Source organism: Microbacterium neimengense, from assembly GCF_054782995.1.
On the sequence record NZ_BAAGRK010000002.1, the window covers coordinates 115,344 to 172,191 of the forward strand.

The 56,848-nt window shown below is 70.4% G+C and carries 49 protein-coding genes and 1 riboswitch (2 of these 50 only partly in view); of the genes, 31 read left to right on the forward strand and 18 right to left on the reverse strand.

The window, feature by feature from the left end; all coding sequences use genetic code 11:
* Together ACYVJS_RS01995 and ligD are read left to right on the forward strand one after the other, a co-directional pair.
* Positions 1–58 carry the final stretch of an SseB family protein gene (locus ACYVJS_RS01995; RefSeq protein ID WP_460737274.1) on the forward strand. Its footprint begins 971 nt before the window's first position, so only the last 58 of its 1,029 coding nucleotides appear in the window; the start codon falls outside the window, past its left edge; its stop codon occupies positions 56–58.
* A gap of 77 nt (positions 59–135) precedes the next feature.
* Positions 136–1,158 carry a non-homologous end-joining DNA ligase gene (ligD, locus tag ACYVJS_RS02000; protein ID WP_460737276.1) on the forward strand — a complete coding sequence of 341 codons (1,023 nt, stop codon included), beginning with the start codon at positions 136–138 and terminating at the stop codon, positions 1,156–1,158.
* A 4-nt stretch (positions 1,159–1,162) separates the two neighbouring features.
* Here ligD and ACYVJS_RS02005 read toward each other — a convergent pair whose 3' ends face one another.
* The 3 genes from ACYVJS_RS02005 to ACYVJS_RS02015 form a co-directional block, all read right to left on the reverse strand.
* Positions 1,163–2,167 (reverse strand): ATP-dependent DNA ligase, encoded by a 1,005-nt coding sequence (locus tag ACYVJS_RS02005; RefSeq protein WP_460737488.1) that lies wholly within the window; start codon positions 2,165–2,167, stop codon positions 1,163–1,165.
* Positions 2,168–2,201: 34 nt separating this feature from the next.
* Positions 2,202–3,377, reverse strand: coding sequence for an AI-2E family transporter (locus ACYVJS_RS02010; RefSeq protein ID WP_460737278.1), 1,176 nt, complete (start codon positions 3,375–3,377; stop codon positions 2,202–2,204).
* Positions 3,378–3,448: 71 nt separating this feature from the next.
* Complete coding sequence (locus tag ACYVJS_RS02015; protein WP_460737280.1) at positions 3,449–4,672, reverse strand: acyl-CoA dehydrogenase family protein; 1,224 nt, start codon at positions 4,670–4,672, stop codon at positions 3,449–3,451.
* A 93-nt stretch (positions 4,673–4,765) separates the two neighbouring features.
* On the opposite strand from ACYVJS_RS02015, the gene ACYVJS_RS02020 reads away from it, so the two are divergent.
* A complete protein-coding gene (locus ACYVJS_RS02020; RefSeq protein ID WP_460737282.1) occupies positions 4,766–5,914 on the forward strand; it encodes a pyridoxal phosphate-dependent aminotransferase in 1,149 nt (382 codons plus the stop codon).
* 131 nt (positions 5,915–6,045) lie between these two features.
* On the opposite strand, the gene ACYVJS_RS02025 is transcribed toward ACYVJS_RS02020, so the two are convergent.
* Positions 6,046–6,714 carry a TetR/AcrR family transcriptional regulator gene (locus ACYVJS_RS02025; RefSeq protein ID WP_460737284.1) on the reverse strand — a complete coding sequence of 223 codons (669 nt, stop codon included), beginning with the start codon at positions 6,712–6,714 and terminating at the stop codon, positions 6,046–6,048.
* Between the two features lie 100 nt (positions 6,715–6,814).
* Between ACYVJS_RS02025 and ACYVJS_RS02030 the strand changes: the two genes are divergently transcribed.
* From ACYVJS_RS02030 to ACYVJS_RS02045, 4 genes are all read left to right on the forward strand, one after another.
* The gene (locus ACYVJS_RS02030; RefSeq protein WP_460737286.1) at positions 6,815–8,344 is read left to right on the forward strand and encodes an FAD-dependent oxidoreductase; all 1,530 of its coding nucleotides are present in this window, start codon (positions 6,815–6,817) and stop codon (positions 8,342–8,344) included.
* A 100-nt stretch (positions 8,345–8,444) separates the two neighbouring features.
* Positions 8,445–9,611, forward strand: coding sequence for an ADP-forming succinate--CoA ligase subunit beta (gene sucC, locus ACYVJS_RS02035; protein ID WP_460737288.1), 1,167 nt, complete (start codon positions 8,445–8,447; stop codon positions 9,609–9,611).
* Between the two features lie 27 nt (positions 9,612–9,638).
* On the forward strand, positions 9,639–10,541 hold the full coding sequence (gene sucD, locus ACYVJS_RS02040; protein ID WP_460737289.1) for a succinate--CoA ligase subunit alpha: 903 nt from the start codon (positions 9,639–9,641) through the stop codon (positions 10,539–10,541).
* A gap of 83 nt (positions 10,542–10,624) precedes the next feature.
* Entirely contained in the window at positions 10,625–11,065 is a 441-nt protein-coding gene (locus ACYVJS_RS02045) for a nitroreductase family deazaflavin-dependent oxidoreductase (protein ID WP_460737291.1), read from the forward strand.
* 102 nt (positions 11,066–11,167) lie between these two features.
* Here the strand turns inward: ACYVJS_RS02045 and ACYVJS_RS02050 are convergent, their stop codons facing one another.
* Positions 11,168–12,616 (reverse strand): NCS2 family permease, encoded by a 1,449-nt coding sequence (locus ACYVJS_RS02050; RefSeq protein ID WP_460737293.1) that lies wholly within the window; start codon positions 12,614–12,616, stop codon positions 11,168–11,170.
* A 111-nt stretch (positions 12,617–12,727) separates the two neighbouring features.
* On the opposite strand from ACYVJS_RS02050, the gene ACYVJS_RS02055 reads away from it, so the two are divergent.
* From ACYVJS_RS02055 to purH, 3 genes are read left to right on the forward strand one after another with little or no spacing between them, the layout of a single operon-like run.
* Complete coding sequence (locus tag ACYVJS_RS02055; RefSeq protein WP_460737295.1) at positions 12,728–14,038, forward strand: cell division protein PerM; 1,311 nt, start codon at positions 12,728–12,730, stop codon at positions 14,036–14,038.
* A 9-nt stretch (positions 14,039–14,047) separates the two neighbouring features.
* Positions 14,048–14,638 (forward strand): phosphoribosylglycinamide formyltransferase, encoded by a 591-nt coding sequence (purN, locus tag ACYVJS_RS02060; RefSeq protein ID WP_460737297.1) that lies wholly within the window; start codon positions 14,048–14,050, stop codon positions 14,636–14,638.
* 32 nt (positions 14,639–14,670) lie between these two features.
* Complete coding sequence (gene purH, locus ACYVJS_RS02065) at positions 14,671–16,278, forward strand: bifunctional phosphoribosylaminoimidazolecarboxamide formyltransferase/IMP cyclohydrolase (RefSeq protein WP_460737299.1); 1,608 nt, start codon at positions 14,671–14,673, stop codon at positions 16,276–16,278.
* 79 nt (positions 16,279–16,357) lie between these two features.
* Here purH and ACYVJS_RS02070 read toward each other — a convergent pair whose 3' ends face one another.
* Entirely contained in the window at positions 16,358–17,782 is a 1,425-nt protein-coding gene (locus ACYVJS_RS02070) for a dihydrolipoyl dehydrogenase family protein (protein ID WP_460737301.1), read from the reverse strand.
* A gap of 178 nt (positions 17,783–17,960) precedes the next feature.
* Here ACYVJS_RS02070 and ACYVJS_RS02075 point away from each other — a divergent pair, with 178 nt between their 5' ends.
* The 4 genes from ACYVJS_RS02075 to ACYVJS_RS02090 all read left to right on the forward strand — a co-directional run bounded on the left by ACYVJS_RS02075 (position 17,961) and on the right by ACYVJS_RS02090 (position 23,848).
* Positions 17,961–19,451 carry an AlkA N-terminal domain-containing protein gene (locus tag ACYVJS_RS02075; RefSeq protein WP_460737490.1) on the forward strand — a complete coding sequence of 497 codons (1,491 nt, stop codon included), beginning with the start codon at positions 17,961–17,963 and terminating at the stop codon, positions 19,449–19,451.
* Positions 19,448–19,939 carry a methylated-DNA--[protein]-cysteine S-methyltransferase gene (locus ACYVJS_RS02080; protein WP_460737303.1) on the forward strand — a complete coding sequence of 164 codons (492 nt, stop codon included), beginning with the start codon at positions 19,448–19,450 and terminating at the stop codon, positions 19,937–19,939. Before ACYVJS_RS02075 ends, ACYVJS_RS02080 begins: the two co-directional genes overlap by 4 nt.
* Positions 19,940–20,231: 292 nt before the next feature.
* Positions 20,232–22,040 (forward strand): ABC transporter ATP-binding protein, encoded by a 1,809-nt coding sequence (locus ACYVJS_RS02085; protein WP_460737305.1) that lies wholly within the window; start codon positions 20,232–20,234, stop codon positions 22,038–22,040.
* On the forward strand, positions 22,037–23,848 hold the full coding sequence (locus ACYVJS_RS02090; RefSeq protein WP_460737307.1) for an ABC transporter ATP-binding protein: 1,812 nt from the start codon (positions 22,037–22,039) through the stop codon (positions 23,846–23,848). The genes ACYVJS_RS02085 and ACYVJS_RS02090 overlap by 4 nt, the downstream gene beginning before the upstream one ends.
* A 35-nt stretch (positions 23,849–23,883) precedes the next feature.
* Here ACYVJS_RS02090 and ACYVJS_RS02095 read toward each other — a convergent pair whose 3' ends face one another.
* The gene (locus tag ACYVJS_RS02095; RefSeq protein WP_460737309.1) at positions 23,884–24,849 is read right to left on the reverse strand and encodes an acetylxylan esterase; all 966 of its coding nucleotides are present in this window, start codon (positions 24,847–24,849) and stop codon (positions 23,884–23,886) included.
* Between the two features lie 129 nt (positions 24,850–24,978).
* Between ACYVJS_RS02095 and ACYVJS_RS02100 the strand changes: the two genes are divergently transcribed.
* Positions 24,979–27,693, forward strand: coding sequence for a cation-translocating P-type ATPase (locus tag ACYVJS_RS02100; RefSeq protein ID WP_460737311.1), 2,715 nt, complete (start codon positions 24,979–24,981; stop codon positions 27,691–27,693).
* A 103-nt stretch (positions 27,694–27,796) separates the two neighbouring features.
* Here the strand turns inward: ACYVJS_RS02100 and ACYVJS_RS02105 are convergent, their stop codons facing one another.
* Both ACYVJS_RS02105 and ACYVJS_RS02110 read right to left on the reverse strand, forming a co-directional pair.
* A complete protein-coding gene (locus tag ACYVJS_RS02105) occupies positions 27,797–28,639 on the reverse strand; it encodes an endonuclease domain-containing protein (protein ID WP_460737313.1) in 843 nt (280 codons plus the stop codon).
* Positions 28,640–28,873: 234 nt separating this feature from the next.
* On the reverse strand, positions 28,874–29,326 hold the full coding sequence (locus ACYVJS_RS02110; RefSeq protein ID WP_460737316.1) for a GNAT family N-acetyltransferase: 453 nt from the start codon (positions 29,324–29,326) through the stop codon (positions 28,874–28,876).
* Positions 29,327–29,507: 181 nt separating this feature from the next.
* Here ACYVJS_RS02110 and ACYVJS_RS02115 point away from each other — a divergent pair, with 181 nt between their 5' ends.
* Positions 29,508–31,724, forward strand: a complete 2,217-nt coding sequence (locus tag ACYVJS_RS02115; protein WP_460737318.1) for an NADP-dependent isocitrate dehydrogenase — start codon at positions 29,508–29,510, stop codon at positions 31,722–31,724.
* Between the two features lie 59 nt (positions 31,725–31,783).
* Here ACYVJS_RS02115 and ACYVJS_RS02120 read toward each other — a convergent pair whose 3' ends face one another.
* Entirely contained in the window at positions 31,784–33,235 is a 1,452-nt protein-coding gene (locus ACYVJS_RS02120) for a L,D-transpeptidase family protein (protein WP_460737320.1), read from the reverse strand.
* Positions 33,236–33,411: 176 nt separating this feature from the next.
* On the opposite strand from ACYVJS_RS02120, the gene ACYVJS_RS02125 reads away from it, so the two are divergent.
* From ACYVJS_RS02125 to nagB, 6 genes are all read left to right on the forward strand, one after another.
* The gene (locus tag ACYVJS_RS02125; protein WP_460737322.1) at positions 33,412–34,611 is read left to right on the forward strand and encodes an ROK family transcriptional regulator; all 1,200 of its coding nucleotides are present in this window, start codon (positions 33,412–33,414) and stop codon (positions 34,609–34,611) included.
* A 63-nt stretch (positions 34,612–34,674) separates the two neighbouring features.
* Positions 34,675–35,943, forward strand: a complete 1,269-nt coding sequence (locus tag ACYVJS_RS02130) for an extracellular solute-binding protein (protein ID WP_460737324.1) — start codon at positions 34,675–34,677, stop codon at positions 35,941–35,943.
* 170 nt (positions 35,944–36,113) lie between these two features.
* A complete protein-coding gene (locus tag ACYVJS_RS02135) occupies positions 36,114–37,073 on the forward strand; it encodes a carbohydrate ABC transporter permease (protein WP_460737326.1) in 960 nt (319 codons plus the stop codon).
* Positions 37,070–37,912, forward strand: a complete 843-nt coding sequence (locus ACYVJS_RS02140; RefSeq protein ID WP_460737328.1) for a carbohydrate ABC transporter permease — start codon at positions 37,070–37,072, stop codon at positions 37,910–37,912. Before ACYVJS_RS02135 ends, ACYVJS_RS02140 begins: the two co-directional genes overlap by 4 nt.
* Complete coding sequence (locus ACYVJS_RS02145) at positions 37,909–38,835, forward strand: ROK family protein (RefSeq protein WP_460737330.1); 927 nt, start codon at positions 37,909–37,911, stop codon at positions 38,833–38,835. The genes ACYVJS_RS02140 and ACYVJS_RS02145 overlap by 4 nt, the downstream gene beginning before the upstream one ends.
* Positions 38,828–39,607, forward strand: a complete 780-nt coding sequence (gene nagB, locus ACYVJS_RS02150; protein WP_460737332.1) for a glucosamine-6-phosphate deaminase — start codon at positions 38,828–38,830, stop codon at positions 39,605–39,607. The genes ACYVJS_RS02145 and nagB overlap by 8 nt, the downstream gene beginning before the upstream one ends.
* Before the next feature lie 140 nt (positions 39,608–39,747).
* Here nagB and ACYVJS_RS02155 read toward each other — a convergent pair whose 3' ends face one another.
* Both ACYVJS_RS02155 and ACYVJS_RS02160 read right to left on the reverse strand, forming a co-directional pair.
* Positions 39,748–41,112, reverse strand: coding sequence for an FAD-binding oxidoreductase (locus ACYVJS_RS02155; RefSeq protein WP_460737334.1), 1,365 nt, complete (start codon positions 41,110–41,112; stop codon positions 39,748–39,750).
* Complete coding sequence (locus tag ACYVJS_RS02160; RefSeq protein ID WP_234073477.1) at positions 41,109–41,483, reverse strand: YrdB family protein; 375 nt, start codon at positions 41,481–41,483, stop codon at positions 41,109–41,111. Before ACYVJS_RS02160 ends, ACYVJS_RS02155 begins: the two co-directional genes overlap by 4 nt.
* A 448-nt stretch (positions 41,484–41,931) precedes the next feature.
* Between ACYVJS_RS02160 and ACYVJS_RS02165 the strand changes: the two genes are divergently transcribed.
* Positions 41,932–42,387: a hypothetical protein gene (locus ACYVJS_RS02165; protein WP_460737336.1), complete on the forward strand. Its 456-nt coding sequence runs from the start codon at positions 41,932–41,934 to the stop codon at positions 42,385–42,387.
* Positions 42,388–42,473: 86 nt separating this feature from the next.
* Here the strand turns inward: ACYVJS_RS02165 and ACYVJS_RS02170 are convergent, their stop codons facing one another.
* The 3 genes from ACYVJS_RS02170 to ACYVJS_RS02180 form a co-directional block, all read right to left on the reverse strand.
* Complete coding sequence (locus tag ACYVJS_RS02170; protein ID WP_460737338.1) at positions 42,474–43,217, reverse strand: hypothetical protein; 744 nt, start codon at positions 43,215–43,217, stop codon at positions 42,474–42,476.
* Positions 43,218–43,410: 193 nt separating this feature from the next.
* Complete coding sequence (nagA, locus tag ACYVJS_RS02175) at positions 43,411–44,559, reverse strand: N-acetylglucosamine-6-phosphate deacetylase (RefSeq protein ID WP_460737340.1); 1,149 nt, start codon at positions 44,557–44,559, stop codon at positions 43,411–43,413.
* Positions 44,556–46,049, reverse strand: a complete 1,494-nt coding sequence (locus ACYVJS_RS02180; RefSeq protein WP_460737342.1) for a beta-N-acetylhexosaminidase — start codon at positions 46,047–46,049, stop codon at positions 44,556–44,558. The genes nagA and ACYVJS_RS02180 overlap by 4 nt, the downstream gene beginning before the upstream one ends.
* Before the next feature lie 96 nt (positions 46,050–46,145).
* Positions 46,146–46,229, forward strand: a riboswitch (ZMP/ZTP riboswitch).
* A gap of 36 nt (positions 46,230–46,265) precedes the next feature.
* Between ACYVJS_RS02180 and glyA the strand changes: the two genes are divergently transcribed.
* The 3 genes from glyA (at position 46,266) to ACYVJS_RS02195 (ending at position 50,027) form a co-directional block, all read left to right on the forward strand.
* Positions 46,266–47,540: a serine hydroxymethyltransferase gene (glyA, locus tag ACYVJS_RS02185; RefSeq protein ID WP_460737344.1), complete on the forward strand. Its 1,275-nt coding sequence runs from the start codon at positions 46,266–46,268 to the stop codon at positions 47,538–47,540.
* Between the two features lie 138 nt (positions 47,541–47,678).
* Positions 47,679–48,563, forward strand: a complete 885-nt coding sequence (locus tag ACYVJS_RS02190) for a bifunctional methylenetetrahydrofolate dehydrogenase/methenyltetrahydrofolate cyclohydrolase (RefSeq protein ID WP_234073473.1) — start codon at positions 47,679–47,681, stop codon at positions 48,561–48,563.
* Positions 48,564–48,716: 153 nt separating this feature from the next.
* The gene (locus ACYVJS_RS02195) at positions 48,717–50,027 is read left to right on the forward strand and encodes an amidohydrolase family protein (protein ID WP_460737347.1); all 1,311 of its coding nucleotides are present in this window, start codon (positions 48,717–48,719) and stop codon (positions 50,025–50,027) included.
* Between the two features lie 14 nt (positions 50,028–50,041).
* On the opposite strand, the gene ACYVJS_RS02200 is transcribed toward ACYVJS_RS02195, so the two are convergent.
* The gene (locus ACYVJS_RS02200; RefSeq protein ID WP_460737349.1) at positions 50,042–51,019 is read right to left on the reverse strand and encodes a PDR/VanB family oxidoreductase; all 978 of its coding nucleotides are present in this window, start codon (positions 51,017–51,019) and stop codon (positions 50,042–50,044) included.
* 118 nt (positions 51,020–51,137) lie between these two features.
* Here ACYVJS_RS02200 and ACYVJS_RS02205 point away from each other — a divergent pair, with 118 nt between their 5' ends.
* The 4 genes from ACYVJS_RS02205 to ACYVJS_RS02220 all read left to right on the forward strand — a co-directional run bounded on the left by ACYVJS_RS02205 (position 51,138) and on the right by ACYVJS_RS02220 (position 55,237).
* Complete coding sequence (locus tag ACYVJS_RS02205; protein ID WP_460737351.1) at positions 51,138–52,352, forward strand: amidohydrolase family protein; 1,215 nt, start codon at positions 51,138–51,140, stop codon at positions 52,350–52,352.
* 136 nt (positions 52,353–52,488) lie between these two features.
* Positions 52,489–53,811, forward strand: coding sequence for an FAD-binding oxidoreductase (locus ACYVJS_RS02210; protein ID WP_460737353.1), 1,323 nt, complete (start codon positions 52,489–52,491; stop codon positions 53,809–53,811).
* Entirely contained in the window at positions 53,808–54,593 is a 786-nt protein-coding gene (locus ACYVJS_RS02215; protein ID WP_460737355.1) for a creatininase family protein, read from the forward strand. The genes ACYVJS_RS02210 and ACYVJS_RS02215 overlap by 4 nt, the downstream gene beginning before the upstream one ends.
* Complete coding sequence (locus ACYVJS_RS02220) at positions 54,590–55,237, forward strand: pyridoxamine 5'-phosphate oxidase family protein (RefSeq protein WP_460737357.1); 648 nt, start codon at positions 54,590–54,592, stop codon at positions 55,235–55,237. The genes ACYVJS_RS02215 and ACYVJS_RS02220 overlap by 4 nt, the downstream gene beginning before the upstream one ends.
* 117 nt (positions 55,238–55,354) lie before the next feature.
* Here the strand turns inward: ACYVJS_RS02220 and ACYVJS_RS02225 are convergent, their stop codons facing one another.
* Together ACYVJS_RS02225 and ACYVJS_RS02230 are read right to left on the reverse strand one after the other, a co-directional pair.
* Positions 55,355–56,023, reverse strand: coding sequence for an NAD(P)H-dependent oxidoreductase (locus ACYVJS_RS02225; RefSeq protein WP_460737359.1), 669 nt, complete (start codon positions 56,021–56,023; stop codon positions 55,355–55,357).
* Positions 56,020–56,457, reverse strand: a complete 438-nt coding sequence (locus ACYVJS_RS02230) for a MarR family winged helix-turn-helix transcriptional regulator (protein WP_460737361.1) — start codon at positions 56,455–56,457, stop codon at positions 56,020–56,022. The genes ACYVJS_RS02225 and ACYVJS_RS02230 overlap by 4 nt, the downstream gene beginning before the upstream one ends.
* A 280-nt stretch (positions 56,458–56,737) precedes the next feature.
* Here ACYVJS_RS02230 and ACYVJS_RS02235 point away from each other — a divergent pair, with 280 nt between their 5' ends.
* Positions 56,738–56,848 carry the 5' end (the start) of an NAD-dependent succinate-semialdehyde dehydrogenase gene (locus ACYVJS_RS02235; RefSeq protein WP_460737363.1) on the forward strand. It continues 1,362 nt past the right edge of the window, so the window shows 111 of its 1,473 coding nt (coding positions 1–111); its start codon is at positions 56,738–56,740; the stop codon falls past the right edge of the window.

Below are 56,848 nucleotides of genomic sequence, written 5' to 3' on the forward strand. Positions count from 1 at the left end.
GCCCTGGATCCGCCTCAGCCGCGCGCAGCTCGCGCCGGTTCTCGCCCTCGGCGCCTGACGCCCGCATCCGCGGGTCGCCCGAACCTCGAGCGCAAGGGGATGCGGGGTGCCGGTCTGCGCCCCTAGGGTCGGGTCATGGCGAGCGAACGCACCACCGTGATCGTCCCCGGGCCCGGCGGTGACCGAGAGATCTCCGTCTCGAGTCCGTCCCGCGAGGTGTGGCCGGCCGTAGGGATCACGAAGCGCGAGCTCGTCGACTACATCCTGGCTGTCGCCGAGCCGTTCCTGCGTGCGAACGGGAACCGGCCGGTGTCGCTGGAGCGGTTCCGCGACGGCATCGGCGGCGAGGCGTTCTTCTCGAAGAACCCGCCCAAGGGCACCCCGGACTACGTCGACGCGGTGACCGTCACCTACAACAGCGGGCGCAGTCATCCGCAGGTCGTGCTCACCGAGCCCGCAGCACTGGTGTGGGCCGTGCAGATGAACACGGTCGTCTTCCATCCCTGGGCATCCCTCGCAGCGGACCCCGATCGCCCCGTCGAGCTGCGGATCGATCTCGACCCCCAACCGGGCACGGATTTCAAGGATGCGGCCGCCGTGGCGCCGCTCATGCGCGAGGTGCTCGCGGAGGCAGGCCTCGAGTCCTGGATCAAGACGAGCGGGAATCGCGGCATCCACCTCTTCTGTCCGATCGAGCCGACGCACGAGTTCCTCGACGTGCGCCACGCGGCGATCGCCGCGGGCCGGGAGCTCGCCCGGCGCGAGCCGGAACGGGTGACGATGAACTGGTGGAAGGAGGAGCGCGGGCAGCGCATCTTCGTGGACTTCAACCAGACCAACCGCGATCGCACGATGGCCGGCGCCTACAGCCCGCGGGCGCTGCCCGATGCCACGGTGGCCACCCCCATCTCGTGGGACGAACTGCCGACGGTCGATCCCCACGCCTTCACCGTGCGCACCGTGCCGCGCCGCCTCGCGGAGATCGGCGACCCGTGGGAGCACATCTCCCGCAACCGCGGACGCATCGACACGCTGCTCGAGTGGTGGCAGCGCGACCTCGACGACGGCCTCGGCGAGCTGCCCTTCCCGCCCGAGTTCCCGAAGATGCCCGGGGAGCCGCCGCGCGTGCAGCCCAGCCGTGCGCGTTCGGAGGAGTGATCCGTCAGTCCAGCACCTCGCCGAGGTCGTAGGCCGAGACCTGCTCGAGCTGCGAGAAGGTGCAGGATGACGCTTCGCGGTCGGGACGCCAGCGCTCGAACTGCACGGTGTGACGGAACCGCATCCCCTCGAGCTGGTCGTAGCGCACCTCGAGCACACGCTCCGGGCGCAGCCGCACGAAGGAGACGTCCTTGGATGCGGCGAATCGCGACCGCTCGGTCTCGCCCGTGACCGCCTCACCCGACCCGTCGCGCTCGACCAGCGGCGCCAGCTCATCGACGAGCTCCCGTCGCCGCGCATCCGTGAATGCCGAGACACCGCCCACATTGCGCAGCGCGCCGTCGTCGTAGAGGCCCACCAGCAGAGAGCCCACGCCGACCCCGCTCTTATGTACGCGGTAGCCGAGAAGCACGACATCGGCGGTCCGGGCGTGCTTGATCTTCAGCATCGCGCGCTTGTTCGGCTGGTAGACGTCGTCGAGGCGCTTGGCGACGACGCCGTCCAGGCCCGCGCCCTCGAACTCCGCGAGCCAGCGTTGCGCGGTCGCGGCATCGTCGGTGGTCCGGGTCACGTGCACGGGAGGCTCGACGCCCGACAACAGGTCCTCGAGCTCGGCGCGACGCTCGGCGAACGGCGCGTCGCGCAGATCACGGTCGCCGCGAGCCAGCAGGTCGAAGGCGATGAGCAGGGCGGGTGTCTCGTCCGCCAACTTCGTGACGCGGGAGGCCGCGGGGTGGATGCGCTGGCTCAGCGCCTCCCACTCCAGTCGCTGCGCGCCCGGGGGTCCGGTCGGGATGACGATCTCGCCGTCGATGAGGCACGGCTCGGGCAGCACCCGCGGAAGCGCCTCGACCAGCTCGGGGAAGTATCGGGTGAGCGGCTTCGCGCCGCGCGATCCCAACTCCACGCTCTCCCCGTCCCACGCCGCGAGCACCCGGAAGCCGTCCCACTTGGGCTCGAAGCTCCAGCCCGCCGCATCCGGAACGTCCTTGACCGCTTTGGCGAGCATGGGGGCCGGGATCTCGTACCGCACGGGGCGCTCCTCAGGCCGTCTTCTCGCCCGCCGCGACCCGCTGTTCGCGCCTCTTGGGCCTCGCCCACTTCGCCGGGGTGTCGGGGCCGTCCCAGACCTGAATGATGCCCCAGACGACAGCGGTCAGCGGCACGGCGAGCAGGGTGCCCAGGATCCCGCCGATCGCGGTGCCGCCGGCCAGCGCCACCAGCACGACGAACGAGTGAAGCTTCATGGATCTGCCCATGAGCACCGGCTGCAGGAAGTTGCCCTCGAGCTGGTTGACGGCGACGACGACTCCCACGACGATCAGCGCGATGACGGGTCCGTTGGCCACGAGCGCGACCAGCGCCGCCAGCGCGCCTGCCGTCACGGCGCCGACGATCGGGATGAAAGCGAGCAGGAACACCAGAACTGCCAGCGGGATCGCCAGCGGGACCTGCAAGATGAGCAGTCCGATGAGGATTCCGACCGCGTCGACGAACGCCACCGCCGCCGTGCCGCGCACGTACGACCCGAGCACCTGCACCGACTTGTCGCCGATGCGGCGCGCGCGCACGTAGGACGTGCCGTGGAACGGGCGCAGGAGGAACTCCCACATCCGCGGACCGTCCTTGAGGAAGAAGAAGAGGATCACGACCATCAGAACGAGACCCGTGACGAAGTTCGCGACGGCACCGACGCCCGCGAGAGCGCCGCTGCCGAACTGTGCGCTCGTCACGAAGTCGCCCAGCTGCCCCATCCAGTCGTCGATCTGCGCCGAGGTCGGGGCGAACGGCAGCGTGTTGACCCAGTCGAGCAGCTGCTGGAAGCCGCCCTGGGCCTGCGACGACAAGTCGTCCCACTGATCGCGGATCGCCCACACGATGATCCACCCGAGCCCGGTGAGCAGCACGACGACGGTGAGCAGCGTGAGGAGGGTGGCCAGGATCGACGGCACGCCCTTGCGCCGCATCCACGTCATGACCGGCGCGAAGGCCGAAGCGAAGATGAGGGCGAGGATGAGCGGGATGACGACGACCGTGACCTGGCGGATGCCCCAGATGGCTCCGGCCAGGATCGCGACGATCACGATGATCTGCAGACCGCGGATCGCGAGGCGCCCGAACGCATCTCCCCAGAGGCTCCACGGAGCCCGGTGTGCGGTGAGCTCGACCTCGCGGGAGGTGAGCGTCACCTCCTGCGGTGCGCGGCGGAACAGTCCCATGCGACGACCGTATCGGCCGCATCCGACCGGCGTCTGCGCCTTGACGCGTGGACTCCGGGGTGACACTGGTTTCAGACGAACGCGCCGGTGCCCGTGATGTCGCGTCCGATGAGCAGGGCCTGCACGCTCTCGGTGCCCTCGTAGGTGTGGATGGCCTCGATGTCGGCCATGTGCTGGATCACCCGGTTCTCCAACAGGATGCCGTTGCCGCCCATGAGGTCACGCGCGGTCTGGGCAATGCGACGTGCGGCGCGGGTGTTGTGGTACTTCGCGAGGGAGGCCTGTGTCGGCCGCAGCTCGCCCGAGGTCTCGAGATCCGCCATGCGACGGCAGTAGAGCTGCATCGTCGTCAGCTCGTCGAGCATCTGCGTGAGCCGCTCCTGCACCATCTGGAACTTCACGAGGGGCTTGCCGAACTGCACCCGCTGCTGCGCGTATGAGAGCGCGGCCTCGTAGCAGGCCGTGGCATGCCCGAGCGCCGACCATGCCACGCCGGAGCGGGTGGAGTACAGCACCGTCGATGCATCCTTGAAGCTCCGGGTGCCGGGGAGCACCGCATCCACCGGCACACGCACGTCCTCCAGTGCGATGTGCGCCTGGTGGATGCCGCGCAGCGACGCCTTGCCGGCGATCACCGTGCCGTTGTAGCCCGCCGTCTCCTGCGGGACGAGGAAGCAGCGCACCGCGCCGTGCTCGTCGGCGGTGGCGTCGTCCACGCGTGCCCAGACGAACGTGATGCCGCCGGATGCGCCGTTGCCGATCCACTTCTTCGCGCCGCGCAGAACCCATTCGTCGCCGTCGCGGCGGGCGACGGTCTCGAGTGAGACCGAGTCCGATCCGTGGTCGGGCTCGGTGAGTGCGAAGGAGCCGAGCACCTCGCCGCGGGCGAGCGGCTCGAGCCACCGCTCCTGCTGCGCGGCGGAGCCGAACAGGGCGAGGGTGCGCAGAGCGAGACCACCCTGCACCGCGATCACCGTGCCGAGCGATCCGTCGCCCCGTGACACCTCCATGTTGACCAGGCCCGCGGCCAGCGGGGAGAAATGCGTAAGCCGGGGGTGGTCGATGCCGTCGTTGTACAGATCGAGCTCGCCCAGGCGTGTGACGAGGTCCAGGGGGTAGGAGCTGTCGTCCCAGGCGGCGACCATGCGATCGCCGACCTCGTCGACGTAACCCTTCGCGCGGTCCCAGACGGCGCGATCGGCGGCCGGGATGTCGGCGAACACGGCGTAGTAGTCGGTGTCCAGCCGTCCGGTCACGTCGTAGGCGGCGGCGATGTCGCCCGGCAGAGAGGTCATGCGCACACGATAGTCGCGTGGGACGCTGTCCCGCCAATTATGGGACTCAGTTCCACCGTGCGATGCGCTGCCGTGACGCGTTAGCCTGAGCGGGTGCCGGCCCTCAGCGACCACCTGCGATCCGTTCCCCCCAGCGGCATCCGTCGCATCTTCGAGATCGCGCTCACCCTCGACGACGTCACCATGCTCGCGGTCGGCGAGCCCGATGTCCCCGTGGCGGCGCACATCATCGACGCGGCCACGCGCGCGTGGGAGGCGGACGAGACCGACTACGTGGCCAACGCCGGCATCCCGGCGCTGCGCCAGGCGTTCGCCGATCGATTCACCGCGAACCACGGTGCCGCGCTGTCGCCGGAGCGCGTCTGGGTGACGGTGGGCGGCACGCAGGCGTTGCATCAGGCGATGGGTCTGGTTCTGGGGCCGGGGGACGAGGTGCTCGTGCCCGACCCCGGGTACACGACGTTCTCTATGAGCCCGCGGATGCTGAGCGCGGTACCGGTGCCTTACGCGTTGCGTCCGGAGGCAAACTTCCTGCCGGAGCTGGAGCGGATCGAGGCGCTCATCACACCGCGGACGCGCGCGATCGTCGTGAACTCGCCGTCGAACCCGCTCGGCACGGTCATCGACGGCGAGCTCGCGCGGGGGATTCTCGAACTCGCGCGCCGTCGCGATCTCTGGATCATCAGCGACGAGGTGTACGCGGAACTGACGTGGGGCGACCCGCACGTGAGCCTGACCGCGCTCGATGCGCTGAGCGACGAGCCGAGGGTGCTCGGCGTGTTCTCCCTCTCGAAGTCGTACGCCATGACGGGCGTGCGGGTGGGCTTTCTCATCACCCCGCTCGGCATGGATGAAACCCTGCGCACGGTTCAGGAGGCCATGATCGCGTGCGTGGCGGCGCCCGATCAGCGCGCGGGTGTGGCGGCGCTCACCGGCGACCAGAGCAACATCGCTCTCGCCCGCACGCATTACCGACAGAACCTGGATGCGGCGACCGCGCTGCTCGACGCGCGGGGCATCGCCTACCGGGTGCCCGACGGCGCGTTCTACCTGTGGGTCGATCTGCGCCACGCGACCGGCGGCGATGTCGGCGCGTGGGCGGAGGAGTTCCTGCGCACCGAGCGCGTGGCTCTCGCGCCCGGCTCCGCCTTCGGCGCCTCGGGCGAGGGGTGGGTGCGCGTGTGCGCGGCCGCCTCGCGCGGCGATCTCCTGCATGGGCTGTCGCTGCTGCCCGCGCCCTGAGTCGCGCTCGGTTCGCGCCGGATACCGCGACGTGTGCACGGCGGATGCGGGGTAGGGTGCCGCATCCGTCACATCACGTGACTCCTGCACCACGGATCGTGCAGATGTCGCGCCGCGCGACGCGGAGGGGCTCAGCGCAGGTCGTCGCGGAGGCGTCGGGCGACCTCCGCGGCGGGCATGCGGCGGGGGAAGACGGCCACGACGACGTCGTCGGCTGCGGCCGCTGCCCGCTCGCCGACCCCGAACTTGTCGAGGCAGTCGTCGAGGGCTCGGCGCAGCGCCGAGGCCGGGACCTTCTTGGGTCCGCGCAGAAGGCGGCGGAGCACGTGGTTGTGCACGGCGGTGACCAGGGCCGCGAAGCTCACGGCATCCAGCGGGTCGAGACCGGGAAGCGCCGTGCGCAGATACTCGTCGAAGAGCCGCTCGTACCGGAACACCGTGACGATCTCGCGGTCGCGCAGTGCCGGCACGTCGCGCACGACCGCGTAGCGGCGCCGGGCGAGCTCGGGGTCGGCCGCGAAGTGGCGGTAGACCTGCATCGATGCCTCGCAGACCGCCTCCCACGGGTTCTCGTGGGGGCGAGCGAGGTAGGTGCGGAGCTTGTCGAGCAGGAGCTCGTGATCGGCGAAGACGACGTCGTCCTTGCCGCCGAACTGGCGGAAGAAGGTGGAGCGCGAGATGCCGGCGGCCTGGGCGATCTGGTCGACCGAGGTCGCCTCGAAACCCTGCCGCGCGAACAGGTCGAGGGCCGCGGCGACGACATCGTCACGCGCGGCTGAGGGGGAAGCTGTCTCGCTCATCTGCGGAGCAAGCCTAGACCTGCTCCCGCACCGGCCCGTCGACTCCGCCGCCGTGTCAAGCCCCGAGGGCATCGACCGCGGTGCGCGTTGACTGCGCCGCATGGAGTCCCTCTGGAAGCAGCACGCTCGCACCGTCCCCGCGATGCCCTTCGTCCCCGGGGAGCACGAGATCGTCGTGGTGGGCGCGGGCATCACCGGGCTCGCGACGGCGCTGCTGCTCGCGGAGTCCGGGCACGAGGTCGTCGTGCTCGAGGCGCGCGAGGTCGCGGGGCTCGCGACGGGCGCGAACACGGGCAAGGTGTCGCTGTTGCAGGGGACGCAGCTGTCCACGCTGCGCGCTCACCACTCGCCTTCCCTCGTCCGCGCGTACGCGCAGGCGAATCTCGACGGACAGCTGTGGCTGCGATCGTTCGCCGATCGTGCGGGCCTGCCCTTCGAGGCGCGCACCGCGTTCACGTACGCGCAGCACGATGCCGGCCGCTCCCGTGTGCGCGAGGAGTTCGACGCAGCTCACGAGGCCGGGCTGCCGGTGCGGTGGGCGACAGCGGACGAACTCGACCTGCCCTTCCCCGCCCGCTCCGCCGTCGCCTTGGACGACCAGCTGGGCATGGACCCGGATGCGGTCGCGCACGCTCTCGCGCTCGCCTTCCTCGCCGCGGGCGGCACGCTGCACACCGGCGTGCGGGCGACGGGCGTTTCGACATCTCGGAGGCCGACGGTGCACACCGCTCACGGCGACATCGTCGCGGAGAGCATCGTGCTGGCGACGGGCGCGGCGGTGCTCGATCGCGGACTGTACTTCGCCAAGGTCTCGGCGATGCGCTCGTACGCCGTGGCCTTCGCCGTGCCGGAGGAGGTGACCCTCCCGGAGGGCATGTTCCTCTCCGCGGATGCCCCGAGCAGATCGGTACGCACCGTGTCCGAGCGTGATGGTCGATGGGAGCAGACGCGGCTGATCGTCGGCGGCGGCGGACACCCGGTCGGGCGCGCCGCGTCCGAACGTGCGCGCGTCGCGGAGCTGATCGCCTGGACCCGGCGCCACGTGCCGGAGGCGGTGCCGACCCACCGCTGGTCGGCGCAGGATTACACCTCCCACAACCTGATCCCCTTCGCCGGAGTCATGCCCCGCACCGGCGGCCGGGTGCGCTTCGCCACGGGTTACGCGAAGTGGGGCCTCACCAATGGCCCCGCCGCCGCTCTGCGGATCGCCGCGGAGATCGACGGCATCGCAGAGAGTGAGCGCGGGGACTGGATGCGGCTGCTCGGCACCCGCATCACGGTGCCCGCCGATCTCGCCAAGGGAGCGGCGGAGAACGCCGAGGTCGGCGTTCGTGCGGTCCAGGGTTGGGCGGGTGCGCTCCGGCATCCGCCCCGTATCCCGTCGGAGGGGAAGGGTGTCGTCGGCTCGGATGCGGGGCGTCCCGTCGGCGTCTCGCGGGTCGACGGCGAGATCCGTGCGGTCTCCGCGGTCTGTCCGCACCTGGGAGGCGTGCTGAACTGGAACGACGCCGAGTGCACGTGGGACTGCCCGCTGCACGCCTCACGCTTCACGCCCGACGGGCGCCGCATCGAGGGCCCTGCGCTGTCGGATCTGCGGCGCGTGAGGCCGCCCTCGTCTGCACAGGCGTGAACGGAGCACTCCCGCGCGGGGAGTAGGCTGGGGGACTGGTCGATATCTCGACGTCGAGACGTTTTGCGTCACCCTCCCTCGGACCAGCGAAGGAAGCCCAGTGGATCTGTACGAGTACCAGGCACGAGACCTTTTCGAGAAGTACGAGGTGCCGGTGCTCGCCGGTATCGTCGCGGACACCCCCGAGGAGGTGAAGGCGGCAGCCGAGAAGCTCGGCGGCGTCGTGGTGGTCAAGGCGCAGGTCAAGACGGGCGGGCGCGGCAAGGCCGGCGGCGTCAAGGTCGCCAAGACCCCCGACGAGGCGTACGAGGCGGCCAAGGCGATCCTCGGCCTCGACATCAAGGGCCACGTCGTCAAGCGCGTCATGGTCGCCGCGGGCGCCTCCATCGAGAAGGAGTTCTACTTCTCGGTCCTGCTCGACCGCTCCAACCGTTCCTACCTGTCGCTGGCCAGCGTCGAGGGCGGCATGGAGATCGAGCAGCTCGCGGTCGAGAAGCCCGAGGCTCTCGCGCGCATCGAGGTCAACGCGCTCACCGGCATCGACAAGACCAAGGCCGTCGAGATCGCCCGCGCGGCGAACTTCCCCGAGGAACTCGTCGAGAAGGTCGCCGACGTCTTCGTCAAGCTCTACGCCGTCTACACCGGCGAGGGAGCGACCCTCGTCGAGGTGAACCCGCTGATCCTCGACGGAAGCGGCAACATCATCGCCCTCGACGGCAAGGTCACCCTCGACGACAACGCGACCGAGGTGCGCCACCCCGAGCACGAGGAGCTCGAGGACAAGGATGCGGCCGACCCGCTCGAGGCCAAGGCGAAGGCTGCGGGCCTCAACTACGTCAAGCTCGACGGCCAGGTGGGCATCATCGGCAACGGAGCGGGCCTCGTCATGTCCACGCTGGACGTCGTCGCCTACGCGGGCGAGAACCACGGCGGCGTCAAGCCCGCGAACTTCCTCGACATCGGCGGCGGCGCCTCTGCCACCGTCATGGCGGCGGGCCTGGACGTCATCCTCGGCGACCCGCAGGTCAAGAGCGTCTTCGTCAACGTCTTCGGCGGCATCACCTCGTGCGTCGCCGTGGCGGAGGGCATCGTCAAGGCGCTCGAGATCCTCGGCGACACCGCGACCAAGCCGCTCGTCGTGCGCCTGGACGGCAACCAGGTCGAGGAGGGCCGCGCGATCCTCGCCGCCGCGAACAACCCGCTCGTGACCCTCGCAGCAGGCATGGACGAGGGCGCCGACAAGGCCGCCGAGCTGGCCGCCGCCTGATCGCCCGCATCGGATAAGGACACAGACATGTCGATCTACCTCAACAAGGACTCCAAGGTCATCGTCCAGGGCATCACCGGCGGCGAGGGCACCAAGCACACCGCCCTCATGCTGAAGGCGGGTACCCAGGTCGTCGGCGGCGTGAACGCACGCAAGGCCGGCACGACCGTCTCGCACACCGACAAGGAGGGCAACCCCGTCGAGCTGCCGGTCTTCGCGAGCGTCGCCGAGGCCATCGAGGCCACGGGCGCCGACGTCTCCATCGCCTTCGTCCCGCCGGCGTTCACGAAGGACGCCATGATCGAAGCCATCGACAGCGAGATCCCGCTGCTCGTGGTCATCACCGAGGGCGTGCCGGTCGGCGACTCCGCCGAGGCATGGGCCTACGCGATCGAGAAGGGCAACAAGACCCGCATCATCGGTCCGAACTGCCCCGGCATCATCACGCCCGGTGAGTCGCTCGTGGGCATCACGCCCGCCAACATCACCGGCAAGGGCCCGATCGGCCTCGTGTCGAAGTCGGGCACGCTGACCTACCAGATGATGTTCGAGCTGCGCGACCTGGGCTTCTCGACCGCCATCGGCATCGGCGGCGACCCGATCATCGGCACGACCCACATCGACGCGCTCGAGGCGTTCGAGGCCGACCCCGAGACCAAGGCGATCGTGATGATCGGCGAGATCGGCGGCGACGCCGAGGAGCGTGCCGCCGACTACATCCGCGCGAACGTCACGAAGCCGGTCGTCGGCTACGTCGCCGGCTTCACGGCGCCCGAGGGCAAGACGATGGGCCACGCCGGCGCCATCGTCTCGGGCTCCGCGGGCACCGCGCAGGCCAAGAAGGAAGCGCTCGAGGCCGCGGGTGTGAAGGTCGGCAAGACGCCGTCCGAGACGGCCGCGCTCATGCGCGAGATCATCCAGGGCCTGTAAGACAACCTCGCGAAGGGCGGATGCGGGCGGCCGAGGCCCCCGAATCCGCCCTTCGTCGTATCTCGCCGCAGTAGCCTGGACGCATGCCGCTGACAGGGGAGTACAAGCCGAGCACGTCCGAGTGGGCCCGGTCGCAAGCCGAGCTCTACGAAGCCACCAACGGTGCCGAGGGCGGTGAGCTGCGCGGGGTGCCGATCATCGTGCTGACCACCGTCGGCGCCAAGAGCGGTGGCCTGCGAAAGACCGCGCTCATGCGCGTCGAGCACGACGGGGACTACCTCGTCGTGGCCTCCAAGGGCGGGGCACCGGAGGAGCCCGCTTGGGGAAACAACATCCGCAAGCATCCGCACGTCGAGCTGCAGGACGGCGCCGTCAAGCGCGACTACACCGCGCGCGAGCTCGAGGGCGACGAACGCCAGCTGTGGTGGGAGCGCGCGGTCGCCGTGTGGCCCGACTACGCCGTCTACCAGACCAAGACCGACCGTCAGATCGCGATCTTCGTGCTGGAGCCGCGCGAGGCCTGAGCGCCCGCCGCACGCACGCGAACGAGCATCCGTTCGCCGAGTGAGCACCACATGGGGTGCTCGTTCGATGAACGGATGCTCGAGCGGCGTCGAGGTGGTGGCTCAGCCGCCGAGGGCCGCCTCGATCGGACCGCGCACGAAGAACACGACGAAGCCGGCGGCGACGATCCACAGCAGCGGGCTGATGCGACGGGCGTGCCCCGACAGCGAGCGGATGACGACCCAGCTGACGAAGCCCGCGCCGATGCCGTTGGCGATCGAGTACGTCAGCGGCATGACCGTGATCGTCAGGAACACCGGGATCAGCACAGAGACGTCGGTGAGATCGACGTGGCGGATCTGGCTCATCATCAGTGCGCCGACGGCGACCAGGGCGGCCGACGCGACCTCGCTCGGCACGATGGTGGTCAGGGGGGTCACGAACATCGCCAGCAGGAAGAGTCCACCGGTCACGAGGTTCGCGAGGCCCGTGCGGGCGCCCTCGCCGATGCCGGTACCGGACTCGATGAACACCGTGTTCGACGACGACGAGGTGAGTCCACCCGTGACGGCGCCGATGCCCTCGACCACGAGGGCGGAGCGCAGGCGGGGGAAGTTGCCCCGCTCGTCGGCGAGGTTCGCCTCTCGCGAAAGCCCCGTCATGGTGCCCATCGCATCGAAGAAGTTCGTGAACAGCAGCGTGAACACGAGCATCGCGGCCGCGAGCACTCCGATGCGATCGAAGGCGCCGAAGCTGACCTGACCCACGAGGCTCAGGTCGGGCAGGCTGAAGAGGGACGCTGGGATCTCCGGCACGCTGAGTCCCCAGCCTCCGGCATTGCCGTCAGCCCGGGCGCCGAGGTGCCAGATCGCCTCGACGATGACCGCGACGACGGTGCCGCCCGCGAGGCCGATGAGGATCGCACCCCTGACCTTGCGCGCGAGAAGGATCGCGATGGTCACGAGCGTCAGCACGAACAGGAGCGTCGGGACGGTGGCGATCGAGCCGTTCACGCCGAGCCCCACGGGAGGCGACGCGAGGCCCGTGCTCTGCACGAGTCCGCCGTCGACGAAGCCGATGAAGGCGATGAACAGACCGATGCCGACCGTGATGGCGGTCTTCAGAGCCATCGGCACGGCGTCGAAGATGAGCCGTCGCAGGCCGGTCACGGCCAGCAGCACGATGAGCAGGCCGTTGATGAGCACGAGGCCCATGGCCTCGGGCCAGGTGACCTCGCCCACCACGCTGACGGCGAGGAACGAGTTGATGCCGAGGCCCGCGGCGAACGCGAACGGCAGCCGGGCGACCAGTCCGAACAGGATGGTCATGGCGCCGGCGGTGAGCGCGGTGGTCGCGGCGACCTGGGCGAAGCCGAGGGCGTTGCCGGCCACATCCGTTCCGCCGGACAGGATGATCGGGTTCAGCAGGACGATGTAGGCCATCGCCACGAAGGTGACGATGCCGCCGCGGATCTCGCCGCCGACGGTGGCGCCGCGCGCCGTGATGCCGAAGAAGCGGTCGAGACGGCCGGGGGAGGAGGGCGAAACGCTGGTGGTACGGGGGTGGTGCACCCGACGAGAGTAGTCGGATGCGGGACGCCGCGCGACGTGGGGGCGCCGTGGCAGATGCGGGCGGCGTGGGGGACGGCCACGCAAAGGTCCGCTGGGTAGGGTCAGGGGGCCATGCAACGCGTCCTCGTCCTTCTCCTCTCCGCCCTCGACGCCCTCGTAGCGGTGGCCGTCGGCCTCGCCGTCGCCGGTGCCCCGCTGACGGTGTTCTGGTTCGTCGCGTTCGGGTCAGGAGATCTCGCCGCCATCTGGCAGAGCGCTGCGACCATCTGGCAGTTCGGACACTCGGTTCCCGTCGCGATCACGCTCCCCGATGTCTACGTCGCCGAACTGGGCGTCGATCCCTCCCTCGCGAGCTTCACGCTCTCCCTCGCCCCGCTGGCCTTCGCCGCGTTCACGCTGCTGTTCGGTGGCCGCTCGGGAACCCGCGCCGGGCACGCAGGGGCGCCGTGGAGCGGCGCGCTCACCGGAACGCTCGTGTTCGCCGCGCTTGCCGCCGGCATCGCCCTCACCTCGCAGGCGCCGCTGGCGGGCACCGACCTGTGGCGCGCGATCTGCTATCCCGCCGCCTACTACGCCGTCGGCGTGCTTGCGGGCGCCCTTCACCGCGCGTGGATCGACGGCGATGACGGGCCCGTCGACGCCCTGCGGACCCGGCTCGACCGCTCCCGAGGCGCCTGGCCCGAGGTACCGGAACTCGCGGTGCGCGGCGGGGCGATCGCCGTGACGGGGCTGGTCGCCGTGGGCGCCGCGGTTCTCGGGGTCGCCCTCATCCTGCGCGCTCCGAACATCGTCGCGCTCTCACAGGCGGGCAACCTGGATGCGGGCGGCGCCGCCGTCCTCGCGCTCGCCCAGCTGCTGTACCTGCCGACTCTGCTCGTCTGGGCGCTGTCCTTCGTCGCGGGACCCGGGGTCGGCCTCGGCGCGGGCAGCGTGGTCTCGCCCGCGGGCACACAACTCGGCGTGCTGCCCGGGGTGCCCATCCTGGGCGTGCTGCCGGAGGGAGCGAGCAGCTGGTATCTGCTGTTCGCTCTGCTCCCGATCGCGGTGGGCGTCGTCGCGGGCTGGTCCACCCGATCCCGCCTGAGCCCGCGCGGTTCGACGGCGGATGCGGAGAGCACCGGCATCCTCGTGACCTTGACGCTGTCGATCGCGGCCCTCGCGGCCCTCGCCGCCGCTCTCATGGCGATGCTGGCCAGCGGAAGCATGGGGCCCGGGCGGTTGTCCGCTGTCGGTCCGGACGCTCTTGCGGTGGGAGTGGCCGTGGGCGTCGAAGTGGGACTCGGCGCGGCGATCCTGCTGCTTTCGCCGCGTCGACGCGGTGACGCGGATCTCGAGGGAGGAACGAGTGTGATCGCGCGCCTGACCGATACCCGCCGCCGGAGGGACGAGGCTCCCGAGCGGACGGATGCGGCGCGCGACTAGACTGTGCGGGTGCTCACGGTCGCCGTTCTCATCTCCGGCACCGGCTCGAATCTGCGAGCCCTGCTCGAGGCCGCGGCGGAAGCCGACTTCCCCGCCCGCGTGATCGTGGTCGGCGCCGACCGCGAAGCCTCCGGCCTCGCGCACGCCGAGGAGTTCGGCATCCCGAGCTTCGTCGTGCCCTGGCAGGGCGCCGACCAGCGCGAGGCCTGGGGGGAGGAGCTCGACCGGCAGCTGCGTGTCTGGCAGCCCGACCTCGTGGTCCTCTCTGGCCTCATGCGCCTGCTGCCGCCCGCGGTCGTCGCCGCGTGGAGCCCGCGCCTCATCAACACCCACCCCGCCTACTTGCCGGAGTTTCCCGGTGCCCACGCCGTGCGCGACGCGATCGCGGCCGGCGCCACGGAGACCGGCGCGAGTGTGATCGTCGTCGACGACGGCGTCGACACGGGCCCGATCCTCGCGCAGGAGCGCATCGAGGTGCGCCCCGGCGACGACGAGTCCGCTCTCCACGAACGCATCAAGCCCGTCGAACGACGTCTGCTCATCGACGTCGTCCGCCGCATCGCCATCGGCGAGCTCGATCTCACCGCATCCGCCGTCTGACCCACCGCAACCGCCCCACCCCGAGGAGTCCCATGGCCGGGCCCAGCCACGATCCGTCCCTCTACCGCGACCGCGATGTCGTCCCCGTGCGCCGCGCGCTCGTCTCGGTCAGCGACAAGACCGACCTGCTGCGTCTGGCCGAAGCGCTCGTCGCCGCCGGCGTCGAGATCGTCTCGACGGGGTCGACCGCGCAGACCATCCGCGACGCCGGGTACGACGTCGTCGACGTGTCGAGCGTGACCGGATTCCCCGAGTCGCTCGACGGGCGCGTGAAGACCCTCCACCCGGGCGTGCACGCAGGCCTTCTCGCAGACCTCCGCCTCGCGCACCACGAGGAGCAGCTGACGGATCTCGGCATCTCGCCCTTCGAGCTGGTGGTCGTCAACCTGTACCCGTTCGTCGAGACGGTGGCCTCCGGCGCGTCCGGTGACGCCGTGGTCGAGCAGATCGACATCGGCGGGCCCGCGATGGTGCGCGCCTCGGCGAAGAACTACGCCAACGTCGCGATCGTCGTCTCGCCCGAGTCGTACCCGGCGATCATCGACGCGATCGCGGCCGGCGGCACCTCGCTCGCGCAGCGCAAGGAGCTCGCGGCGCGGGCCTTCGCCCACACCGCGAACTACGACCGTGCGGTGGCGACCTGGTTCGCCGATGAGACCCTCGCCGAGGGCGAGCAACTGCCCGCGCACCTGACGATCAAGGCAGAGCGGCTCGCGACGCTGCGCTACGGCGAGAACTCCCACCAACGCGCGGCCATCTACACCCGCACCGGCGGACACGGCATCGCGCAGGCTCTGCAGCTGCAGGGCAAGGAGATGTCCTACAACAACTACGTCGACGCGGATGCGGCACTGCGCGCCGCCTTCGACATGGTCAAGCCCGCGGTGGCGATCATCAAGCACGCCAACCCGTGCGGCATCGCCGTGTCGGCGCCCAACGCCCTGGACGAGATCGCGAGCGCGCACCTGCGGGCCCACGAGTGCGACCCCGTCTCGGCCTTCGGCGGTGTGATCGCGGCCAACCGGACGGTCACGCTGAAGATGGCGGAGAACCTGCGCGACATCTTCACCGAGGTGATCGTCGCCCCGGCCTTCGAGCCGGAGGCGCTCGAGCTGTTCCGTCTGAAGAAGAACCTGCGCGTGCTGCAGCTGCCGGCCGACTGGCAGCAGGAGCGCATGGACGTGCGCCTCGTCTCGGGCGGCCTGCTGCTCCAGGACGCGGACCGCTTCCCGGACGACATCGAGTCCGTCGCAACCGACTGGGAGCTCGTCGCGGGTGAGCGTCCGGCCGGCGAGGAGATGACGAACCTCATCTTCGCCTGGAAGGCGTGCCGTGCCGTCAAGTCCAACGCGATCGTGCTGGCGAAGAACTCCGCCACCGTCGGCATCGGGATGGGGCAGGTCAACCGCGTCGACTCGTGCCGCCTCGCCGTCGAGCGGGCGGGCGACCGGGCGGTCGGCTCCGTCGCCGCATCCGATGCCTTCTTCCCGTTCTCGGACGGACCGCAGGTTCTGCTGGATGCGGGGGTCTCCGCCATCGTGCAGCCGGGCGGATCCGTGCGCGACGACGAGACGATCGCCCTCGCCCGCGAGCGCGGCGTGACGATGTTCTTCACGGGAGAGCGCCACTTCTACCACTGAGTCCGGGCGCTGTCGCAGGACATGACCGCCCCGCAGAACGATTCCTTCCGGATCGTCCTGCGGGGCGGTTTTCTCCTGCTCAGGCGCTCGGGCGGCCGTAGGCCTCGAGCAGCCGCAGCCACACCTCGCTGAGCGTCGGGTACGACGGCACGGCGTGCCAGAGGCGGGTGATCGGCACCTCTCCGACGACGGCGATCGTCGCCGAGTGGAGGAGCTCGGCCACATCCTCGCCGACGAACGTGGCGCCGATGATCGTGCCCGCATCCTCGTCGACGATCGCGCGCGCCTGACCCCGGTAGTCGTCGGCGCGGGTGGCGGCGCCGGCGACCCACGAGAGGTCGTAGTCGAGCACCCGGATGCGGCGACCCGCGGCTTTCGCGGAGGCCTCGGTGAATCCGATAGAGGCCACCTCGGGATCGGTGAAGGTCACCTGCGGAACGGCCTCGTGGTCGGCCGTCGCGACGTGCGCACCCCAGGGGGCGTCGTCGACGGCGCCGCCGGTCGCGCGGGCGGCGATGACGTCGCCCGCGGCGCGAGCCTGGTACTTGCCCTGGTGGGTGAGCAGCGCCCGGTGATTGACGTCGCCCACCCCGTACAGCCAGTCAGTCCCGGTCACGAGCATGGTGTCGTCGACGGAGAGCCAGCCGCCAGGGACCAGACCGACCGCATCAAGTCCGAGGTCCTCGGTGCGCGGGACGCGCCCGGTCGCCACGAGCACTTCGGCCGCGCGGATGCGGGTGCCGTCCGACAGCTCCAGCTCCTTCTCGTCGCCGACGCGCTGCGCCGACACCACGTTCGTGTGGCGGAGGATGCGCACGCCCCGCTCCTCGAGGGCGCGGCCGACGAGCTCGCCCGCGAAGGGTTCGTTCGCGGCGAGCAGTGAACCCCGGACGACGAGGGTGACCTCGGCGCCGAGGTCTGCGTACGCGGTGGCCATCTCCGCGGCGACCACGCCGCCGCCGATGATGGCGAGGGATGCGGGGATCTCCTGCGCGCTGGTCGCCTCCCGGCTCGTCCAGGGCGCGATGTCGGCGAGCCCCGGGGTGTCGGGGAGGAGGGCGGCGGTGCCGGTGCAGACGGCGACGGCATGACGGGCGGTGAGGCGGGTGACGGCGCCGTCCGCATCCGTCACCTCGACCTGTCTGACCCCGACGAGGCGGCCATGGCCGCGCACGAGGTCGATGCCCGCACTCGAGAGCCACTCGACCTGCGAGGAGTCGTTCCAGTCGTGCGTGAGCGTGTCGCGACGGCGGAGGACGCCGGCGACGTCGAGGGAGCCCGACACGGCCTGCTTCGCACCGTCGACGTCGCGAGCCTCGCGCAGCACCGCGCCCGCGCGCAGCAGACCCTTCGAGGGCATGCACGCCCAGTACGAGCATTCGCCGCCGACGAGTTCGCTCTCGACGATGACGGCGGAGAGCCCGCCCTGAACGGCGCGGTCGGCGACGTTCTCGCCCACGGGGCCGGCGCCGATGACGATGAGGTCGTAGGTCTGCTCGCTCATGCTGCGACGCTACTCCGTCACGTCCGCTGCGGGGTCGCCGCTTGCGCTTGCGCTCCGAGTGCGCCCGCGGAGCGGTCCTCGGGCGAATGGGAGCCACTGAGGGCCGCGCTGCCGTGTCCGAAAACCGCGAGCCGGTGTCGGGGAGGCGTGACAGGCTGGGGAGGTGCCCACCTCCGCGATGACTTTCGACGAGCGCTACCGCGCGATCGATGCGAGGGACGCGCGCTTCGACGGCCAGTTCGTCACCGCGGTGCACACGACCGGCATCTACTGTCGTCCGAGCTGCCCCGCGCGCACGCCGCGGCCAGAGAACGTCACGTTCTACCCGACGAGCGCCGCCGCCCACGAGGCGGGCTACCGCGCCTGCAAGCGCTGCCTGCCCGAGGCTGCGCCCGGGTCCCCGGAATGGGACCTCCGCGGCGACGTCGCCGGGCGCGCCATGCGCCTCATCGCCGACGGCGTCATCGAGCGCGAGGGTGTGCCGGGCCTCGCCCGCCGGCTCGGCTACTCCTCCCGGCAGCTCGGCCGCATCCTCACCGCCGAGCTCGGCGCATCGCCCCTCGCGCTCGCCCGCGCCCACCGTGCCCACACAGCGCGGATGCTCCTCGTCGGCACGGACCTCCCCGCCGCAGACGTCGCCTTCTCCGCCGGCTTCGCGAGCGTGCGGCAGTTCAACGACACCGTCCGTGAGGTGTTCGGGATGACGCCGCTCGCGCTGCGCGCGCGCCGGAAGTCCGAGAATCGCGCGACTCCCGGTGAGATCGATCTGCTCCTCGCGCACCGGCGTCCCATCGACGACGGCGGCATCTTCGTCTGGATGGCCGCCCGCGCGCTACCGGGAGTGGAGACCGTCACGGCGACCACCTTCGCGCGCACCCTGCGCCTGGCCGGAGGCTCCGCGTGGTTCGAGGTGCGCCGCGACGGCGACGCACTGCGTCTCCGCGCCCGACTTTCGCAGCTCGCCGACCTGCCGCAGCTGGTCACGCGGGTGCGTCGGCTGTTCGACCTGGATGCGGATCCGCTCGCCGTCGATCAGGCGCTCGCAGCCCACCCCGAGCTCGCCGCGCGCGTGGCCGCGCTTCCCGGCATCCGCGTCCCCGGCGCCGCCGACCCGCACGAGATGCTCATCCGCGCGATGGTCGGTCAGCAGATCACCGTCGCCGCGGCCCGCACGGCCCTCGCCGCTCTCGCGCAGCACCTGGGGGAGCGGGTGCCCGCCCACGAAGGCACCGACCTGCTCTTCCCGACCATGGCGGCGATCGCCGAGCGCGGCGCGGAGGTGCTGCGCGGACCCGCCGCCCGCATCCGGGCCATCGTGGGCGCCGCCGGCGCCCTCTCCGAGGGTTCGCTCGTGCTCGACGCCGGCGGCGACGCTCACGATCAGCGCGCGGCCCTGCTCGCGATGCCCGGGATCGGGCCGTGGACCGCCGACTACGTGCGGATGCGGGTGACGGGCGATCCCGACGTGTTCCTTCCCGGCGACGTCGCCGTGCGCACGGGCGCCGCCCGGCTCGGGCTCCCCGCGGAGCCCCGCGCCCTGGCCGCCTGGTCCGTCCGCGCCGCACCCTGGCGCAGCTACTTGACCGCGCACCTCTGGGCCGCCGTCGCGGCCGTGCCCGCGCAGATCCCCCGTCCCGCCCACCTTCCGAACGAGAGCCGCATCGCATGACCGCGCACATCGCCACCATCACCACCCCCGACGGAGCCTTCACCGCTCTCGTCGACGATCGGCAGCGTGTGCTCGCCTCCGGCTGGAGCGACGACCACGAGGTGATCGTCGCCCGTCTGCGCGCGGCGGACCGGCCCACCGAGATCGTCGAGGGCGCCGTCGATGCCCTGGATGCGGTCGCCGCCTACTACGGGGGAGACGTGCGGGCCATCGACGAGGTCGAGGTGCACCAGACGGGCACCGCGGGACAGCTCGCCGGTTGGCGGATGCTGCGACGCATCGAGCCGGGGCAACCCCTCACGTATGCGGAGTTCGCCGCGGCGCTGGGAAGCCCCCGTGCGGTGCGCGCCGCCGCATCCGTCTGCGCGCGCAACGCGCCGGCCCTGTTCGTACCGTGCCATCGCGTGCTGCGCACCGGCGGCGCGATGGGCGGCTTCGCGTGGGGCATCGAGGTCAAGCGCAGTCTGCTGGCCCGCGAAAGCGCCTGATCCGCGCGCGCGGGAATGTCCGCGCAGAACTGATCGTTGCACTCAGCGAACACACAGCCTAGGCTGGAGGGCTGTCGCGCGCACTCGCCGCGGCATCCGTGCACTCGAGGAGGACGATATGACTCAGGCATTCGCCATTGCGGAAATCCCCGCCGTCCTCGCGGTGCCCGCGCGCTTCGCGTAGCCGCCGCCCGCCGCCTCCGAGCGGCCTTCTCCCTCTCCGAGCCATCGCAGCCCTGCGCGCGATCTCCCCCTTCTGCGGCGTCGCCGTCGCACGCTCTCCTCGAGGATCATGAGTTCCACACCCTCTCGTTCGTCCACCGAACCGTCTACGTTTCGCGCTCTCGCGAGGCTTCTGCCGTTCGTGCGTCCCGTGCTGCGTCCGCTCGTGCTCGGCGCGATCAGCGCGCTCGCTGCCAGCGTCGTCGCCCTGATGATCCCGCTCGTGCTCGAGGGAGTGGTCGCAGGTCCGATCGCCTCCGCGGACCCGACGCAGATCCTCTGGGGCACGCTCGCCGTCATCGGGCTCGGCCTCGCCGAAGCCGCCCTCGTCTGGGGTCGGCGGTGGTTCGTGCTCGCGCCCTCGACCAAGGTCGAGTACGCCCTGCGCACCGGGTTCGCCGCGCGCCTGCAACGGCTCCCCGTCGCCTTCCACGACCGGTGGCAGTCGGGTCAGCTGCTCAGCCGCATGATGCAGGACATCAGCCTCATCCGCCGCTGGCTCGCCTTCGGCGTGATCCTGCTCGTCGTCAACGTGCTGACGATCGCGCTCGGCTCGGTGCTGCTGTTCCAGTGGCACTGGGTGCTCGGCACGATCTTCCTGCTGTGCTCCGCCCCTCTCTGGTACGCCGGATACCGCTTCGAGAAGCAGTACGGGGTGCTCGCGCGGCAGAGCCAGGACCAGGCCGGCGATCTCGCCACCGCCGTCGAGGAAAGCGTGCACGGCATCCGCGTGCTGAAGGCGTTCGGCCGCGGATCCCACGCGCTGGCCAAGTTCGCACGTCAGGCCGAAACGTTGCGCCAGACGGAGCTGCGAAAAGCCACGGCCATCGGCCTGATCTGGTTCTGGCTCGTCCTGCTGCCCGAGATCGCCTTCGCACTGTGTCTGGCGGCCGGGATCGTGCTCGCTCAGCTCGGCCAGCTCTCGGTCGCCCAGCTGTTCGCGTTCTTCGCGATGGCGACGGTGCTGCGCTGGCCCATGGAGTCGATCGGCTTCCTCTTCTCGTTCCTCCTGGATGCGCGCACCGCCACCGACCGCGTGTTCGAGGTGTTCGACGAACAGGTCACGATCGACGACCCGGAGAAGCCGGTCTCGCTCGAGAGTCCGCGAGGGCGACTCGTCTTCGAGAACGTGCACTTCCGCTACCAGGATGCGCCGGATGCGCAGCGCGACCTGCTCGACGGCATCGACCTCGCCCTGGAGCCGGGGGAGACGATGGCGCTCGTGGGACTCACCGGCTCGGGCAAGACCACCCTGACCACCCTGCCGACTCGTCTGTACGACGTGACCGGCGGACGCGTGACGCTCGACGGCGTGGACGTGAGGGACCTCACCCTGAACGAACTGCGCACCCACATCTCGATGGCGTTCGAGGAGGCGACGCTCTTCTCCTCTTCGGTGCGCGAGAACGTGCTGCTCGGCCGGGACGACCTGGATGCGGCCTCGCCGGAGGGTGAACGCGTGCTGCGGGAAGCCCTCGACGTCGCCCAGGCCGAGTTCGTCGAGCGTCTGCCCGCCGGCGTCGACACCGTCATCGGCGAGGAGGGGTTGAGTCTGTCGGGCGGTCAGCGGCAGCGTCTCGCCCTGGCTCGGGCGGTCGCCGCGCGGCCGTCCGTGCTCGTGCTCGACGACCCGCTGTCGGCGCTCGATGTCGACACCGAAGCGCGTGTGGAAGAGGGGCTGCGTCGGGTGCTCGCGGACACGACCGCTCTCATCGTCGCCCACCGACCCTCGACTGTGGCCCTCGCGGATCGCGTAGCCCTCCTGGAGGACGGCCGCGTCACGGCCGTCGGCACGCACGGCGAGCTGATGCGCTCCTCAGCGCACTACCGGCACGTGATCTCGAGTCTCGACGAGCAGGAGAAGGAGGAGGTGCGATGAGTACCGTCACGGGAACCAGCGGCGAGGATCGCTCCGACTACACCCGCGCCGAGAGCCGGGAGATCCGGCGCCGCTCGATGCGGCTGCTCGGCTCGCTCATCGCGCCGCTGCGCGGCAAGCTCATCCTCGCGGCCGTCGTGCTCGTCGTCTCGACGGCGCTGCGCGTGGTCGGTCCGGCGCTGATCGCGTTCGGGATCGACAACGCGCTGCCGGCGGTGCTGAACGAGATGGACTGGCTGCCCACGATCGGCGTGGTCGCCATCTATCTCGTGTCCGGGCTGCTGGGTGCCGCCCTCATCGGGTGGTACGCCGTCGTCGCGGCACGCCTCACGCAGGCGGTCATGCTCGACCTTCGCACCCGCATCTTCCGCCACACACAGCGGCTCAGCCTCGAGTTCCACGAGTCGTACACGTCGGGGCGGATCATCTCTCGTCAGACGAGCGATCTCGACACGATCCGGGAGCTCCTCGACGGCGGCCTCAACGAGCTCGTCTCGGGCGTGCTGTTCGGCGCCTTCACGCTCATCGCGCTGCTGCTGCTGGACTGGCAGAGCGGGGTCGTGCTCATCGTCATGGGCGTCCCGCTCGGCCTGCTCATGCGGTGGTTCTACCGCCGCTCGCAGATGGTCTACCGCGAGTCGCGAGTGATCAGTGCGAAGGTCATCGTGCACTTCGTGGAGACCATGACCGGCATCCGCGCCGTCAAGGCCTTCCGCAAGGAGAAGCGCGGCGACGTCGAGTTCGGCGAGCTGAGCGAACAGTATCGCGACGTGAACATGCGCTCCATCCGGCTGTTCGGCACGTTCGAACCCGGGCTGATGGCGATCTCGACCCTGAGTCTCGGTGCAGTCCTGCTCTTCGGCGGCATCCGCGTCGCCAGCGGAGCGCTGGAGATCGGTGTGCTGCTGGCCGCGGTGCTGTACGTGCGCAACTTCTTCTCGCCGCTGCAGGAGGTGGCGATGTTCCTGAACTCCTACCAGTCGGCCGCGGCGGCACTGGAGAAGGTGTCGGGCGTGCTGGAGGAGGAGCCCACGGTCCCCGAGCCCGCGCATCCGGTGGCGCTGGAGCGGCCGCGCGGCGCGATCCGCTTCGACGACGTGGCGTTCGGCTATGGCGACGGACGCGTGGTGCTGCCCGACTTCTCGCTCGATGTACCCGCGGGGCAGACGATCGCCCTGGTCGGCACGACGGGGGCAGGCAAGTCGACGCTGGCGAAACTGGTCTCCCGCTTCTACGACCCGACCAGCGGCTCCGTGACGCTCGACGGTGTGGATCTGCGGACCCTCGGCTCGGCGGATCTGCGCCGCGCGATCGTGATGGTCACACAGGAGGCGTACCTGTTCAGCGGCACGGTCGCCGACAACATCGCGCTGGGAAAGCCGGACGCGACCCTCGACGAGGTGCGGGATGCGGCGATGGCCGTCGGCGCGCACGCGTTCATCGAGGCGCTCCCCGACGGCTACGACACCGACGTGAACAAGCGTGGCGGGCGCGTGTCGGCGGGGCAGCGCCAGCTGATCTCCTTCGCGCGCGCGTTCCTGGCGAACCCGGCCGTGCTGATCCTGGATGAGGCCACCGCCTCGCTCGACATCCCGAGCGAACGCCAGATCCAGTCAGCTCTCGGGACGCTCCTCGCCGATCGCACCGCCATCATCATCGCGCACCGCCTCTCCACGGTCTCGATCGCGGACCGCGTGCTCGTCATGGAGCACGGCCGCATCGTGGAGGACGACGCGCCCGACGCGCTCATCGGCGGCACCGGCACGTTCGCGCGCCTGCACGCCGCCTGGCGCGACTCGCTCGTGTGACGGTTCGGGATGCGGCGACCCGCCGCATCCCGAACTCACACGCGTGCGGCGAGGAACTCCGCCTGGGCGAACCACTGATACATGAGACCGCCCTCGTGCTGGTTGTGGGGGTAGACCTCGATGTCGGCCTCGCCCGCGTAGTGGTTGCGGGCGGCGAAGACGGTCGAGGGCGGGCAGGTCTGGTCGTGCAGCGCTGTCGAGAACAGCGCCGGCGCCTCGGAACGTCGTGCCATGTTCACACCGTCGAAGTAGGAGAGCGTGTCGAAGACCCGCTCCTCGGTGTGGCGGTGCACGGCGAGGTAGCGCACGATCTCCTGGTACGGATCGGCGTCCGTGAGCCCCACGGCCCGCTCGAAGTGGCAGAGGAAGGGGACGTCGGGCATGACCGCGACCAGTCCCTCGGACAACGCGCCCGCGGCCAGCGCGATCCCCCCGCCCTGGCTGCCTCCGCACACCGCGACGCGGTCGGCGTCGACGATGTCGAGCGTGCGTGCCGCATCCACCAGACGCACCGCATCCGTGAACACGCGACGGTAGTAGTACTGGGCGGGATCCTCGATGCCCCGTGTCATAAAGCCGCTCACCGACGGGCCCGTGCCGTGCGGGTCGGGGGTGTCGCCGCCGGTGCCCCACATCGAGCCCTGGCCGCGCGTGTCCATGAGCAGGTGCGCGTAGCCGGCGTTCGCCCACCCGAGACGCTCGCCCGCGAGTCCCCGCCCGCCGCCGTAACCGTTGTACTCGACGACCGCGGGCAGCGGCTCGTCGGCGCCCGCGGGCACGGTCAACCACGCGCGAACCGGCTCGCCCGCGTAGCCGCTGAAGGTGACGTCGTAGACGTCGACCAGCGTGAAGGGCGCCGCGACCCGTTGGTAGCGCACCTCGTCGCCCGCGGCGCGGGAGGAGGCGATCGTCTCGCCCCAGAAGGCGTCGAAGTCGGCGGGCTCGCGCACCTCGGGCCGGTACTCGCGGAGGGCGTGCGGATCCATGTCGAAGCGCGGCATGAGCATCACGATAGGGGTATCGAGGTCCTCGCCGCGGCACCGCGGCCAGAGAATCGCCCGGCCACGGCTCCGATGGTGCTGTGGCCGCCTTCCGTCCCGTCGCTATGATCGCGATCGGGGAGGTGGGCCATGAGCGGCACACAGATACCGACGGACGCGCAGCCCGACACCGCGGCGTGGTGGGCGTTGGATGCCGACCGTGTGGCGGCCGAGCTCGGCACGGACGTCGGCGAAGGGCTGTCGGACGCGCAGGCGGCCAGACGACTGGCCGAGAGCGGCCCGAATGCGATCGCCGCGCCGCCCTCGCCCCGCGCGGTGACCATCGCGCTGCGTCAGCTCGCCGACCCGATGAACCTCATGCTCATCGGCGTCGTCGTGGTCAGCGTGCTCATCGCGCAACCCTCCGTCGCCGTCGTCGTGGCGTTGCTCGTGGGTCTGAACGTCGTGCTCGGCACGCGGCAGGAGCTCGCGGCGCGTCGCAGTGTCGATGCCCTCTCCCAGTTGCAAATTCCCCAGGTGCGGGTGCTCCGCCAGGGCACGCTGCGCCAGATCGACGCGACGGAGGTCGTCGTCGGGGACGTCGTCCACCTGGAAGCCGGCGACCTCGTCCCGGCGGACGGCCGCATCCTGCGCAGCGCGACCTGCGAGACCCAGGAGTCGGCGCTGACGGGGGAGAGCGCCCCGGTTCCGAAGGATGCGGGAACGCTCGCCGACGCCGACGTCGCGCTGGGCGACCGCGAGAACATGCTGTTCCAGAACACGAGTCTCACGCGCGGCACCGCGGTCATGGTCGTGACCGAGACCGGCATGCAGACCCAGATGGGCCGCATCGCGGGGATGCTCACGGCCGTCGTCGGCACGCGGAGCCCCCTCCAGCGGGAGCTGGACGGGCTCACGAAGGTGCTGGGACTCATCGCGTGGGGCGCCGTCGCGATCATGATCGCGTTGGGATTCGCCCGCGGCGAGTCGATCCAGACGGTTCTGCTCGTAGGGATCGCCATGGCGGTCTCCGCCATCCCGTCGGGTCTCCCGACCTTCGTGCAGGTCATGCTCTCGTACGGCGCCAAGCAGCTCGCCGAGCACCGGGCGGTCGTCAAGAACCTGAGCGACGTCGAGACGCTCGGCGCCACCTCCGCGATCAACTCCGACAAGACCGGCACGCTGACGCTCAACCAGATGACCGCTCGACGGCTCTACGCCCGGGGCCAGTGGTTCTCGGTCGAGGGTGAGGGATACCGCAAGACGGGCGCCCTGCGCCATGCCGCCGGCCTCGAGGTGCCCGACTTCACGGCGCTCGCGTACGGGCTGTGCCTCAACAGCGACGCGACGGTCTCGGATGCGGGCACGGTGGTCGGCGACCCGACAGAGGCGGCCCTGGTGGTGCTCGCAGCCAAGCTCGGCGCCGATGCCGAGGAGACGCGGCGACTGTATCCGCGTGTGGCGGAGGTGCCCTTCGACTCGGCGTACAAGTTCATGGTGACCTGCCATGACGTGCCGTGGGACGGCGCCACCGCGTTCGTCGCGACCATCAAGGGCGGACCGGATGTGGTCCTCGATCGCTGCACGCACGCGCTGACCGCGGAGGGGGTCGTGCCCGTCGCAGACGCGCGCGACGACATCCTCGCGGCCAACGCCCGGCTCTCGGGCGAGGGTCTGCGCGTGCTGGCGTTCGGCTACCGCATCCTGAACGACGAGCGGGATGCGGCGATCGCCGATCCGATGGCCTTTTCGGACGACTTCGTGTTCGTGGCCCTCGTCGGCATCGTCGATCCCCTGCGGCCCGAGGCGATCGAAGCGGTGCGGATCGCTGCGGGTGCCGGCATCGAGGTGCGCATGATCACCGGTGACCACGCCGTTACGGCGGCAGCGATCGGCGACGAGCTCGGCCTCGGCCCCGGGGCCATCAGCGGCGCCGAGCTGCGCGAGCTGAGCGATGCGGAGTTGTCGGCCCGCCTGCCCGAGCTGCACGTGTTCGGCCGCGTGACTCCGGAGGACAAGCTGCGCGTGGCCCGCCTCCTGCAGGAGCGCGGCGAGATCGTCGCGATGACCGGCGACGCGGTCAACGACGCCGCGGCCCTGAAACAGGCCGACATCGGTGTGGCCATGGGCTCCGGGAGCGAGGTCACGAAGCAGGCGGCGCGCATGATCCTGACGGACGACGACTTCGGAACCCTCGTCGAAGCGATCCGGCTGGGCCGCGGCATCTACGAGAAGATCGTCGGCTACGTCCGGTATCAGATGTCGACACTGTTCTCGCTCGTTCTGCTCTTCCTGGCCGCCAGTGTCTTCGACATCAACAACGGTGTGCCCCTGACGCCGCTCATGGTCATCTTCCTGAGCACGTTCATCACGTTCTTCCCCGTGTTGACCATCACGTTCGGGCCCGATCCGGACGGCATCATGTCGAGGCCTCCCCGCGACGTGCGCCAGACCCTCGCGAACCGCGGTGCCATCACGCAGTGGCTCGTCTACGGCGGCACGATCTTCGCCACCGCGCTCGCCGCGCTCCTGCTGGCACCGGGCGAGGCGCGCACCACCGAGGCGTCGGTGCCGGTCACGATGGCGTTCGTCGTCATCAGTCTGGGTTCCGTGCTGGCGGGGATGGCGATGCGGCGGGATCCCGCATCCGGATTCACGGCGCCGTGGGCGGACGCCCTCAAATGGATGTGGATCCCCGTCGCGCTGACCGTGGTCTGCGTCGAGGTCGGGTTCGCTCAGAACCTGCTGATGACCACGAGCCTGAGCGGTGGCGAATGGCTGCTCGCGCTCGCGTTGTCGGTGATCCCCGCGGTCGTGGTGGAGGCGGACAAGGCCCTGCGTCGCGCCCGCGTCCGGCGCTCCTGACTCGGGCGGTTCCCATGCACCTTTCTCGGAGATCGGCGCGTTTCTCGGAGGATGCGGCTGTAAACCTCCGAGATTCGCGCGCATTTCCGAGATCAGGATGCTCTCAACGGGCGAGGTGGAGGCCGGCGGCGATGGCGCGCGCGATCGTGCGCTCGACGCTCGGCCAGTCGTACACGACCTGCGCATAGTCGAAGCGCAGCACGGTGAACCCGCGCAGGTGCAGTTCGGCATCGTGGGCGATGTCCTTGCCCCGCTGCGCGGACGTACGGTGATGGGTGTAGCCGTCGATCTGCACGACCAGGCGCTCGCCGATCAGGATGTCGACGCGGCGGCCCGCCACGACCGCCTGCTGCGTCATGGGTACGCCCCAAGGACTCAGCCGCACGATGACCTGCGTTTCGAGGCCGGAGTCGGAAAGGCCGCGGACCTCGAGCGCGAGCGCGACGGCCTCGGGGGAACGCCAGCGCACCCGTCGCAGCGTGTCCAGGGAGATCCCTTCCGTGCGGACCGCCGACTCCCATACGACCCGCGCGGCCTCGGGGGACAGGCAGCGTGCGATATGGCGCAGCGCGTCCTCGGTCGACTCGAGCAGACTATGCGCCGCCGGTGGGGCGAGTGGAATGCTCCAGTGGGCGACCGCATCCGCGGGCACGCCGTCGGATGCGGCGTGGGGCCGTAGATGCAGGTGGGGCCGATCGACGAGCAGGGGCGGCAGCCACCAGCCGCGATGCCGAGCGACCGAGACGCACGCGAGTCGGGCTCCCGCCTGCGCTGCAGCCAGCAGGTCCGGCGGTGCGGACGATGTGGCGATCCAGGACCTCCGGACGATGCGGATGCGGCCGGCGGCAGCCTCGGCGCGGACGGCGCGCACGCCGAATCCGGCCTCGGCGGCGACCGCGCGATGGGCGAGCCCGCCCTGTGCGGCGAGCCAGGGAGTGAGGGACATCCCGCCATGCTGCGTCGACGTCCGCATCCCTGCTGTGCCGTGGAGCGACGTCTGTGGCAGACCCGCCGCGCTGCTCGGGCGGGGGAGGAGGTGCCACTGTTCTCGGAGATCGGCGCCGAACTCGGAGGCTTCGGGCCGAAACCTCCGAGAAGTGCGCGGAGTTCCGAGAACCGCGCGACGAGCAGGCAGCTCACACGCGCAGAGAGCTCAAGCGGCGCCGAGCGCGCGGCCGCGTCAGAGCGCGATGCGGGCGACGACCTCGCCGAACTCGGTCTCGCCGACGGGCTCGAAGCCGACGCGGCGGAAGAACGCCTCCGGACCGCCCTCGCCGGCCTCGTAGATGACGTCGACGTGGTCCATCCCTCGCTCGCGCGCCTCGTTCGTGAGGCCCTCGATGGCGAAGCGGCCGATGCCCTGGCCCTGGTCGTCGGCGTCGACATTGATGCGCCAGAGGACGGAGCGGAACCATTCCTGCGTCTCGTCCTCGTCGAAGTTCGCGCTGACGAACCCGACGACGTCGTCGCCCGCGAGCACGACGCGTTGCCAGCTGGTGCGCGGGTCGATCACGGTCGCCGCGACCCCGTAGCTCACCGGGGCGAGGAACTGTTCCTGCCCGGGTTTGAGTGACATGTTGTTCACGGCGACGATCGTCGCGGCCGACAGCTCTTCGAGGCGCAGTTCGGTCATGGTCACAGGCTAATGCCTGGCGCCCGCCTGCGGGGAGGGATGCGGGCCGTGTGAACCCGGCGATGCGGATGCCGTGAGAACCGGGCCGGGTGAGGGGGGAGATATCTCGACATCGAGATAACCGGACCGGGTGCGATAGGCTGGCGACTGACCCTCGACGCCTCTATGGAGAGACAAATCCGTGCCTGATTCCACGATCATCTACACGCACACCGACGAGGCTCCTGCGCTCGCCACCGCATCCTTCCTTCCCATGGTCCGTGCCGTCGCCGGCCAGGCGGGGGTCGAGATCGCGACGCGCGACATCTCGCTCGCCGGTCGCATCCTCGCAGCCTTCCCGCAGCAGCTCACCCCCGAGCAGCTTGTCGGCGACGCGCTCGCCGAACTGGGCGCGCTCGCGACGCTGCCGGAGGCGAACATCATCAAGCTGCCGAACATCTCGGCATCGATCCCGCAGCTCAAGGCCGCCATCGCCGAGCTGCAGGCGCAGGGCTACGACATCCCGAACTACCCCGACGAGCCGAACGGCGTCGAGGAGGAGAGCGTCCGCGCGCGCTACGACAAGATCAAGGGGTCGGCGGTGAACCCGGTGCTCCGCGAGGGCAACAGTGACCGTCGCGCTCCCGGTGCGGTCAAGAGCTACGCGCGCAAGCATCCGCACCGTAACAAGGCGTTCGCCGAGGGCTCGAAGACCCGTGTCGCGACCCTCGGACACGACGACTTCCGCTCGAACGAGATCTCCTGGGTCTCGCCCGATGACGACACCCTCACCATCCGCCACGTGGATGCGGCGGGCACCGAGACCGTGCTGAAGTCCGGCCTCAAGGTGCTTCCGGGCGAGATCGTGGATGCGACGTTCCTGTCGGCCGCGGCGCTGGACGCTTTCCTCGCCGAGACGCTGGCGACGGCCAAGGCCGACGACGTGCTGTACTCCGTGCACCTCAAGGCGACGATGATGAAGGTCAGTGACCCGATCATCTTCGGCCACGTCGTGAAGGCGTTCTTCGCCGACGTGTTCGCCCGCTACGGCGACCAGTTCGCGGCCGCGGGGCTCACGCCCAACGACGGTCTCGGTGCGATCCTCTCCGGCCTCTCGGGCCTGGAGAAGGGTGACGAGATCGCCGCCGCGTTCGAGCAGGCGATCGCCTCGGGTCCGCGCCTGTCGTACGTCAACTCCGATAAGGGCATCACGAACCTGCACGTGCCCTCCGACGTCATCGTCGACGCGTCCATGCCGGCGCTCATCCGCAACGGCGGGAAGCTGTGGGGCGTCGACGGCGGCGAGGACGACACGCTCGCGGTCATCCCCGACTCCTCCTACGCCGGCGTCTACCAGGCCGTGATCGAGGACGTCATCGCGCACGGCCCGCTCGACCCGGCCACGATCGGCACCGTCCCGAACGTGGGACTCATGGCGCAGGCCGCCGAGGAGTACGGCAGCCACGACAAGACGTTCGAGATCGCTTCGGCCGGTGTCGTCCAGGTCGTCACCTCCGCGGGTGAGGTCGTGCTCGAGAGCGCGGTCGAGGCCGGCGACATCTGGCGGGCCACGCAGACCAAGGACATCGCCGTGCGCGACTGGGTGAAGCTCGCCGTCACCCGCGCCCGCGCCACCGGCGTGCCCGCCGTGTTCTGGCTCGACGAAGGCCGCGCGCACGACGCGCAGCTCATCGCCAAGGTGCGCACCTACCTCGCCGAGCACGACACCGAGGGCCTGCAGATCGAGATCCTCGCGCCGACCGAGGCGACGCTGTTCTCGCTCGAGCGTCTGCGCGCGGGGCAGGACACCATCTCGGTGACCGGCAACGTCCTGCGCGACTACCTGACGGATCTGTTCCCGATCCTCGAGGTCGGCACGAGTGCCAAGATGCTCTCGATCGTCCCGCTGCTCGCGGGCGGTGGACTCTTCGAAACGGGCGCCGGCGGCTCCGCACCCAAGCACGTGCAGCAGCTGCTCGCCGAGGACTACCTGCGCTGGGACTCGCTGGGCGAGTTCTTCGCGCTCGCCGCATCCTTCGAGCACTTCGCGACCTTCACCGGCAACGTCCGCGCGCAGGTTCTCGCGGACACGCTGGACGCCGCGACCGGAACCTTCCTCGAGAACGACAAGTCGCCCGGTCGCGCCCTCGGCACGATCGACAACCGCGGCAGCCACTTCTACCTCGCGCTCTACTGGGTGCAGGAGCTCGCCGCGCAGTCGGCGGATGCGGAGCTGGCCCGCGCGTTCGCGCCGATCGCTCAGGAGCTCGCCGCAGCCGAGGAGACGATCGTCGCCGAGCTGCTCGCGGTGCAGGGCAAGTCCGTCGACATCGGCGGCTACTACCACCCGAGCCCGCGTCTGGTCGAAGAGGTCATGCGTCCGTCCGCGACGCTGAACCGCATCATCGACGCGATCTGACATCGACGAAGAAGGGGCCGGATGCGGATGCATCCGGCCCCTTCTTCGTGCGATGCGGCTCAGTAGTGGACCGAGACCTCGGACCCCTTGGAGAGGAACTCGTAGGCCCAGGCCGCCTGGTCGATCGGCATGTTGATGCAGCCGTGGCTCATCGGGTGGCCGAAGTTGTTGTGCCAGTAGGTGCCGTGGAAGCCGATGTCAGGGGCGAAGTACGTGACCCACGGGACGTCCTTCGTGCAATACGTCGACGTGGGCGTGCAGCCCATGTCCTGCATCCGCACATGCGCGAACACGGTGAATTCGCCCGTCGGAGTGGCGTTCGCGCCGAGGCCGGACGAGATCGGCCAGCTGTTGACGACCTGGCCGTTCTCGTAGAAGGTCGCTCGCTGCGTGCTGAGGTTCACATCCGAGTAGCGGTGAAGCGCCGTCGTCACGAACGGCGCCTCGGTCACGGGCAGCTGATACGCCGCGTCGCCGGCGGCGAGCTGAGCGGCGAAGTCATCGGCCACCCGGGAGGTGTCGCCGAGCGTGCGTCCCACCGCGCCCGGCGTGAGGTCGCGGAGCACGTCGCCTGCGGCGTTGGTGACGACGGTGGCGTCGACGGGCGCGCGGTTCACGAGCGGAGCCAGCGTGTCGACGGTCTTCTGGATCGCGTCGGCATCGGCGGAGAGGGTGAGCTTTCCGTCTTCGGTTCCGAGCTTCAGCCAGGATGCGGCCAGTACGCGGTCCACGGGGACGGTGCGCTCCGCGCCGACGTAGAAGCCGATCGTGTCGAGGATGCCGTTCAACCGCGCGACCGAGGTCTCGGCATCCGCGGTCGTGATGGCGGGATCCACCGGAACGATGGAGGCCTCGATCGTGGTTCGACCGCTGCCGGAGGAGAACGCCTCGGCCAGGGCGGTGCGCACCTGTTCCAGATCGATGCCCTCTCCGACCTTCTCGGGCGAGGAGACGTAGGAGGCGGTGGCCGCATCGAACGTCACCGTCGCGTCGGTGGGGTCGGTGTAAGCACCGGGAGCCACCTCGCGAAGCGCCTCGGTGGCGGCGGCCGGGTCGAGCGTCACGTCCGCCACGAGCGGTTCGGAGTTCCACTGGGTCACGTTCCACAGGGGGTGTGCGTCGAACGCCTGCTCAGCGATCGTGCGTGCGTCGATCGACGCGCCGAGCGCGGCGCCGGTGACGGTGACCTCGCCGTCGGGGGTGTCGAGCACCACCGTCGCCCCGGCGAGGCGGGAGGACAGTGCGTCGGCCGCACCGCCCACCGTCATACCGCCGATCGGCACGCCGGCGACGGCGGTGCCGGGAGCGATGAGCACGAGCGATGCCGTGACGGCCGCGATCGCGAGGACGCCGGAGGGGATGCCGATCCAGAGACCGAGGTGGCGCTTGCGAGGCTTGGGCTCTTCGGGGGCCCACGCGTAGACGTGCGTCGCGCCGTCGCCCGACCCGGCGTCGGTGTCGTCCGCCGCCGCGTCGCTCTGTGCGTGCGGTCCGGTTACCAGATCCGTCACACTGTCACCCCCGTGCATCGTGTGCTGTGTCTTCCCAGGGTACGCGAGCAAGTCTGATAAAGGCGTGGTCAGAGTCCGATCTCCGACAACGTTCCGATCACGGCCTCGTGTAACAGTCGTGTGACGAGCGATCGGAATGCTTGCGTCATGTTTGTTCGTAAGGTGTACTAACAAACATGACTGCATCGGAAGTGCAGCGCGGCGCTTCCCTCTCCGAGCCCGCGCACACCCACACGACATCTCGTGGCGGCGCCTTCGCCCCCGGCCGCGCCTTGCGCGCCGGAGTGAAGGTCCTGCCCGAGCATGCACGCGGACACAACCGCTCGCTCGTGCTGCAGACGCTGTTCCACCGCGGTGCGATGAGCCGCGCCGACCTGTCGCGGGAGACCGGGCTCACCCGTGTCACGATCTCGGACCTCGTGGCCGAACTGATCGGCGACGGGTTCGTGGTCGAGAAGGGGATGCGTGAGGGCAGCCGCCCCGGCAAGCCGGCCATGCTCGTCGACGTCGACCGCGCCGGTCACCGCATCATCGGGCTGGACCTCTCCGGCAGCGATGTCTTCATCGGTGCGGTACTCACGCTCGACGGCGACATCGTCGCGCGCGCCGAGACCCCGCATCCGGCCGCCGCATCAGAGGTCCTGGCGGCCGTCATCTCCCTCGCCGAGCGGCTCGTGGCCGAGGCGAAGGCCCCCGTGCTCGGCGTCGGCGTCGGCACGCCCGGTGTCATCGACGACCGCGGCATCGTGCTGACGGCGCCGAACATGGGGTGGGCTGGTTTCGATCTCGAGGGCGTGCTGAGCGAGGCGCTCGGGCTCGAGGTGCTCGTCGCCAACGACGCGAACGCCGCCGTGCTGGCGGAGTACACGTTCGGCGGCTCCGGCGACGACGTGCTGCTGGTCAAGGTCGGCAGCGGTGTCGGATCCGGTCTGCTCGCCGGCGGTCAGCCCATGCGCGGCAGCCGCTTCGCCGCCGGCGAGATCGGTCACGTGACCGTCGGCACCGACGGCGGCCCGCTCTGCGCGTGCGGCAAGGTCGGCTGCCTCGAAGCGTGGCTGTCCGTGCCGGCGCTGACTGCCAGAGCCGATGCGGCCGCCCCGGGCGAGCGCGACACGGTCCTGCGGGATGCGGGGGAGCGGCTCGGTATCGCGCTCGCTCCGGTCGTCGGCGCGCTCGATCTGTCGGAGATCGTTCTCTCCGGCCCCCCTGAACTCCTCGGCGGTGTGCTTGCGCAGGCCACCGCCGAGGCCCTCCGCACGCGGACACTCGCCCCCTTCCACGAGGGCGTCCGGGTGCGGATGACGGAGCAGGGCCAGGACATCGTCCTGCGCGGTGCGGCCGTCATGGTGCTGTCGGCGACGCTCGGCGTCTCCTGACAGCACCTTCCCGGGAGCGCCGCCGGTGCTCACGGTCTCATCATCGAGAACAGAGGACAGCACATGAAGAAGTTCCTCCCAGCCGTCGCCCTGATGGGCGCATCGGCGATTGCGCTTGCCGGATGCGCGGGGACAGGAGGCGGCTCGTCGAGCGGCGACAGCGCGGAGATCCGTGTCTGGCTCGTCGGTACCGACACCCCTCAGGATGCCCGCGACTATCTCGTGAAGACGTTCGAGGATCAGAATCCCGGGTCCACGCTGGTCATCGAGGAGCAGCAGTGGACCGGTCTCGTCGACAAGCTCACCACGAGCCTGTCGTCCAACGACAGCCCCGACGTGGTCGAGATGGGTAACACGCAGGCTCCGGCGTTCACCTCGAGCGGAGCGCTGCTGAGCCTGGGCGATATCAAGGACGAGCTCGGCGGCTCGGACCTGCTGCCCGGATTCGTCGAGGCGGGCAGCTGGGACGGCGATCTGTACGCCGCCCCCTACTACTCGGGCTCTCGCGTCGTGTTCTACAACACGGCGCAGTACGCGCAGGCCGGTGTCTCGGTGCCGACGACCCTCGACGAGTACGTGTCGAACGGCGTGACCCTCGCGGCGGCCCTCCCCGGCGTCTCGGGCGTGTACTTCCCCGGCAAGGACTGGTACAACGGTCTGCCCTTCATCTGGGAGAACGGCGGCGAGGTCGCCGTGCAGGCAGATGACGGCAGCTGGGATGCCCAGCTGTCCAGCCCCGAGTCGATCGCCGGGCTCGAGCAGGTGCAGGAGCTGATGACGAAGGCGTCTCTGGCGCCCAAGGACGGCGACGAGACCGAGGGATGGGTACCGTTCCGCACGCAGCAGGCCGCGACCTACTCCGCGCCGAGCTGGGCCTACTGGTCGATCGTTGCGGACGAGGACAAGCAGGCGACCGCGGTCGCCGAGACGACCGGCGAGTTCGCTCTGCCCGGCGCTCAGGGCGGTGCCGCGCAGGTGTTCGCGGGCGGCTCCAACGTCGGCATCGCGGCCAAGTCGAAGAACCCGGAGCTGGCGAAGTCGGCGCTGGAGATCATGCTGAGCGACGAGTACCAGACCATCCTGGCCGAGGCGGGCCTCGTGCCCGCCAAGACGTCGCTGGGCGACAAGGTCGCCGCCGCGACGCCCGAGCTCGCATCCGTCATCGCGTCGGCTGCGGCCAACGCCAAGCTCACGCCGGCATCGCCGAACTGGGCGGATGTGGAGGCGAAGGGCATCATGCAGGACCTGTTCGTCAACATCGCCGGCGGAGGCGACGTCGCCTCGCTCGCGGCTGCCGCCGACGAGCAGATCGAGTCCATCCTCAACGGCTGACCCACTCCTCGCGGGGCGGCCGGCCGGCCGGTCGCCCCGCGTCTCGACTCGTCTCTCGTTTCGACTCGCCCCGCGTTTCGATTCGTCTCTGCGCTCCACGCTCAACGGCCCGCCACCTGATGGCCCGGAGCGTCGGGCGGGGAGCACACCATCCGTTCTCAGGAGTCACCATGGCTGTCGCCACCGAGCTGCCCGTCGACGCGGTCATCGCGTCCGGGCCGCCGTCCGCTCCGCGCCGCCGGCGGCGACGCGCACTCACCCCCCTTCTGCTGCTGTCGCCCGCGCTGGTCATGCTCGCCGTGTTCATCGGCTGGCCGCTCGTGCAGATGGTCGTCATGTCGTTCCAGGAGTTCGGCCGGGCGCAGATCTTCGGCGCCCCGCCGTCCTTCGTCGGTCTCGACAACTACATCGCCGTCCTGACGGATTCGGGATTCTGGCAGGTGCTCGCGCGCAGCGTGGCGCTCTGCGTGGTCTGCGTCGCGGCGACCATGGTGCTGGGCGTGCTCGTCGCGCTGCTCATGACGAAGCTCGGCCGCGTCATGCGCACCGCCGTCTCGGTCGCGCTGCTGCTGGCCTGGGCGATGCCCGCGCTGACCGCCACGATCGTCTGGGGCTGGATCTTCGACACCCAGTACGGCCTGGTCAACTACGCGCTCACCCAGCTGACCGGCACCGACTGGACCGGCCACAGCTGGCTCATCGACCCGCTGAGCTTCTTCGCCGTGGCGGCCATCATCATCACATGGGGCGCGATCCCCTTCGTGGCCTTCTCCGTCTACGCCGGGCTCGGACAGGTGCCCGACGAAGTGCTCGAGGCCGCGCAGCTGGACGGCGCCGGCGCATTCTCGCGCTTCCGACTCATCGTCTTCCCGTACCTGCGTTCGATCCTCGTCGTGCTCCTGATCCTCCAGGTCATCTGGGACCTGCGCGTGTTCGCCCAGATCTACGCCCTGCAGACCATCGGCGGAGTCCGCGCCGACACGAACACCATCGGCGTCTACATCTACAGCGTCTCGATGGCTTCGGGCGACCTCGGCTCGGGCGGCGCGATCTCGGTGATCCTCGTCGCGATCATGCTCGTGATCTCCGGCTACTACATCCGCTCCATGCTCCGTCAGGAGGAGGCATGACCACGCGCGCACGCACCCGCACCGGCCGGGTCCTGCTGAATCTCTGCGCTCTGGTGGTGATCGTCTGCGCGGTGTTCCCCGTGTACTGGATGGTCAACACGTCACTGCTGCCCGCATCCGCCGTGCGAGGTGAGACGCCCCACTTCTGGCCCGACCAGTTCACGCTGCGCAACTACGCGACGGCGCTCGGTGAGGGCGGGTTCCTCGGCGCGCTCGGCACCTCGGTGACGGTGACGGGCATCACCCTCGTCGCGGCTCTGCTGTTCGCGTTCCTCGCGGCGGTCGCGCTCTCGCGGTTCCGCTTCCGCAGCCGCAAGAGCATCGTCGTCGCGATCCTCGTCGTGCAGATGATCCCCGCCGAAGCGATGATCATCTCGACCTTCCGCGTGCTCGACGGCTGGGCGCTGGTCAACACGATCGCCGGCCTCAGCCTCGTCTACATCGCGATCGTCCTCCCGTTCACGATCTGGACCCTGCGCGGCTTCGTCCAAGGCGTGCCCGCGGAGCTGGAGGAAGCGGCGATGATCGACGGCTGCAGCCGCACGGGCGCGTTCTGGCGGGTCACGTTCCCGCTGCTCGCACCGGGCCTCGTCGCCACCGGTGTGTTCGCGTTCATCCAGGCCTGGAACGAGTTCGTGTTCGCGCTGGTCATCCTCACGCGCCCCGATCCGCAGACCCTGCCGATCTGGCTGCGGGCATTCGTGCAGGTGACGAAGGCGACCGACTGGTCCGTGGTCATGGCCGCATCCACCCTGATGGCGCTGCCCGTCGTCGCGTTCTTCCTCATCGTGCAGCACCGCATGACCGGGGGACTGGTCTCGGGTGCGGTGAAGGGATGAGGGTCGGACTCGACGTCGGCGGCACCAAGACGGATGCGGTGGTCGTCGACGACCGGGATCGGGTGCTCGCCTCGGTGCGGCTCGCGACCCTCTGGGGCCCGGTGGGCGTGGTGGAGACCATTGCCGACGCCGTCGCCGCCCTCGGCACCCTGCCGGGCATCGACGCCGCGCAGTTCTCGTCGGTCGGGATCGGGATGCCGGGTCAAGTGCGTCCGGGGTCGGGTCGTGTGACCCATGCGCTCAACCTCGGCGTCGCGGACCTCGACGTCGCCGCCGCCGTGGCGCCTCGGGTGGGACTGCCCGTGCGCGTCGAGAACGACGTGAAGGCGGCCGCGCTCGGAGCCGCGGCGCTGGAGCAGCCCGGTGCGAGCCTGGCGTTCTTGAACCTCGGCACCGGCGTTGCGGCCGGCATCGTGCTCGACGGTGCGCTGTGGCGCGGCGGCGGTGGGTCGGCCGGGGAGGTCGGTCACATCAGCATCGATCCCGCCGGACCGCTGTGCCGTTGCGGCGGACGCGGATGCATCGAGGCGCTCGCCGGGGGAGCGGCGATCGCCGACCGGTGGGGGCGCCCCGCCGCGCTCCCGGTCCGTGACGTCTTCGACGCCGCGGACGCGGGTGATGCCCTCGCGACCGTCATCCGTCGAGATCTGGCCCGCGCGGTCGCAGCGGCCGTGCGCATCCTCGTGCTGACCGCCGACGTGGAACGGGTCGTCCTCGGCGGAGGACTCACCGCGCTCGCCGACCGGATGGTGCCGGAGGTGCGCGTCGAACTGGAGCGCAGCGCCGTCGCATCCCCGTTCCTGCGTTCGCTCGCGTTGGCGGATCGGATGCGGGTGCTGCCGGCAGGGTCGCCGGCAGCGGCGGTCGGGGCGGCAATCGTCGGAGGAACAGCAATCGAGCAGGAGGTGAGCGCACGTGGCTGAAGTGGTCATCGTCGCATCGAAGCAGGAGGGCGGCGCGATCGTCGCCAACGAGATCGTGCGGCTGATCCGGACGCGGGACGACACCGTTCTGGGTCTCGCGACGGGCTCCACGCCGTTGCCCGTGTACGAGGCGCTGCGCGAGCGCATCGGGGATCTCGACGTGTCGCGGGTGCGCGGGTTCGCGCTCGACGAGTACGTCGGGCTGGACCCCTCGCACCCCGAGAGCTACCACTCGGTGATCGCCCGCGAGGTGGTGGAGCCGTTGGGTCTGGACCCTGCCCGCATCCACGTGCCGGACGGCCGCGAGGCGGGGATCGCCACGGCGGGCGACGAGTACGAGCGTGCGATCCGGGACGCCGGCGGCGTGGACCTGCAGATCCTGGGGATCGGCACCGACGGACACATCGGGTTCAACGAACCCGGCTCGTCGTTCGCGTCGCGCACGCGTGTCAAGACCCTGACGGCGCAGACCCGTGAGGACAACGCCCGGTTTTTCGCCGACGCCTCCGAGGTGCCCCGTCACTGCATCACGCAGGGGCTCGGCACGATGCTCGAGGCGCGGCACCTCGTGCTCCTCGCCTTCGGTCAGGAGAAGGCGGACGCGGTCGCCGGGGCTCTCGAGGGCCCTGTCACCGCGATGGTCCCCGGCTCAGCGGTCCAGCTGCATCCGCATGTCACCGTCGTGGTGGATGAGGCCGCCGCATCCCGCCTGCGCCTGGCGGACTACTACCGCGCCAGCTGGGAGGGAAAGCCCGACTGGCAGGGCCTCTGAGCGTTCCGTGTCCCAGGTGCCGCAGAGCATGTCCCACTTCCGGCATCGCATGTCCCACTTGCCGCAGGAAACTAGGGTCAAAGTTGCGGCAAGTGGGACATGACGAGGTCAGGGTCGCGGCGAGTGGGACATGACGAGGATCAGTCGGCGAAGACGACGCCGGGATTCAGGATGCCGGTGGGATCGAACACCCGTTTGATGTCGCGCTGCAGCTCCCACTGGCGTGCGCCGAGCTCGTCGCGCAACCATCGTCGCTTGAGCACACCGATCCCGTGCTCGCCGGTGAGTGTGCCGCCGAGCCGCAGTGCGGAACGGAACAGGTCGTCGGCAGCGCGCCAGACGACGTCCGGCACCTCCGGGCCCTGGAAGACGAAGTTCGGGTGGAGGTTCCCGTCGCCCGCGTGCGCCACCGTAGGGATCGTGAGTCCGTAGTCGCGTTCGATCCGCACGATCTCGTCGAACATCGCCGGCAGCGCCGATCGCGGCACCGAGACGTCCTCGATGAGCGTCATGCCGAGACGTTCCATGGCCGGATGCAGTGACCGCCGCACGTGCAGCAGTGCCTCGCCCTCCGCCTCATCCATGGCTAGGCGCACCCGGCCGCCCGCATGCTCCAGCACCTGCGCGATCTGGGCGGCGTCGTCGGCAGCGGTGGGCCCGTCCGTCTGCACGGTCAGCAGGCTCTCGCTGCCGGTGGGTGCCGGGAGGGAGAGGAGAGCGTGCACGGCGGCGAGGCTCGCCGCATCCATGAGCTCCATGATCGCCGGCTGTACACCCGAGGCGGTCACGGCTGCGGCACCTGTAGCGGCGGCGCGCACGTCGGCGAAGGATGCGGTGAGCGTGCGCGTCTGCCCGGCCACCAGGCGCCGCAGCTTGAGTGTGGCGCCCACGACGACGCCGAGCGTTCCCTCGGATCCGATCATGAGCGAGGTCAGATCGAGGCCGGTCACGCCCTTCACACTGCGACGCCCGAGGCGGATCAGCTCGCCGTCGGCGAGGACGACGTCGACGCCGAGCACCGCGTCGCGCACGACGCCGTACTTCGCACACAGCAGCCCGCCCGCACCGGTGGCGATGTTGCCGCCCACGGTCGAGATCGCGCGGCTCGCGGGGTCGGGCGCCCACCACATTCCGTGGCGGGCGAGCTCCGCGTTCAGTTCGGCGTTGACGATGCCGGGCTCCACCACGGCGAGCAGGTCGTCGGGACGGATCTCGAGGATGCGGTTCATCCGCGCGAGCGACAGGGCGATCCGGCCGGTGCCGACGTTCGCGCCGCCCGCCAGGCCGGTGCCCGCGCCGCGCGGCACCACGGGTGTACCCGTTGCATAGGCGATGCGCAGCGCGACCTGGACGTCCTCGATGCTCTCGGCGTGCACGACGGCCAGAGCGTGCCCTTCGGCTGCGTGACCCGACTTGTCGGCGCGGACGGCCTCGAGGGCGGCGTCGGTCGTGTCGACCCGGTCGCCGAGCGCGTCGCGCAGCAGGTCGACGACCGATGCGGTCATGCGAAGCGGCGGCGTCCGACGACGAGGCCCACCGTGACCGCGACGACCGCGTAGGCGATGCCGATCCAGGTGAGACCGAGCGACCACAGAGCGGCGGTCGCGGCGGCGTAGACGAGCAGCTCAGCGATCGCGCGCACGAAGGGGTGCACGGCGAAGACGGCGCGAGGGGAGACGAACAGCGCCCACAGCACGATGGCGGCGGCGGGGGTCAGGATGCCGACGACGAGGTTCCACGGGAACGGCCACGTCGCGAAGCCCCAGATCGCCAGGGCGACGATGCCGCCGATCTCGCACAGGAACGCCACCACGTCGAGGGCGGACAGTGCGGGGCGCGTGCCGGCGGGCAGGGGCGCAGACGAGGGGGTGCTCACTCCGCCATTCTACGCGGGCGCCCGCCCGCGTCCCGGCGGGGTCACTCTGCCCGCGAGACTGTCCCCCCAGCCCCTCCACGCCCGCTGTGCGGACGCGGAGCCTCCGGCTGCGAAACTGCATTCTCCGCACGAGATCACGGGTAAACACCATGATCTCGTGACGAAGATGCAGTCTCGCCGAGAAGCAGGCCCGGGGGCGGGGTCAGACGGGGTCGCCCGTCAGTCACACCGCTGGCGACATGGCGGTCTATCGAGGCCCCCGCTGAGCTGTCACCCTTCTCATGGCATGCTCGACCAGTCGGCTCTCATGGCATGCTTGACCAGTCGGCGAGTAGTCGCACTGGTGACAGCCCACCGGACGTGAAGGAGGTTGTGACTTATGGGTCGGTGGCCCGCCCCTCTGTCGCGGTGCTTCCAATCGGGGTGGTGAGTGTGCGACCCTGTGGGAATGGTGCTGGAACTGACTCGGGCGGATGGTAAACCGCGTGTCTGGCTGGCCCTGTCACTTGTCGGTGCGGCCGTCATCGGCATATCCGTCTCCGTGGTGGCCGAGATTTGGTTGCTCCCGGCGATGACGACGCAGTTGGTTGAGCGTTTTCCTGAAGTACGTCGTTACCTGGCCCACGGCCTAGCCTGGTCGGTTTTGGTCTTTTCTTGCTGGCAGGCGCTGCTTGTTCTCGTTCTTCTTGCCGTCAACGCGCGGAGAAATCACCGAGCAGCTCGCGCACTAGTCCGGGCGATGCTTAGCCTGCTCGTGGCAATCGTGCTCTTGGCAATCGTGGGCTTCGTGGCCCTCGTGCTGCTTGCGTTTGCGACGCCGGGGGCGGTACTGGCGCTCGGAGCGATGGCACTGGTGGGTGCTGTCGGCATTGTGATTCTGTGGGTTCACGGCTCCTCGCGTTAGAAAGCGCCCAAGCCTGGTGGTCAGGTTGCAACCGTCGGGGCAGAGGAATAAATCGCTCTGCCCCGACGAGACATCTCGACCCTCGATCACCAATGTGCGGATGGGTCGATTCGAGTCGTCTCGATGTTGAAGATAGTGGGCGGCGCATCTGATACGAGCGTGTCCTGCCCCCAGCCTATGACTTCGGGGCCAGCGTTCCACCCTCCATCGAAGCTGGCGTTCGAGCAGGTCGTTGCGCTCCTGTAGCCGTCGGTGCGCGTCCAGTAGAAGCAGACGGAGACGATCCGTTGACCTTCGTATACGTTGGCGGCTGCTTTCCCCGTGCCGCGGTAGTCCACGTATCCGAATTCTTCGGCGTACGCGTAACTCGAGCCCCACACGAGGTTGGTGGAGATTTCTCCAGGAGGAGGTGTGGTCGGATACTCCGTGCCAATAGGACCCTGCCCTGGCACCATCTCGTACGATTCGACCGTCACTTCGGCGCCATCCTCGGGCCCGAATTCGTGCCCGTTCACAATGACTGTGCCAGACGTGGTTGTCGAAGCTTCGCCAGAATCTGCATGTGCAGCGGCGGCTCCGCTTCCCGCCAGCAGCAATGCTGCTACCGCGCCGATCAATGTCCTTGCCTTCGTCATACTCTGTTTTCTTTCCTGTTTCGTGTTCTCAACGATCATTTCGATCGTCGCGAGCAATACTGCGGTGGCCCGGCCGAGGGGTGCATTTGGCACTGTGGACAACCGATGCCACAAAACAGCCGATGATCGCGTCGGTACGCCCATATCGACTTCGTTGAGTGCTTCGACGATTCGATCGCCCTGGAGGATCGACATACCTGCCTCCTCGTAGCACGGGCGCTGCCAAGCAACAGAGTGCCGGGTGCTATCAAGACAGCGCCGACATGTCCTACCGCGTCAGAACTGCGGCGCCTGGGGCAGTCCTGCGGGGTGTTCCGTCAGAGAGAAAACTCTCTCCACGCTGCGTCGGACGCGGAGCAGTCTCGCGGAGAAGCAGGGCGGGCGGTGGTCAGACCGGGGCGCCGCCCAGCCATACTCGGGCGACGCGCAGGTCTGCGGTGAGCAGCACCGCGTCGGCGAGGCGGCCGGGCTCCAGCGCTCCGAGGTCCTCTCGGCCGAGCACGCGCGCGGGGGTCTCGGTGAGGGCCTGCACGGCGGCGACCAGCGGCACTCCCGCCCCGACAGCGACGCGCAGTGCCGCATCCTGCGTCAGCGTGGACCCGGCGATCGTGTCGGTGCCGGCCACGCGCGCGATGCCGCCCGCGACCTCGACATCGAGCGCGCCCAGGCGGTACGTGCCGTCGGCGGCCCCGGCGGCGGCCATCGCGTCGGTCACAAGGGCGACGCGGCCTGCGGCGGCGGATGCGGCGATCCGCACGACGTCGGGATGAAGGTGCACGCCGTCGGCGATGATCTCCAGCACCACACGGTCGTCGGCGAGTGCCGCCCCCACCGGCCCGGGGGAGCGGTGGTGAAGACCCGGCATCGCGTTGAACGCGTGCGTCAGCACGCGCGCTCCCGCGTCGAAGGCCGCGGCGGCGAGGGCGGCGTCGGCGGAGGTGTGCCCGACCGCCGCAACCGCGCCCGCGTCCACGATGCGCCGGACGGCATCGAGACCGCCGGGAAGCTCGGGTGCGAGCGTCACCTGGCGCACGGTGCCGCCGCCCGCCGCCAGCAGCATGTCCAGCGTTTCGGGGTCGGGCGCGCGCAGGAGGTCGCCGGCGTGCGCCCCCCGGTGACTGGGCGCGAGGAAGGGGCCCTCAAGATGCGAGCCGAGGATGTCGGGGTCGGTGTTGGTGAGCGCCGCGATCGTCTCCAGGCGTTCGACGAGGTTGTCGAGCGTCGCGGTTGCGAGCGACAGGATGGCGCGTGTGGTGCCGTGCGCGAGGTGCAGCGCGCGGGCGGCACGCACCGCATCCGGTCCGTCTTCGTAGGAGCGTCCGCCGCCCCCGTGCCCGTGCAGGTCGATGAACCCCGGGGTGAGGACGGCGTCGGGGCCCGCCTCGGCGCGCGCATCGACGATCGTGTCGCCCTGGTGCGCGCGCCAGCCTTCGCCCGTGCCCCGATGCGTGATGCGATCGGCCTCCCAGCGCACCCAGCCGTCCGGCGACTCGCGGCCGCTGTCGACGAGCCGTGCGGAGTGGACGATCACGCTCATGATCGCCGCCACGGAACGTCGTCGATCCGCCGATAGGCGAGCCCGTCGGCGTCCCACCGCGTCGCGAGATCCGCAAGGCGCTCGCGGAAGCTCTCCCACGACCGGGATGTGCGCGCCGACCACGCCACCTCGGCGGCGGCGGCGAGGCGCGGGAACACCATCTGCTGAATGTCGTCCTCGGTGCGGATCGTCTCGGTCCACAGCGCCGCTTCGACGCCGAGGATCTGCTCCTCCGTCACGCCGGGAACGACCTCGGCCGGCTCCCACTCGTAGGCACGGCGCAGCGGCGTCGGGCCGTTCGCCCACGTGAGCCCGAGCGCGCAGTCGGCGCTGTCCTTCATGTCGAGGTACACCGCGTCGGCGGGGGACAGGATGAGGCGTCCGCCGCGCTCGATGAAGCCGCGGGCCTTCTCATCGGCGCCGTCCACGGGGTGAACGAAGCCCCAGTACTGTCCGAGCGTTCCCGGTGCGAGGTGCGCGGCGCTGCCTGCTTCGTGCCAGGCGACGGGGGTCTTGCCCAGCGAGGTCACGAGTGCGGTGACCTCCGCGATCGCCGCGTCGTAATCGTCGCGCGACGTGCCGAGGGCTTCGTCGCCACCGACGTGCAGGTAGGGGCCGGGCGTGAGCTCGGCCAGCTCGGTGAACACGTCGCGCAGGAACGCGCTCGTCTCGGCATCGCCGGTGCGCAGAGACGAGAAGCCGACACCGAAACCGGTGTAGGCCTGGCCTGCGACGGGCAGGCCGCCGCCGAACTGCGCGGCCGTTTCCTCGAGCTCGGGGGTGAGAACGGGAGGCCGGGCGATCTCGGGGTACGCGAGCCCCACGGCGTGCGTGTGCCCCGGCACATCGAATTCGGGGATCACCGTGATGTGATGCGAGGCTGCCGCATCCGTGATTCGCTGCCAGTCGGCGCGTGAGTAGCAGCCGCCTGCATCGCCCAGGGCCGCCGAGTCGGAGGCGTGCTCGGCCAGTCGCGGCCGCGAATCGAGCGCGAGCCGCCACCCCTGGTCGTCGCTGAGGTGCAGGTGCAGCACGTTGAGCTTGAGCTCCGCCATCCGATCGAGCAGGCGCTCCACGACGTCGACGGCGAAGAAGTGCCGGGCGACGTCGAGCATCAGACCGCGGTGGGCGAAGCGCGGTGCGTCATCGATCACGACGGCCGGCCACACCCAGCCCTGCCGGGTCGGTGCCAACACCTGCAGCAGCGTGTGGACGCCGTGCAGCAGACCCGCGGCGTCGGATGCGGTGAGCTCCACGGTGTCCGCATCGATCCGAAGTCGGTACGACTCCGCGGCGCCCTCGCCGTCGACGCGCAGGCGGATGCGGGCATCCGGGGCGGCAGGAAGCGACAGGCCCGTGCGCCGGTGCAGCCGCGCGCTCAGGAGGGCGACCGCCTCCGCCTCCCCGGTGATCGAGACCGCGTCCGTCACCGCGAACGCGCCGTCGCCGAGGGCCACGGACCTCGGCCGCGGGACGAGACCGGTTGTCATGTAAGGAACCTTAACAAACTGGTCCGCGGCGCACCATGCGTTCGCCTGCCGAGCACCGTGCGTTCAGGTGTGCCCCGCGTCCGCGTCGGGTATGCTCGATGCCGTCGCGACTGGCGTTGAGGTGGATGACCACCGGGGAGCGACCGACACGGTATTCGGCCGTACGCCTGGGCCGATACGGAACCCATCTGTCCGAAACCGTCGTCAGGGAGAGTCATGACCGACCCGTACTTCAACGCCCCCCTCGCAGAGGTCGACCCCGAGATCGCCCAGGTTCTCGAGCGCGAACTCGAGCGTCAGCGCGGGTATCTCGAGATGATCGCGTCCGAGAACTTCGTCCCCGTCTCGGTGCTGCAGTCGCAGGGCTCCGTGCTCACGAACAAGTACGCCGAGGGCTACCCCGGTCGCCGCTACTACGGCGGCTGCGAAGAGGTGGACGTCGCGGAGGAACTCGCGATCGCCCGCGCCAAGTCGCTGTTCGGCGCCGGCTTCGCCAATGTGCAGCCGCACTCCGGTGCCTCCGCCAACGCGGCGGTGCTGCACGCGATCGCCCGCCCCGGCGACACGCTGCTGGGTCTCTCGCTCGATCAGGGCGGTCACCTCACGCACGGCATGAAGATCAACTTCTCCGGCCGGCTGTACAACATCGTCGCCTACGGCGTCGACCCCGAGACCAGTGTCATCGACATGGACGAGGTGCACCGTCTCGCCGTCGAGCACAAGCCGAAGGTCATCATCGCCGGCTGGTCCGCGTACCCGCGCCAGCTCGACTTCGCGCGCTTCCGCGAGATCGCCGACGAGGTCGGCGCGTACCTCTGGGTCGACATGGCGCACTTCGCCGGCCTCGTCGCCGCGGGTGTGCACCCGAACCCGGTTCCGCACGCGCACGTCGTCTCCTCGACCGTGCACAAGACGATCGGCGGCCCCCGCTCGGGCTTCATCCTCACGAACGACGAGGATCTCGCGAAGAAGATCAACACCGCGGTCTTCCCCGGCCAGCAGGGCGGTCCGCTCATGCACGTGATCGCCGCCAAGGCGACCGCGTTCAAGCTCGCCGCGACCCCCGAGTTCAAGGAGCGCCAGGAGCGCACCGTCCGGGGTGCGGCGATCCTGGCCGACCGGCTCGCGCAGCAGGACGTGAAGGATGCCGGCATCGCGGTGCGCTCGGGCGGCACCGACGTGCACCTCGTGCTCGTCGATCTCCGCGAGGCGGCCATCGACGGCAAGCAGGCCGAGGACCTCCTGCACGACATCCACATCACGGTCAACCGCAACGCGGTGCCCAACGACCCGCGTCCGCCGATGGTCACCTCGGGTCTGCGCATCGGCACGCCGGCGCTCGCCACCCGCGGGTTCGGCGACGCAGAGTTCACCGAGGTCGCCGACATCATCGCGCTCGCGCTGCTGCCCGGCGCCGACGTCGAGGCGCTGCGCACCCGCGTCGCAGCTCTGACCGCGGCCTTCCCGCTGTACCCCGACCTGCACCAGTGATCGGAACGGATGCGGCAGCACCGGGTGTTGCCGCATCCGTATCCCTACGTGCATAGTGATTGAGTACCCTCGGTCGCGACGCTGCGCTCATCGCGCAGATCGGCGCGTGCTCGGGGCGGGCTCGAAGAGGAGACGACAATGACCGCGATCACACTCGACGGCGTCCGCACCGCGGCCGCGATCAAGGAAGAACTCACCGCGCGCGTGGCGGCGCTCGCCGAGCGCGGGGTGGTTCCCGGCATCGCTACGGTGCTGGTGGGGGCGGACCCCGCCTCGCAGCTGTACGTGGGAATGAAGCACAAGCAGTCCGTCGCGATCGGGATGAACTCGATCCAGCGGGAGCTGCCGGCGGACGCCACGCAGGAGGACGTCGAAGCGTTGATCGACGAGCTCAACGCCGACCCGACCTGCCACGGGTACATCGTGCAGCTGCCGCTGCCGAAGCACCTCGACACGGATCGCATCCTCGAGCGGATCGACCCCGACAAGGACGCCGACGGGCTGCACCCCACCAACCTCGGCCGCCTCGTGCTGAACGTCAACACCCCGATCACCTCGCCGCTGCCGTGCACGCCGCGCGGTGTGATCGAGCTCCTCCAGCGCAACGGCTACGACCTGGCCGGCAAGCACGTCGTGGTCGTCGGCCGCGGCGTCACGATCGGCCGCTCGATCGGACTCCTGCTGACGCGCCGCGACATCAACGCCACGGTGACCCTGACCCACACCGGTACGGCGGACCTCCCGTTCCACCTCGCCCAGGCAGACGTCGTGGTCGCGGCCGCCGGCGTCAAGCACCTCGTTCGGGCCGAGCACCTGCGCGCGGGCGTCGCCGTGCTGGATGTCGGCGTCACGCGTGAGACGCACCCGGAGACGGGCAAGAGCATCGTCTACGGCGACGTGCACCCCGACGTCGTGGAGGTCGCCGGTTACGTGTCGCCGAACCCCGGCGGCGTGGGGCCCATGACCGTGGCCCTGCTGCTCACGAACGTCGTCGAGGCCGCGGAGCGCGCCGCAGGTCTCTGACCCACCGGCGGCACAGCACCGCCCGGCGCGACGCAACTCAGGCGGTGCTGCGGATTCCGGCGGGTGGAGACGGTCCAGGCGCGGTTCCCGGCTGAGTTGTGCACGCGAGCCCGCGGTAACGTGCCCGTGATCTGCGACTGAGACGATCGCGTCATGCTCACCCTGCGCGGCGCGCGCCGCATCCTCGTCGACCGTCGCACGGAGCGCGACGGCGACCTCGTTCTCGACGGCGCGGTGGTGTCGGCGTCGTCCGAGGGGCCGGGCGAGCAGCTCGACGTGTCCGGCTGCGTCGTGGCACCGGGGCTCATCAATGCGCACCACCACCTCCTGCAGACCGGCTTCCGCACCCTGCCCGGAACCCGCGGCGTGCCCATGCGGGACTGGCTGCCGGCGATGGCCGCGGCCTACGCGGGCGCTGGCATCGACCCCTCCCTCACCGGCACCACGGCCGCCGCCGGCATCGCCGAGTCGCTGCTGAGCGGGGTGACGACGGTGGCCGATCACCAGCTGAACTGGCCGGATCCGTCGCGCTCGCCGCATCCCGTCGACGACACGGTCGCGATCGCCCGGTCCATAGCGGATGCGGCCGCCGAGCTCGGTGCCAGGCTCGTCTTCGTCCGTGGTTCGGCCCGGGACGCCCCCGAGGCGGCCGAAGCGAGCGCGCGTGCCATCGCCGCCCACTTCCTCACTCCGGATGCGCGCGGGGTGAGCTCAGACGGGATGCTGCAGATCGCGGTGGGGCCGGCGGGCGTGCACTCCGACGGGGAGGAGACCTTCCGCGCGCTCGGTGCCGTCGCGCGCGAGTATGGCCTCCGCCGTCGCACGCAGGCGAACGAGCAGGTCGACACGCAGATCGCGCTGGATCGCTACGGCCGGCGGCCCCTCGACCTGCTGGAGGAGTGGGGCTGGCTCGCGCCCGATGTCACGATCGCCCACCTGTGCGATGTGACCGACGCCGAGATCGACCGCCTGGCCGCGGCCGGGGTCACCGCGACGCACGCCCCCGGTTGCGACGTGCCGATGGGATGGGGGATCGCCCCCGTCGCACGGATGCGGGAAGCGGGCATCGAGGTGGGACTCGGCACGTCCGGCGGGGGCTCCAACGACGCCGGGCACCTGCTGGCCGACGCGCGGCTCGCCCTGCAGGTGTCGGCGCTCGTGGGTCCGCAGCTCGACGCGCGTGACGTGCTGGAGATGGCGACCGCCGGTTCGGCGGCAGGGCTCGGCCGGTCCGAACTCGGTCACCTGAGGCCAGGAGCGGCCGCGGACGTGTGCGTGTGGGACGTCGACACGGTGGCGGATGCGGGTGTCGCGGACCCCGTGGCGGGATTGCTCTGGACCGCTCCGGGGCGCAGGCCCCGCCACGTGATCGTCTCGGGACGTGTGGTCGTGCGCGACTACCGTCTTGTGCAGGGCGACGAGCGCGAGATCGTCGAGCGACTGCGCACCCGGGTCGGTCGGTGACGGCGTAGGCGCACTCAGAGATCGAGCACGATCCGTTCGCACGCCGCGCGCGAGACGCAGACCATCATGACGGTCGAATCACGCTGCTCGATCGGCGTGAGCACCGAGTCCCGGTGCTCGATGTCGCCCTCGAGCACCGGGACTTCGCACGTGCCGCACGTGCCGCGGCGGCAGCTCGAGAGCACGAGCGTGTCGGGGGACTGCTCGCGGATCGCGTCGAGCACCGACTGCTCCGGCGAGACCACGACGACATCGCCGCTCATAGCCAGCTCCACCTCGAACGGGCCCGGCCACACCGGTGCCCCGAACTCCTTCGCCTCGAAACGCTCCACGTGCAGCGCGCGCTCGTCGACACCCGCATCCAGCGCGTCCAGCATCCGCTTCGGACCGCACGCGAACACGGCCGTGCGCTCGTCGACGGATGCGGCCAGCGCGTCGATGTCGAGGCGGGAGCCCTCGTCGCGGGCGTGGATGCGCACGCGGTCGCCGTACGCCGCGGCGAGTTCTGCCGTGAACGCCATGCTCGCGCGTGAGCGCCCCGCGTAATCCAGCTCCCACTCCGCGCCGGCGGTCTCGGCCGCGGCGGCCATCGCTCGGATCGCCGTGATGCCGATCCCGCCCGCCACGAACCGATAGCGCGTGCCGGGGGAGACCTCGAACGGGAAGTGATTGCGGGGTCCGCGCACGCGCACACGCGTGCCGACCGAGAGCTCGTCGTGCACGCGCACGGATCCGCCGCGCCCGCCCGTCTCGCGCAGCACCGCGATGCGCCACCGGCCGCGCTCTGCGGTGTCGCCGCACAGCGAATACTGGCGTTCCACCGGGCCGGTGCCGTCGGCATCCGGGAGGATCACGTCGAGGTGGGAACCGGGGGTCCACGCGGGCAGATCACGCCCGTTCGGAGACGCCAGATCGAAGGCGACGATGTCGCCGGCGAGCGCGGTGCGCTCCACCACGACGAGATCGCGTTCGACGTCGCTGAAGTAACTCACAGCGCGCCACGCTAACCGGCCCGTGTGACGAGCAGATGACGACGGGTGCGTTACCGGCGGGAAATGCGCGGCGGATACGGTCGGCGCTGGCGTCGGACGGCGCCGGAGAGGGATCACCATGACCGAGTCGCCGCAGACCACGATGATCGATCGGATCGCGGGTGCCACGCTCGCGGACGGCTCCCGTGTCGACGTCACGATCCAGGACGGCCGTGTCGCCGCCGTGACACCCGCGACCGCCGTCGCGACGACCGGCGCGCACGATCTGTCCGGCTACGTACTCCTTCCCGCGGCGGCCGAGCCTCACGCGCACCTCGACAAGGCGCTCAGCTGGGACGCCATCCGCTCGCCCATGGGCGATCTCCGCGCTGCGATCGCCGCCTGGCGCGTCTACGCCGAGACGATGACGGTGGCGGATGCGGCCGCGCGTGCTCGCACGCAGGTGCTCCGGATGCTGCGTAACGGCACCACCGCCATCCGCACGCACGTCGACGTGCTGCTGGGCGACGCGCCCCTTCGCGGCGTCGAAGCGCTCGTCTCGGTGCGGGAGGAGCTGGCCGCACTCGTCGACATCGAGATCGTCGCCCTCGCCGGCCCTGATGTGCCGACCGCGCACCTGGAGGCGGCGCTGGATGCGGGTGCCGACGCCGTCGGAGGGGCCTCGCATCTCGCCGATGACCCGCTCGCCGACCTGCACCGCCTGCTCGATGTCGCCGAGCGCCGCGGTGTTCCCGTCGACCTGCATACGGATGAGGGGCTCGCGGCCGCCGTGACCCTCGACGCCTACGCCCGGCGCACCCTCGGATGGCCGCAGAACCGCTCCGCGGGGCACTGCGTACGACTGGGCACCCTCGACGAGCCCGCGCGCGATGCGGTCATCGCGGAGGTCGTCGCGTCGGGCGTGGGCATCATCGCCAACCCGATCACAAATCTGTCGTTGCAGGGGTGGGGCGTCCCCGTCGCGACCCCGCGCGGCATCGCGCCTGCCCGGGCGCTGCTGGCCGCGGGGGCGCGGTTCGCCGCCGGCGCCGACAACGTGCGCGACCCGTTCAACCCGCTCGGCCGCGGTGACGCGCTGGAGACCGCGATGCTCCTCGTCATCGCCGCGCACCTCACTGCCGACGAGGCATACACCGCGGTGTCCGCCGGTGCGAGAGAGGTCATGGGGCTGCCCGAAGCGGGGGTCGTCGTCGGTGCCCGCGCAGACCTGCTCGCCGTGCGGGCGGACTCGCTCGTGCAGGCGATCGCCGAAGCGCCGGCGGACCGCCTCGTGATCCGCGGTGGGCGCATCGTGGCGGCCGCCGCGACCGAGGGCTGGGTCGCCGCCCCCTGATCGCAAACCGCGTGTTGCGTGCGCGAAACATGGACGGCGCATGATGATCGCGGGCCACGGCCTCTGCGCGGCGAGTGACTCATCACCCGGCTCGTCGCGCTCCTTCGTCGGGAGATGCACGCGAAGGAGGATTCCTATGTCCGCACCCGATTACGCCGCCCTCGAGGCAGAGCTGCGCGACCTGCTGGGTCCGCGCGGTGTCTCCAGCGATATGCGTCAGCGCGAGAAGGCATCCGTCGACGGCGCGCGGATGTCGCCGATCATCGCCGAGCTGCTGCCGTTGGGGATCGCCGACCTGGTCGCTTTCCCGACGACCGCTCAGGAGATCGCCGACGTCGTCGGCCTCGCCGCGCGTCACGGCGTGGCCATCACCCCACGCGGCAAGGGGACCGGCAACTACGGTCAGGCGATCCCCATGCCGGGCGGACTCGTGCTCGACACCTCGCGCGCCCGCACGATCGTCGAGGTGGGCGACGGCTGGATCACGGCGGATGCGGGCGCGCCCATGAACGCGCTCGAGGCCGCCGCCCGTGCGGCCGGTCAGCAGCTGTGGATGTACCCGTCGACCGTGCACACCACGATCGGCGGATTCCTTGCAGGCGGCTCCGGCGGAACGGGAACGATCGCGCACGGTTCGAACGACAGGGGGTTCGTGCTCGCCCTGGACGTCGCGACGCCCGCATCCGGCGGGGCGCTGCGGCACGTCGAGGGCGACCAGGCGCAGGGGTTCGTGCACAACTACGGCACCGCGGGCATCATCGCCCGCGCCACCGTGCGCCTCGAGCCGCTGCAGGACTGGCGTGGTCTCTACGCCTCGTTCCCCGACTTCTCCGGAGCGCTGTCCGTGCTGCGAACGCTCGGCCGGATGACGCCCTCGCCGCGACTCGTGTCGGCCGACACCCCGCACATCACCGCGCAGCTGCCGCCGGACGAGGCTTTCGCCGACGGGCGCAGCTCACTGCGCATGATCGCCGACGCCCGCATCCTCGACGAGGCGGTCGCCGTCATCGAGCAGGCCGGCGGGCGGATCGAGGATGTGCGGGAGGGGTCGGGCGTCAGCGCCGCCATCTCCGTGCTCAGCTACAACCACCCGATCGAGTGGCTGCAGAAGTCCGAGCCCGGCGTGTACTTCCACGTCGAGGTCTCCGGGGACGCGCTGGTGGAGCGCATCGACGAGGTCCACGCCGTCTACCCCGGCGGCCAGTTGCACATCGAGGCGGGTCACACCGTTCCGATCGGGATGCTGGCGGGCGTCTACGAGAGCCCGGAGGCCGTCTACGCCGGCATCGAGCGGCTCGGCGAACTGGGCATCGGCGTGCACAACCCGCACCAGTGGAACGTCGACTTCCGCCTCGCCGAGACGGTGGAGCTGGCGCGGCACACCGACCCGCAGGGCCTGCTGAACCCGGGCAAGCTCAACCCCGACTACGCAGGCCCGACCAAGGGGGCGATCCGATGACGGCGGCCTCGCGGCGCTGGGACGATCTCTCGGGACCGGCGCTGGTCGCGGCTACGAGCGACCGGTCGATCGCGGTCGTGCCGATCGGGGCGATCGAGCACCACGGTCCGCACCTGCCGCTGCGCACCGACACGCTGATCGCCGAAGCGGTCGCCACCGCGGCGGTCGCGCGCGTCGCCGCGCAGGGGGTGGATGCGTGGCTGCTCCCGACGCTCGCGTACGCGAAGTCCGATGAGCACTATTGGGCACCCGGAACCCTCTGGATGGAGGGGACGACCCTGCTCCAGCAGCTCATCGAGATCGGCCGCTCCATCGCGCAGACGCCCGTGCGTACGGTCGCCTTCGTCAACGGACACGGCGGCAACGTCATGCTGCTCGGTTGGGTGAACCGGGAGCTCCGGCGCCGATTCGGGCTGCGTTCGTTCTCGATGGGCTCGGGCGCGGGCGTCGCGGGCGACGGGCGGGACGGTCGGCCCGACGAGCTCGGTCAGGGCATCCATGCCGGTTGGGGGGAGACCTCGGTCGTCATGCACCTTGCGCCGCACCTGGTGGCGGAGCAGCTTCCGCCACGCAACGTGCCGGAGCGGATCGCGGGGTTGACCCACATCGGCTTCAACGCGAAGCCCGTGATGTTCGGATGGACGAGCGACGACTTCGGTCCCGACGGGGTGATCGGGGACCCCACCGGCGCGAACGCCGAGGACGGGCGTCGGATCTTCGAGGCGGGCGTTGCGTTCGTCGCCGAGGCTCTCATCGAGATCGACGGATTCGAGTTCGCATGACCGGCCCTCCTGCATCCGACATCGTCGCCCTCCGGGTGCCGCGCATCGACGTGGTCACCGATCCCGTGCACGCCGAAGATCCGCCGCGCGATCCCCTCGCCCTCGCGGCGTCGTGGCTGCCCGGTGACGGCGAGGAGCGCGCCCTCATGACGCTCTCCACCGTCGACGAGGACGGCTTCCCTCGCGCCCGCACCGTCATGCTGACCGAGTTCGACGGGGAGCGCTTCTTCTTCCATACGGATGCGGCGAGCCGGAAGGTGCGCGAGCTCAGCCTCAACCCGCGGGTCGCGCTGACCGTGCTGTGGCCCGGCTTCACGCACCAGCTCGTCGTGCAGGGGACCGCCGCCGTGGCGGAGGAGGACGAGATCGCCCGCGCCTACGCCGGCCGCTCCGACTACCTGCGCCAGCTCGCGTGGCTGAACACCGCCGAATACGCTCGCCAGCCGCGTGCGCGCCGGGAACGGCAGTGGGCTGCGTTCGCTGCGGCGAATCCGCATCCGGCGCAGCCCGACGGCTGGATCGGCTACGCGGTGCGGCCGCGCCGCATGCTCTTCTGGACCTCGCATCCCGCCGCCGCGAGCCGCCGCCTCGAGTACGTGCGCGAGGACGGCGACGGCTGGGTCTGCCGGCACCTGCCGGGCTGAGTCCGAGTCCCGCCCTGGCGCCGCGCGCCGGTCGGAGGATGTGCGCAGTGTCGGAGGATCCGCGTCGCATCCTCCGACATTCGCGTGAATCTCCGACCGACCGACCGCGGAGGCGGGTCAGACGCCGACGCCGGCCCCCGCGCCCGCTCCGGCACCCACGGGCATGCGGCGCCGGATGCGGCGTCCCGCATCCCTCGTGCCGAGGCGGGCCGTCTCGGCGATCCACGCCCGTCGCGTTTCGTCGCTGCGGTGGCGGACCTGGTCGAAACGCGTCACGCCGATCGTGCGCACGCCGCAGTACCCGAGCACCGCATTGCGCAGGCTCGTCTCGGCGGCGTGGCGGTACACGACCGCGTTCCATGCCCGCGGCGAGTCCATCGTCATGACGATGCGCGCGGTGCGGCCGGTGAGCAGTTTGTCCCACAGGGGGCCCGCCGGGCGGTAGCGGAACGCGAAGCCGGACAGGAACACGCGGTCGATGAACACCTTGAGGGCGCCGGGGTAGGTGCCCCACCACTGCGGGAAGAAGAACACGAGGTGCTCGGCCCACGCGATGTCGTCGATGGCGCGTGCCGCGACCGCATCCAGCGGGGCGTCGTCCGAGGTGCGGGGCATCCGCACCTCGCCGGCGGTGCGCGGATGAGCGGGGGCCTGCTCGGCGGCGAGGTCGATCACGCGGACCTCGGCCCCCGCGGCGCGGGCCGCTTGCGCGTACGACGCGGCGAGGGCGTGGTTGAGGGTGTCGGGCAGCGGAGTGCCGACGATGACGACGATCCTGGTGCTCACGGTGTCTCCTTCTCTCGGACGAGCTCCGTCAGCACCTCGAGCTGACGGGCGAGCACAGCACGATCGACTCCGGTGTCGATCAGGCGCGGATCGTCGAAGAGCCCCATGAATTCGCCGTCGAGCTCGCCGCCGGCGCGCTCGACCAGGCTCGTGCCCGCATCCGTCAGGCCGACGAGGATGCGGCGCCCCGGGCCGTGGGAGGTGCGCACCCACCCCGCCTCGGCGAGATGCGGCATGCGCTTGCTGACCGCGGCTTTGGTGACCATGAGGCACCGCGCCAGTGACGTCAGATCGAGCGGCTGCTGATCCGCGATCGTGGCGAGGTAGATGAAGTCGCCGATCGAGATCCCGTAGCCGCTGCGCAGGCGTGCGTCCGCGAACGCGTCGACGGTCGCGACGAGCTCGTGCAGGGTGAAGGAGATCCGTTCGGCCACAGCTTGAGTCAACCAGTTGACACCCAGTGAGTCAACCAGTTGACACAGGTTCCCTGCGCGGCGCCGTCGGAGAATGCGCCTCCCGTCGGAGGATGGAGGCCGGATCCTCCGACATCGGCGCGAATCTCCGACCGGCGACATGGATCGCGGTGCCAGGGGGCTGTACGCCGCGGCGAGTCCGGATGAGAGGGCGCGCCGTGCGGGCGAATGCCCGGGGCTCCGCGGCGGATGAGAATGGGCAGGTCCCGACGGCGGGATGACCTGACCGAGGAGAGCCGAGATGACCGCACTCACCGAGACCGACCTGCTCGCCCGCGTCCGCCCGCAGCTGTTCATCGGCGGCGAGTGGCGCGACGCATCCGACGCCCAGACGCTCGACGTGCGCGACCCC

Excerpts from the sequence above, each read along its gene's own strand:
- ACYVJS_RS02055 (WP_460737295.1), top strand. The coding sequence starts at position 12,728 with ATGCAACGCGTCCTCGTCCTTCTCCTCTCCGCCCTCGACGCCCTCGTA.
- ligD (WP_460737276.1), top strand. The coding sequence starts at position 136 with ATGGCGAGCGAACGCACCACCGTGATCGTCCCCGGGCCCGGCGGTGAC.
- ACYVJS_RS02165 (WP_460737336.1), top strand. The coding sequence starts at position 41,932 with ATGGTGCTGGAACTGACTCGGGCGGATGGTAAACCGCGTGTCTGGCTG.
- ACYVJS_RS02045 (WP_460737291.1), top strand. The coding sequence starts at position 10,625 with ATGCCGCTGACAGGGGAGTACAAGCCGAGCACGTCCGAGTGGGCCCGG.
- ACYVJS_RS02025 (WP_460737284.1), bottom strand. The coding sequence starts at position 6,714 with ATGAGCGAGACAGCTTCCCCCTCAGCCGCGCGTGACGATGTCGTCGCC.
- ACYVJS_RS02190 (WP_234073473.1), top strand. The coding sequence starts at position 47,679 with ATGACCGCGATCACACTCGACGGCGTCCGCACCGCGGCCGCGATCAAG.
- ACYVJS_RS02205 (WP_460737351.1), top strand. The coding sequence starts at position 51,138 with ATGACCGAGTCGCCGCAGACCACGATGATCGATCGGATCGCGGGTGCC.
- ACYVJS_RS02100 (WP_460737311.1), top strand. The coding sequence starts at position 24,979 with ATGAGCGGCACACAGATACCGACGGACGCGCAGCCCGACACCGCGGCG.
- ACYVJS_RS02090 (WP_460737307.1), top strand. The coding sequence starts at position 22,037 with ATGAGTACCGTCACGGGAACCAGCGGCGAGGATCGCTCCGACTACACC.
- ACYVJS_RS02125 (WP_460737322.1), top strand. The coding sequence starts at position 33,412 with ATGACTGCATCGGAAGTGCAGCGCGGCGCTTCCCTCTCCGAGCCCGCG.
- ACYVJS_RS02130 (WP_460737324.1), top strand. The coding sequence starts at position 34,675 with ATGAAGAAGTTCCTCCCAGCCGTCGCCCTGATGGGCGCATCGGCGATT.
- ACYVJS_RS02105 (WP_460737313.1), bottom strand. The coding sequence starts at position 28,639 with ATGTCCCTCACTCCCTGGCTCGCCGCACAGGGCGGGCTCGCCCATCGC.
- ACYVJS_RS02195 (WP_460737347.1), top strand. The coding sequence starts at position 48,717 with ATGCTCACCCTGCGCGGCGCGCGCCGCATCCTCGTCGACCGTCGCACG.
- ACYVJS_RS02030 (WP_460737286.1), top strand. The coding sequence starts at position 6,815 with ATGGAGTCCCTCTGGAAGCAGCACGCTCGCACCGTCCCCGCGATGCCC.
- ACYVJS_RS02075 (WP_460737490.1), top strand. The coding sequence starts at position 17,961 with ATGACTTTCGACGAGCGCTACCGCGCGATCGATGCGAGGGACGCGCGC.
- ACYVJS_RS02095 (WP_460737309.1), bottom strand. The coding sequence starts at position 24,849 with ATGCCGCGCTTCGACATGGATCCGCACGCCCTCCGCGAGTACCGGCCC.
- sucD (WP_460737289.1), top strand. The coding sequence starts at position 9,639 with ATGTCGATCTACCTCAACAAGGACTCCAAGGTCATCGTCCAGGGCATC.
- glyA (WP_460737344.1), top strand. The coding sequence starts at position 46,266 with ATGACCGACCCGTACTTCAACGCCCCCCTCGCAGAGGTCGACCCCGAG.
- ACYVJS_RS02210 (WP_460737353.1), top strand. The coding sequence starts at position 52,489 with ATGTCCGCACCCGATTACGCCGCCCTCGAGGCAGAGCTGCGCGACCTG.
- ACYVJS_RS02140 (WP_460737328.1), top strand. The coding sequence starts at position 37,070 with ATGACCACGCGCGCACGCACCCGCACCGGCCGGGTCCTGCTGAATCTC.
- ACYVJS_RS02220 (WP_460737357.1), top strand. The coding sequence starts at position 54,590 with ATGACCGGCCCTCCTGCATCCGACATCGTCGCCCTCCGGGTGCCGCGC.
- ACYVJS_RS02005 (WP_460737488.1), bottom strand. The coding sequence starts at position 2,167 with ATGCTCGCCAAAGCGGTCAAGGACGTTCCGGATGCGGCGGGCTGGAGC.
- ACYVJS_RS02180 (WP_460737342.1), bottom strand. The coding sequence starts at position 46,049 with ATGACAACCGGTCTCGTCCCGCGGCCGAGGTCCGTGGCCCTCGGCGAC.
- purH (WP_460737299.1), top strand. The coding sequence starts at position 14,671 with ATGGCCGGGCCCAGCCACGATCCGTCCCTCTACCGCGACCGCGATGTC.
- ACYVJS_RS02110 (WP_460737316.1), bottom strand. The coding sequence starts at position 29,326 with ATGACCGAACTGCGCCTCGAAGAGCTGTCGGCCGCGACGATCGTCGCC.
- ACYVJS_RS02145 (WP_460737330.1), top strand. The coding sequence starts at position 37,909 with ATGAGGGTCGGACTCGACGTCGGCGGCACCAAGACGGATGCGGTGGTC.
- ACYVJS_RS02135 (WP_460737326.1), top strand. The coding sequence starts at position 36,114 with ATGGCTGTCGCCACCGAGCTGCCCGTCGACGCGGTCATCGCGTCCGGG.
- ACYVJS_RS02085 (WP_460737305.1), top strand. The coding sequence starts at position 20,232 with ATGAGTTCCACACCCTCTCGTTCGTCCACCGAACCGTCTACGTTTCGC.
- ACYVJS_RS02015 (WP_460737280.1), bottom strand. The coding sequence starts at position 4,672 with ATGACCTCTCTGCCGGGCGACATCGCCGCCGCCTACGACGTGACCGGA.
- ACYVJS_RS02170 (WP_460737338.1), bottom strand. The coding sequence starts at position 43,217 with ATGTCGATCCTCCAGGGCGATCGAATCGTCGAAGCACTCAACGAAGTC.
- nagA (WP_460737340.1), bottom strand. The coding sequence starts at position 44,559 with ATGAGCGTGATCGTCCACTCCGCACGGCTCGTCGACAGCGGCCGCGAG.
- ACYVJS_RS02010 (WP_460737278.1), bottom strand. The coding sequence starts at position 3,377 with ATGGGACTGTTCCGCCGCGCACCGCAGGAGGTGACGCTCACCTCCCGC.
- ACYVJS_RS02080 (WP_460737303.1), top strand. The coding sequence starts at position 19,448 with ATGACCGCGCACATCGCCACCATCACCACCCCCGACGGAGCCTTCACC.
- ACYVJS_RS02155 (WP_460737334.1), bottom strand. The coding sequence starts at position 41,112 with ATGACCGCATCGGTCGTCGACCTGCTGCGCGACGCGCTCGGCGACCGG.
- ACYVJS_RS02070 (WP_460737301.1), bottom strand. The coding sequence starts at position 17,782 with ATGAGCGAGCAGACCTACGACCTCATCGTCATCGGCGCCGGCCCCGTG.
- ACYVJS_RS02215 (WP_460737355.1), top strand. The coding sequence starts at position 53,808 with ATGACGGCGGCCTCGCGGCGCTGGGACGATCTCTCGGGACCGGCGCTG.